Source organism: Nocardia jiangsuensis (genome assembly GCF_042650385.1).
GTDB classification, from domain to species: Bacteria; Actinomycetota; Actinomycetes; order Mycobacteriales; family Mycobacteriaceae; genus Nocardia; species Nocardia jiangsuensis.
Genome location: NZ_JBHSAX010000014.1, coordinates 82471 through 136821 on the forward strand (window position 1 = coordinate 82471; position 54351 = coordinate 136821).

Genomic DNA, 54351 nt, shown 5'->3' on the forward strand with positions numbered 1-54351 from the left:
TCGCACCGGTCACCATCACCACCGTGGGCTGGTGGCCGTCCTTCGTGTCTGAACCCATTCGCACCGGATCCCGCCTGATCGGCCCCCCAGGCATATGTTCCGCGTTCCAGCGTAGCGGCTGTGCACTACGACGCCGACAGTATTAACCAGGTTCTAACGATGACTTCAGTCACCGGATACATGGCGCGCGGATACCGGGGATAAACCCGACCGCTCGCTCGAAATAACCCGGTTACGGCGGAGATCGATGCGGGTGTTGAGCGCGCAACAATATCGCGTGGAAAGAATACGAAAAGCCCGCCACCGCGATCGGTGACGAGCTCCACGCACGACGCGAGGGGCTACTTGCCGAGTTTGCGCCGCTGCACCCGCGTGCGGCGAAGCAGCTTCCGGTGCTTCTTCTTCGACATGCGCTTGCGACGCTTCTTGATCACTGAACCCATAGGGTCGTCCTCGCGTTTCCTCTACTCGGCGCTCGTGGCGCGGCTGACACTGTTTCGCTCGCCCCGCCGGTCTCCGGACACACCGAAGCGGTGCCACCGGCGGGCGAACACGAACCGACTGTTCATCCTACCGGGACACCGGAGCCACTCCGAATCCGCCTATCCGGCGTCGAAGTAGGAGGTCTCCAGGTATTCGTGCACCGCCTTGGCGTGCACCCGGAACGACCGACCCACCCGCACCGCGGGCAGCTCTCCCGAGTGGACCAGCCGGTACACCGTCATCTTGGAGACCCGCATCAACTCCGCGACCTCGGCGACCGTGAGGAATTGCGTTCCACCGGCGAATACCGATTGCCCCGGTACGGGGCCGCCAGGTGGTCGTGTTCCACCGCGGTTCGACGGCGAGCCCGGCCCGCCGGTTCCGTTGTTCGCAGACATCTTGTTCGCAGACATCATCGCACCATCGACCTCCGGCACGTCCGCGCCGCCGGCTTCCCCACCGGCGGAACAGACACGCACGTGCTCCTTGAAGCTTAGCGGGACCAGTGGTGTTGCTGCGACGGGAGTGAGAAATCGGGTTTCCCCAGCGTGAACCGCCCGGTCACTCCGCCGACGACCCCTGTTCCGCCGAGCGTCGCGCTGCGGCGTGCAGCGCTTCCAGAAAAGCCGAGCGTACGCCGGATCGCTCGAGTTCGCGAAGGGCGGCGGCGGTGGTCCCGGCCGGTGAGGTGACCGCGGCGCGCAGGTCGACGGCGCTCTGCTCGGAACCCTCCAGCAACGCGGCGGCACCCAGCATGGTCTGCACGACGAGGGTGGTCGCGACATCGCGGGTCAGGCCGAGGCTCACGCCCGCGTCCACCATGGCCTCGACGACGAGGAAGAAGTAGGCGGGGCCGGAGCCGGAAACCGCGGTGACGGCATCCATCTGTGCCTCGGCCACGGTCACCACCTTGCCGACCGCGCCGAGCAACCCGGTGACCAGCGCCAGATCCTCGGCCTTCGCGTGCCGGCCGGGTGCGAGCGCGCTCATACCCTGGCCGACCAGCATGGGGGTGTTCGGCATGACCCGGACCACCGGCGAACCGGCGGGCAGCTTGGCCTCCAGCCGCGCGGTCGGGACGCCCGCCGCCAGGGATACCACTATCTGGTCACCATCGCCGCCGAGCATGGCCTTGCCGAGCGCGGTGAGCACCCCGTCGACATCGTTCGGCTTGACCGCGATCACCAGCACGTCGGCGCCGACCGATGCGTCCTCGATCGAGCCGGTGACCCGGACCCCGAATCGCTCGGCGATCAATTCGGCCCGATCCTGGTGCGTCTCGACGACCACCAGATCCTTCGCCACCCGCCCGGATTCGAGCAGCCCGGCGACCAGCGCCTCCCCGATCCGGCCCCCGCCGATCACCGCGATTCTCGTCATGGGCCCCAAGGCTAGCCTTACCGGCGCGGGCTACCGCTGCGGGATCAACGCGAGCTGCCTGCTCTGCGCCACCACCGCCCCGGTGCTGTCCAGGACCAGCTGATCCTCGTCGAACATGCGGCCGCCGATCTCGTGCGTCGTCGCGATGATCCGCAGCCAGCCCGGTGCCGGACGCCTGCGCAGGTAGGTGGTCATCTGCACGGTCGGCGCCCAGCCGAAGTGGCCGCGGTTCATCGCCACCGGCGGGCTCATGTCGGCGGCCATCATGGCGAAGTACGCCGCCACCGCGGGGTCGTTCGCATCGCCTGCGCGCGGGCGCATCCAGAGCCGCAGCCGCGGCTCGGCGGTGTGATCGCCGTCGAGGAAGCGGGCCCAGGTGCGGTCCATGAAGACGTCGGCGCCCCTGGCCACGTTCACGATCTTGCCCATGGGCGAGCCCGGCTCGTAGCCGACGGCGTCGGCCGTCGGCTCGGCGGGCATGTCGCCGTGCTGCGGCGCGTAGATCGGCTCGGCGTCGTCCAGCGCGCCGAAGGTGAAGGTGGTGCGGACCCTGGTCCGGTCGCCCTGCACCAGCTCCGCGTCGACCAGGCAGATCTGCCTGCCCACCTTGCGGATGCGCACGGCGTACTCGACCTGGCCCGCGTCCGGCGCGCCGAGGAAGTCGGAGCTGGCGGCGATCGGGGCCATCGCGGTGAGCTCCGGCTCGACGGTGTGCAGCCAGCGGGTGGCGGCGGCGGCGCTGCCCGCGACCATGGTGCCGCCGTGCACCTTCGCACCGATGGTCCAGATCGGCTCGATCGCGCCGAGGTAGCGCCCGGCGCCCGCCGCCTCGGCGGGGATCTCGGTGACCGCGCAGACCCGGCTGAACGGGGCGTCGGTGGCGGTGGACCGATCGAGATCGGCGGTCGACTGCGACATCGTCACTCCTGTCCCGCCGCGGCCGGGGCGGGCGCGACGTTCGTACAGCGTAAACCAGGCCCCCGACGGGACGTCCGGATGGTGGGCGGTCGCCCTCAGTTCTGGTTGGCGCCCGCCACCGGGCGGCCGCCGCAGTGCGCCCGCGCGAAGGTGAGCGTGCGGCGCAGCATGACCGCCCGCTCCTGCGCGGTCTTCGCGGTCTGGGTATTGATCTCGGCGACGACGTGGCCGCGGAAACCGCTCTGCAGCAGGCGATCACACAGCTCGGCGCAGGGCTGGGTGCCGTCGCCGGGCACCAGGTGCTCGTCGTGCGCCGCGCCCCGCCCGTCGGCCAGGTGCAGGTGCGCGAGCCCGGAGCCCATCCGCTCGGCCAGCGCCAGCGCGTCGGTGCCCGCGGTGGCGGTGTGCGAGAGGTCGAGGGTGTAGTTGCGGAAACCGACGTCGGTGGGGTCGTAGGAGGGGCTGAAGGCGGTCAGTCCGCGTCCGGGGCCGCCGCGCCGCTCCAGCCGCCGCACCGCGCGCTCGCCGCGGCCGAACAGGGTGTCGGCGCGCATCGGGAACATGTTCTCCACCGCGACGATCACCCGGCTCCGCTCCTCCAGCTCGGCCACCTGCTCCGCGAAGCCATCGGCGTAGCGGCGCTGCCAGCGGAACGGCGGGTGCACGACGACGGTCTCCGCGCCGAGTTCCTCGGCCGTGCGCACGCTGCGGTCCAGCTTGGCCACCGGGTCGGCGCCCCAGACCCGCTGCGAGATCAGCAGGCACGGGGCGTGCACCGCGAGCACCGGCATGTCGTAGCGCCGGACATAGCTGCGCACGGTGGCGAGGTTCTGGCTGGCAGGCTCGGCCCAGACCATGAGCTCGACCCCGTCGTAGCCGATCTCGGCCGCATACCGGAAGGCCGCCTCGGTGTTCTCCGGGTACACCGAGGCGGTGGAGAGCCCGATCTGGATGTTCGTCATGCCTGCGAACCCATCAGCCGGTACTGAGCAGGAACGCCAGCGGGCCGAGCGTCACGAAGGTGCCGACCACGACGGCGATCACGGTGCTCAGGATGTCGTCGGTGCGGCGCAGCACGCGGACCAGGGCGACCAGGCCGAGGATGACGATCATGGCGAGCGCGAGCGCCACCCAGGGCAGCATCTCCCACATCCGCTCGAAGCCCTTGAACAGCAGCATGCCCGCGACCGCGGCGGCGGCGCTCTGGCCGCCGAGGATCATCCACTGGCGGCGGTTGAGCTCCTGCTCGGAGAGGTGGGAGCGGCTGCTCGCGGGCTGCTCCGCGCCCGCGCCGCGGTGGGGGAGCTTGTCCTTGAGCGAGCGGCTCAGGCCGCCGAACCCGGCGGCAACGCCGCCGAGCAGCGCGACCTTCGGCTTCTTGTCCCGCTTGCCCTTGCCGCGCTTGCCCCGGCCCGGTGCTTCGAACTCGGCGGATTCGTAGTCGTCGTCGAAGTCGGGGCGGTACTCGCCGGCCTCGTAGTCGTCGTACTCCCCCGTCTCGAACCGATCGTTCTCGAACTCGGGGTCGTAGTCGTCGTACTCGTCGTCGAAGTCGCGGCGCTCTCGCTCGCCGTTGCGGAGCAGGTCGCCCGCGACGGTCTGGCCGGAGATCAGCGGCTGCTCCTGCGGCGGGGGCCAGGACGGTTGCGGCGGGCCCTCGAGCTCGGGGCCGGGCGCCGGTGGTGCGGGCCGGCGTCGGCGGGCCGACCAGGCCGGGAGGCCGCCCGCGGGCGGCGGGGTGCGCGGGACCGGGCCGGATTCGGGGTCGTCGCGCAGGGACCACGCTGCGGTGGAGGGGGATTCCTCGTCGGGGCCCTGCGGTTCGGGGCCGTACGGGCCCGCACCGTTGCGGCCGTCGAGATCCGGTCCACCGTTCGGGCCGGGGGGGCCGTTGAAGCCGGGGGCTCCGTTCCGCCCCGGCGCCGCGCCGAGGTCAGGGCCGTTCGGGCCGGGGAACGGCGGGGCACCGTTGCGGGGCTCGGGTGCACCGTTCGGGCCGGAGAACGGCGGGGCACCGTTGCGGGACTCGGGTGCACCGTTCGGGCCGGAGAACGGCGGGGCACCGTTGCGGGACTCCGGAGCGCCACCCGGGCCGGAGAACGGCGGGGCACCGTTGCGGGGTTCGGGTGCGCCGCTCGGGCCGCCGAAGGCGTTGCCGCCGTTGCGGCCGAGGTCGGGAGCAGGGCCGAAACCCTTGGGGGCGCCGAAACCATTGCGGTCGGCATCGGGGGCACCACCGAAACCGTTGGCGCCGTTGCGGCCGGGGCCGGGGTCGGGGGCGCCGAGCCGGCCCGGCGCGCCGAAGGGGCGCTCGTTCGGGGGCGCACCGTTGCGGCCGAAATCCGTGCGGGGCCCGAAGGGGCCACCGGCGTCCGGATCGGGCTGCCCCTGGCCGAATTCACCGCGACCCGGGTCGGCATCGCGGCCGCGCCGCCCGCCGGCGAACGGGGTGATCCTGGTGACCTCGCTCGGCCGCCCGGCATGCGGCGCCGGGTCGCTCCCACGGGCACTCCCGCCGCGCGCGTTCTCCCTGGCCGCCCGGACCGCCTCCTCGGCCGCCCGCTCCGTCTCGGCCCGCGCGGCCTCCGCCGCCATCGCCTTCTCGACGCGCGCCGACTCCGACTCCTGTTCGACCTGAGCCGCTTCCGCCGCCTCTGCGGCGCGCCTGCGCTCGGCCCGGCTCAGCCGCGGGCTCTCCGAGGTGTCGATCCCGATGCCGTTCGGCCGCGGGGCGGCCGCTTCCGGCTCGTCCTCGTCCGCACGCCTGCGCCTGCGCCGCCCGGAACCGGTCTCCGGCATCGGGAACGAGGGCTGCTCGTCCTCGTCCCTGACCCGCCGCCGCCGCCCCTGCTCCGGTGCGGCGGGCCCGCCTGCGAGCGGGTCGTAGTAGGCGATGGGGCCGGAGACCGGCGAGTAGCTCGGCAGGTCCGAGGCCGGGCCCGGCGGCGGATACGCGGGCGCCGCGGCGGTTTCCGGCGGCCCGTAGGCGGAACGGGCGGGCGCGGAGGGGGTTCCGGCGTCCTGGCCGTACGGGGTCAGCCCGTAGGCGGCGAGATCGAAGCCACCCGTCGGCGGCGGCTCCGGCGGCGGCTCCGCGTCCGGCGCCGCGTGCGACGAGCCGCCGGGCGTCACCGCGGGTTGATCGCCGGTCAGATCGGCGACCGAGATCCCGCGGCCCGCGCGCCTGCGCCTGCCACTCGACGCGGCCGACGAACCACCCTGGCCGTTGCGGGCCAGCAGTTCGGCGACCGAAAGCTGTTTGGGGTCCTCACTCATGACGGCACCGTTTCGATCGGACCCGCCGACTCCGCTGCGCCGGAGTTCGCGGCCTCGACGACCTCGCCTCCGGACAGCAGTGCGTCGACCGGTCCGCCATTCATATCAGTATCCAGTTTGCGCAGGATCAGACCTTCACGCAGCGCCCAGGGGCAGATCTCGAGCGTATCCAGCGACAGTGCTCGCATACTCGCCTCCGCGACCAGCGCGCCGGCCACGAGTTGCTGCGACCGGTCCGAACTCACGCCTTCCAATTCCGCCCGGTCCGCCGCCGTCATCCGGGAGATGAACGCGATCAGCTGACGCAGGCCCGAACTCGTGAGTGTACGGCGCACCCGCGGCCCCGCGCCGGACGGTGCCGCTCCGGTCAATCGCGCGAGCGAGCGGAAGGTCTTCGAGGTACCCACCGCCAGGTCCGATTTGCCGGGTTCGAGCAGTTGCTTTGCGGGCGCGACGAGTTCGGCGTCGAGCCAGTCGCGCAGCACCGCGATCCGGCGCTTGCCGGGCGGATCCTCGTGTAGCCAGTCCCTGGTGAGCCGGCCCGCGCCGAGTTGCAGCGAGATCGCGGCGTCCGGCGCCTCGTCGGAGCCGGTGGACATCTCCAGCGAGCCACCGCCGATGTCGAGGTTGATGATCCGGCCTGCGCTCCAGCCGTACCAGCGGCGCACCGCGAGGAAGGTCAGCCTGGCCTCGTCGACGCCGGTGAGCACCTGGAGGTGCACCCCGGTCTCGGCGCGCACCCGGTCGAGCACCTCGTCGGAGTTCCCCGCCTCGCGCAGCGCCGAGGTGGCGAACGGCATGAGCATCACGCAGCGCGAGGTCTCCGCGATGCTGGCGAACTCGCCGACGGTGTCGATCAGCCTGCGCGCGCCCGCCTCGGTGATGCAGCCGTCGTCGTCCATGTTCTCGGAGAGCCGCAGCGCCGCCTTGGTCGAACTCATCGGCATGGGATGCCCACCACGATGCGCGTCCACCACGAGCAGGTGGACGGTGTTGCTTCCGACGTCGAGCACTCCGAGCCGCACTCCGAAAAGGGTACCGGTACCGTCCGGCCCGCGAGTGCCGCGGCGGTGCTGTTAGCGTCTGGCATCGTGACGGCAAGCGCATCCGCGAGCGAACCGGCCCCGCCCCCAGCTGGGCGGAAACTGGATCCCGCGCCCGAGGTCGAGCTGGACTTCCCGCGCGAATGGATCGAGTTCCAGGACCCAGCTAACGACGAGCACCTGATAGTGGCCGATCTCACCTGGCTACTCTCCCGCTGGACCTGCGTCTTCGGCACCCCCGCCTGTCAGGGCATCCTCGAAGACCGCCCCGACGACGGCTGCTGCTCGCACGGCGCCTTCCTCGCCGACGACGACGACCGCAAGCGGCTGCAGCGCGCCGTGAAGCTGCTCACGCCGCAGGACTGGCAGCTCATGCCGGAGGCGACGGACGAGAACGGCAAGATCACCAGGAAGCGGTACCTGGAGCAGGACGAGCTCGAAGACGAGCCCGCGCTGCGCACCAGGCGCTACGAGGGCGCCTGCATCTTCCTGAATCGCCCCGGGTTCGCCGGCGGCGTCGGCTGCGCGCTGCACACCATGGCGCTCCGTCGCGGCATCGAGCCGCTCGAGGTCAAACCGGACGTGTGCTGGCAGTTGCCCATCCGGCGCACCCAGGAGTGGGTCGACCGGCCGGACGGGGTGCAGATCCTGCGCACGGTGGTCACCGAGTACGACCGCCGCGGCTGGGGTCCGGGCGGGCTCGACCTGGACTGGTACTGCACCGGCTCCCCCGACGCGCACGTCGGCGCGCGCCCCGTCTGGCAGTCCTACGGCCCCGAGCTGACCGAGCTGCTCGGCGCCGCGGCCTACGCCGAGCTGGCCGGGCACTGCCGCAGGCGCGAAGGACTCGGCCTGATCGCAATCCACCCGGCAACGGTGCACGCCGGGCGTTTGCCGGATCCCGTGGAATAGGCGTCACCGCCAGGACATGCGAACTTCACCTGGATAGGGTTCACTAGTTTTCCATGTTCGGAAACACCCTGTTCACAAAGGCTCGCTTCAGCAAGGCCGTCGCGGCCGCGGCCATCGGAGCGGGTGCCTGCCTCGCGCTCGCCGCCCCCGCGTCCGCCGATGACGTCGACCCCGCCAGGTTCGGCGACTACACCCACACCTTCGTCAACGGCACCGACCCCGCGGCGGCGGCACGCGCCGCGCAGGACGGCAAGAACGTCATCGTCAGCCCGTACGGGACCTCGCACACCATCGCGTGCAAGGGCAACGGGACCACGGTTCCGCTCTACGAATGCCTGCAGGAAGACGATCTCGGCTGGATCACCCTGCAGAAGATCGACCTCCCCGCCATCGGCCCCGCCTGGGTCTACTTTCCGTAATGTTCGGCGCGCCTTCGGCGCGCGTGTTCGCGGCCTCTGAGGCTCGCGTTCGAGCACTCGAGACTCGCGCCTGCGGCGCATGCGCTTCGAGTGCTCGAACGCGAGCCGGCCGCGAACGGGGCTCGTAAGACTCGCCCCTCCGCATCTGGGCCGGGCGTCTGCACTTCGGTGCGGGCGCCCCTGTTGTTGTCGGGTGCCGGTCGGGCGGATGGCGGGCTGCGGGCACGGGTGGGAGCCTCGGGCTTTTATGCCTCGAGTTTGTAGCCCAGGCCGCGGACGGTGACCAGGTGCTCCGGCTTGGCCGGGTCGGACTCGATCTTCGAGCGCAACCGCTTGACGTGGACATCCAGCGTCTTCGTATCCCCGACGTAGTCGGCGCCCCACACCCGGTCGATGAGCTGCCCGCGGGTGAGGACGCGGCCGGAGTTGCGGAGGAGGTACTCGAGGAGGTCGAACTCCTTGAGGGGGAGAGTCACGGGCTTTCCGTTGACCAGGACGGTGTGCCGGTCGACGTCCATGCGCACCGGCCCGGCCTCGAGGACACCGCTCTCGGTGCCGCCGTCGAGATCGTCGCCTGCGCCGCGGCGCAGGACCGCGCGGATGCGGGCGATGAGCTCGCGGGCGGAGTACGGCTTGGTGACGTAGTCGTCGGCGCCGAGCTCGAGCCCGACCACCTTGTCGATCTCGCTGTCCCGCGCGGTCACCATGATGACCGGGACCCCGCTGCGGGTGCGCAGCTGCTTGCAGACGTCGGTGCCGCTCATGCCGGGCAGCATCAGGTCGAGCAGCACGATGTCGGCCCCGGCCCGGTCGAACTCGGCGAGCGCGGATGGGCCGTCACCGACGACGGTGACCTCGAAGCCCTCCTTGCGCAGCAGGAATGCGAGCGGGTCGGCCAGCGACTCCTCATCTTCGACGATCAACACACTGGTCATGCGAGTTCCTCCACGCGATCTTCTCGGCCCGGCGCTTCGGCCTCCGCCACGATCGACACACCGGTCATCGACGTGCCTCCACACCATTGACTCGACCCGGCGCCTGGCGCGGGCTCGTTTCCTTCTTGCTCGCCCCCGGCAGCACCGGACGCTGGTCGGCATCGGCCTCGAGGTGGGCTGGTATCCGCAGGGTGAACGTGGAACCGGTCCCGAGCTTGCTCCACAGCGTGATCTCACCGTTGTGGTTGGCGGCGACGTGCTTGACGATCGCCAGCCCGAGCCCGGTCCCGCCGGTGGCGCGGGAGCGCGCCTTGTCCGAGCGGAAGAAGCGCTCGAAGACGCGCTCCTGGTCTTCCTTGGCGATACCGATGCCGCGGTCGGTGACGGCCATCGCCACGTGGTCGCCGCGCAGCGATCGGCTGACCGAGACGTGCGAGCCGGTCGGCGAGTAGGCGATGGCGTTCTCGACCAGGTTCGACAGCGCGGTGACCAGCAGCGTCTCGTCGCCGAGGACCTCGAGCCCGCTGGGCCGGTCGGTGCTCACGGTGATCCCGGCCGCCTCGGCGGCGGTGCGCGAGCGGTCGACCGCGGAGTTCACCACGGTGTCCACGTCGACCACCTCCAGCTCCGGCAGCTTCTCGGCCCCCTGCAGCCGGGAGAGCGCGATCAGCTCGGTGACCATCTTGCCCAGCCTGCTCGACTCGGCCAGCACCCGCCTGCCGAAGTGCCGCACCGCCTCCGGGTCGTCGACCGACTCCAGCAGCGCCTCGGCCAGCAGGCTCATGGCGCCGACCGGGGTCTTGAGCTCGTGGCTGACGTTGGCGACGAAGTCGCGCCGGGTGGCCTCCATCCGGGCCTGCTCGGAGTCGTCGTCGGCGAAGAGGACGGTGAAGTTGTTCTCTCTGGAGAGCGGCCTGGCGACGCCGCGCACCGCGATCCGGCTCCGGCCGGGCAACGGGTTCTTGGCCGTGAGGTCGAACTCGGCGGGCTCGGTGCTCTCCAGGACCTTCTCGACGGCGGCCCACGCGCGCTCGTCCAGCAACCGGTTGCGCACCAGCCCGAGTTCCTCGGCGCGAGGATTCACCAGGACGACATCGCGGTACTCGTCCACCACCGCGATTCCGCTCTCCGAGGCGAGCACGATGAGGTCCAGCACCTGGGAGGTCGTCAGCCCCGCCTCGGCCTGCCGCTTCTCGGCCTGCCTGGCGTTCACATAGGGGATGACCAGCCCGCCGACCGCCAGCCCGACAACGGCTGCGAGGACAGCCAGCAGGACGGCCTGGGGAACGCTCACACTCAGAATCGTACGGTCGCCGACGGTTCAGCCGATGCTCGGTACACGAAGTTTCCCGCAGGTCACAGCCACTTCCAACCCTGTTGGCCGGGAGTTAACGCAATGTTGGCCATCCCCAGCGGGGTTCACCCTTCAGCGGGATGCTCACGAAGCTCGGGCGAGTCGGATCGAGCTGCACGTGCTGCGGCAGCGGCCCGGTGTCGACCAGCATCGGCAAACCCTCGCCGACGTTGCCCGCGTAGCCGTCGACCCGCAGCCGGTGCCCCGGCCGCAGCACCGCCTCGGTGGCGGGCAGCGCGATGTCCAGCGCGGCCGGCTCGCCGGGAACGGCGTCCGGGGCGACATCGTCGAGGGTGACCACCCAGTTGCCGTCGACCGCGTCCTGCCCGGAAGGGCTCCGGCAACCGCAGGGCGAAAGGGCGAAGCCCGGCTCCCCCGCGGGGAACCGGGCTTCGGGCTACCTCAGGGCTATTTGCCGCCCTGGTTCGCGACCGCGGCGGCGCCCGCGGCGGCGGCCTCCGGATCGAGGTACTCGGCGGGGCGCACCGGCTTCAGATTCTCGTCCAGCTCGTAGCGGAGCGGGATGCCGGTGGGGATGTTCAGCCCGGCGATGTCCTCGTCGGAGATCCCGTCCAGGTGCTTGACCAGCGCGCGCAGCGAGTTGCCGTGCGCGGCGACCAGCACGGTCTTCCCCGCCACCAGCTCCGGCGCGATGGTCGACTCCCAGTACGGCAGGAAGCGCTCGACGACGTCGAGCAGGCACTCGGTCTTCGGCACGTCGATGCCCGCGTAGCGCGCGTCACCCTCCTGGCTGTACTCGTTGGCCGCGTCGATCGGCGGCGGCGGGGTGTCGTAGCTGCGCCGCCAGAGCATGAACTGGTCCTCGCCGTACTGGTCGCGGACCTGGGCCTTGTTCTTGCCCTGCAGGTCGCCGTAGTGCCGCTCGTTCAGCCGCCAGTCCCGGACGACCGGGATCCAGTGCCGGTCGGCGGCGTCCAGCGCGATGTTCGCGGTGCTGATCGCGCGGCGCAGCAGCGAGGTGTAGACGACGTCGGGCAGGATCCCGTGCTCGGCGAGCAGCCTGCCCGCCCGCTTGCCCTCGGCGACACCCTTGTCGGTGAGGTGCACGTCCACCCAGCCGGTGAACAGGTTCAGGGCGTTCCATTCGCTCTCGCCGTGGCGCAGCAGCACGAGGGTGTACGTCATGCGGGCCATTCTGGCACGTCACCGGCGTCCGCTCCCGGCCCGGCGGCGAGCACCGCCGCGCCGGCGAGGGTGGCGCCCGCGGTGATCTCGGAGTGCAGCACCCGCAGCGGGCGCAGGAAGCCGAGCCTGGCGTGCCTGGTGACGGCGGCGCGCAGCGGTTTCCAGAGCGGCTCGCCGGAGGCCGCGAAGCCGCCGCCGATCACCACCACGTCGATGTCGAGGGTGGCGGCGGCCGAGGAGACGGCCCGGCCGAGCGCGGTACCCGCCCGTTCGAGGGCGGCCTGCGCGGTGGAGTTGCCCGCGGCGGCGGCGGCAGCCAGCTCGGCGCCGTTGCTGCCGCGCCACCCCCGCGACCTGGCCCAGCGCACCGACGACAGCCCGCTCGCCACCGCCTCCACGCAGCCGAAGCCACCGCAGCCGCACGGCACCTCCTCGCCGGGGACGACGATGTGCCCGACGTGCCCCGCGTTCCCGGTGCGCCCGGCCAGCACCCGGCCGCCGGCCAGGATGCCGCCGCCGATCCCGGAGGAGACGGTCATGGCGAGCGCGTCCGGCACCCCGCGCAGCGCACCCGCGCGCTGTTCAGCGAGGGCGAGGCAGGCGCCGTCGATGGCGAAGCGCACGGTGGCGCCGGGGAAGAGCGCGCGCACCGAATCCACGATCGGGAAGCCGGAGCGCCACTCCGGGATATTGAGCGGGCCGGTCACACCCGCGGTGACGTCGACCGGGCCCGCGGCGCCGATGCCGATCACCTCGACCGGCTCGCCGCCCGCGACCCCGAGCAGGAGTTCGCGGCAGACCTCCCAGACACCGCTCGCGGGGACGTCGGCGCGATGCACGGCGCCGAGCCCGAACTCCGCGCCCGGCGGCGCCGCCCCGGCCGCCGCAGGCCGGGGGGAATCCGTATCCGCGGCCGCGCGCACCCGGGCCGCGGCGAACTTGGTCGCACCGATGTCGAGCGCGATCCGCGTCATCGCGGGCACCGCGCAGAAGACTGCCTCACCGGGTGATTGTCCCCGGACCGCTCAGCCCCTGTCGGCGGAATCCACGAGGTGCTCGAAGGCGCGCAGGTTCTGCAGCGACTCGCCGCGCGAGACCCGCCACTTCCACTCCTTGCGGATGGACTCCGCGAAGCCCAGCTCCAGCAGGGTGTTGAAGTCCTGGTCCACCGCCTCGAGGATCTGGCCGAAGAGGCGATCCAGCTCGTCGGCGGTGACAGCGTGCGCGGAGATCCGGCCGACCAGGTAGATGTCGCCCACCTTGTCCAGCGTGTACGCCACCGCGTAGAGCCTGCGGTTGCGGCGCAGCAGGTATTTGTAGACGCCCTCGAAGTTCTCGTCCGGCTTCCGGCAGACGAAGCTCTCCACCCGCAGCCCGTGCGTGCCGACGGTGAGCATGACGTTGGTCTTGAGTTTGCGCTCGCCGGGGAGCACGACGACGAAGGTGCCGTCGCCGGGGCGGGTGTACTCGATCTCCCGCTCGCGCAGGGTCTCCTCGATCAGCTCGGCCGTTCCGGTCATCGCCGCACTCCCGTCCGGCGCCGCCACAGCGCCCGCGTCCTTGCCTGCCCCGGCTCGCCGAAGACGGGCTCGGGCCTTGCCTCCTCGCCGGCTACCCGCGGCAGGGCGGAATCATTCGCGGCGAGTTCGGCGCGCAGCCGCGCACCCGCGCGGCGCCGCCCGCCGAACTCGTCCAGCGCGGCGTCATAGCAGTTCAGCAGCCCGTCGGCGGTGTGCTCCCAGGAGAATCCCGCGGCGTGCGTCACCGCGGCGGCGCCCTTGGCGCGCAGCCCGGGTTCGTCGTCGAGCAGGGCGCCGAGCGCGTCGGCCCAATCCGGGGTGCGGTGGCCGGGGACGAGCAGCCCGGTCTCGCCGTGCCGCACCGCGGTGCTCAGCCCGCCGACGTCGGCGGCGAGTACGGGGGTGCCGCTGGCCTGCGCCTCGATGGCGACCAGGCCGAAGGACTCGTTGTGGCTCGGCACGGCGACCAGGTCGGCGGCCCGGTACACCTGTACCAGCCGCTCCGGCGGCTGCGGGGGAAGGAAGATCACCCGATCGCCGATGCCGAGCGCCTCGGCCAGCTCGATCAGCGCGTCCGGGCGCTGCAGCCCGGTGCCGGACGGCCCGCCGACGATGAGCACCCGGAGCCGGCGCGCGGGGTCGCGGCGGAGCAGCTCGGCGGCGGCGCGGACCAGCACGTCCGGCGCCTTGAGCGGCTGGATCCGGCCGATGAAGGCGACGATCCGCTCGCCGGGCGGCAGCCCGAGCTCACGCCGGGCGGCCACCCGGTCACCCGGGTGGTAGCGGGTGAGGTCGGCGCCGGGCGGCACCACGTCGACCCGGTCCGGCGAGGCGCCGTAGAGCTCGATGAGCTGCCGCGCCTCCTCGACGGTGTTGGCGATCATCCGGTCGGCCTCGGCGATGACCTGCTTCTCGCCGATCTCCCGGCTGGCAGGCTCCGGGGTGTCGCCATCGGCGAGCGCGGCGTTCTTCACGGCGGCCAGGGTGTGCGCGGTGTGCACCAGCGGCACCCGCCAGCGGTCCCGCGCCAGCCAGCCGACCTGGCCGGAGAGCCAGTAGTGCGAGTGCACCAGGTCGTAGTAGCCGGGCGCCTGCCGCGCCTCCTGGCGCAGCACCTCGGCGGTGAACGGGCACAGCTGGGTGGGCAGGTCGTGCTTGTCCAGCCCCTCGAACGGGCCCGCGACCACATTGCGGACGAGCACGCCGGGCGCGGCCTCCTGGACCGGGGGCAGGTTCGACGACGTCGCGCGGGTGAAGATCTCCACCTCGACCCCGCGCCGGGCCAGCTCCCGCGCGGTCTGCAGCACGTAGACGTTCATTCCGCCCGCATCGCCGGTGCCGGGCTGGGCCAACGGAGACGTGTGGACCGACAGCACGGCGATGCGACGCGGACAATGACTCACACACTCCATAGTGCACCGGTGACCGATACCCGCCACCACCGCTTCGGGCGTTGGTGAGAGCGGTCACAGGGAGTCGGCGAACTCCGTCACCTCGGCCACCCAGCGGGCCCGATCCTCCAGGAAGAGCCCGTGCTTGGCGCCCTCCCAGTAGGAGCCGCGCGCCTTCGGCGCGGTCTCCGCGATGTACCTGCCGTTGGCCACCGGGACCACCGGATCGGCGGTGCCGTGCAGGACCAGGACCGGGATGTCCAGCGTGCGCAACGTCGCGGTGTTGTCGACGGTCCGGTAGAACAGCGCCTTGCGCACGGCGGGCGGGGTGGCCAGGCTCGCGCCGAAGAGCCGCTGGGCGTCGACGCCGCGCTCCCGGCTCGGCCCGGTGTTGGCGTCGCCGAACGCGCCGAAGGCGCGCAGCGCCCGGCCCGGGCTCTCCTCGAAGACGCCGGGCATGGCGGCGCCGAGCGCGGGGCCGGGCTCGGCGCCGGGCACGCCCTTGCCGATGTTCGCCATGGCACCGGTGTAGATTGCGCCCGCCACCGCTTCGGTGCCGTGCGCGGCGAGGTAGTCGGTGAGCACGATGCCGCCGTAGGACCAGCCCAGGAGAATCGCGTCCCGCTCGATCCCGGCGTCGGCGAGCACCGCGGCGATGTCGGCGGCCCAGTTGGCCGGGTCGTCGTAGCCGCTCGGCGGGGCGCCGGAGTAGCCGTGGCCGCGCGAGTCGACCGCGAGCACCTGGAAGCGCTCGGCCAGATCGTCGGCGGCCCCGCCCCAGCAGCGCAGATCGGCGGACCAGCCGTGCAGCAGCACCAGTGGCCGCGCGCTCGGCGGGCCGCTGGACCGGTACACGATGCCGGTGCCGTCCGCGCTCTTCACTTCGCGTATCGCCATGATCCGAAGGCTAGACCGGGCCGCTGGAGCGCGGTTTCGCCGTACCCGGCCTGCCGGGTGCCGAGCGCAGCCCGCCTACGATCGAGACCATGAGCAGCCTGAACGCCGTCGTCACCGGAGCCAGCTCGGGAATCGGGGAGGCCACCGCGCGGCAACTCGCCGCTCAGGGCTACCACGTCTACGTGGGCGCGCGCCGGCTCGACCGGCTGCGGGGGCTCGCCGAGGAGATCGGCGGCACCGCCCTGGAGCTCGACGTCACCTCGGACGAGTCGGTCGCCGCCTTCGCCGACGCGATTCCGACGGCATCGATCCTGGTGAACAACGCGGGCGGCGCCAAGGGGCTGGCCACCGTGGCCGAGGCCGACCTGGACGACTGGCGCTGGATGTGGGAGACCAACGTGCTCGGCACGCTGCGCATCACGAAGGCGCTGCTGCCGAAGCTCATCGAGTCCGGCGACGGCCTGATCGTCACCATCACCTCGGTCGCCGCCTTCCACGCCTACGACAACGGCTCCGGCTACACCTCCGCCAAGCACGCCCAGGCGGTGCTGCACCGCACCATGCGCGGCGAGCTGCTCGGCAAGCCGGTGCGGCTCACCGAGATCGCGCCCGGCGCGGTGGAGACCGAGTTCTCGCTGGTCCGCTTCGACGGCGACGCGGAGAAGGCGGCCAAGGTGTACGAGGGGATCGACCCGCTGGTGGCGCAGGACATCGCGGAGATCGTCGGCTTCGTCGCCGCCCGCCCGCCGCACGTGAACCTGGACCAGATCATCGTCGCGCCGCGGGATCAAGCCGCGCCGGGGCGGTTCGCGCGCCGCTCCTGAGCCGCGCGGGCACGGGCCGCAACCGTTAGCATCGGACCGGTTCGGCAGTCGAGACGGTGGGAGTGGTCCGGTCGTGTTCAAGGGTTTCCGCGATTTCCTGCTCCGGGGAAACGTCATCGATCTCGCGGTCGCGGTGGTCATGGGTACCGCCTTCACCGCGGTCGTCACCTCGTTCTCGAGTGGGTTGATCAACCCGCTGCTCGCCGTCTTCGGCGGCACCGACGAACTCGGGCTCGGATTCCGGCTGGTGTCGAGCAAGCCGGCCACCTTCGTGGCGATCGGCCCGATCATCAGCGCGTTCCTGAACTTCGCGATCGTCGCCGCGGTGCTCTACTTCGTGCTGATCATGCCGATGCGGCACCTGACCAACCGGTTCGGCACGAAGAAGGCGGCCGAGCCGACCGAGACCGAGCTGCTCATCGAGATCCGCGACCTGCTCGCCCAGCGCGACGCCGAGGTGGCGCGGCACGAGGCCGATCACCGGCGGGTCGAGGCCGAGGTGGAGGCCGATGCCGCCGTCGACAGGGGCGCAGGCCAGGATTCGCCGCGCCGCTAGCCGTCGAGGGCGGACATCGACGCCCAGGTCGGCCAGTCGACGGCCCAGTCGTAGATGTCGCCGTCCGCCGCGGAGAGCGCGATCGAGGTGTTGGTGACCTCGACCGGGTCGCCGTAGCGCGCGGTCGGGAAGTAGGCGGCGGCGTCCTCCGGGGAGAGGTTGATGCAGCCGTTGGTGACATTGGCCGAGCCCTGCGCCGCCAGCGACTCCGGGTTGGCGTGGATGAACTCGCCGTTGTTGGAGATCCGCACCGCCCAGCGCTCGCGCACGTTCTCGTAGAACGGCGGGTTGGACATCAGGAAGTCCTCGTATTTCTCGGTGACCACGTGGATCCCGGAGCGGGTGACGTTGCGCGCTTCGTCGCCCTCGCCGTAGCTGGCGGCGAAGTCGAAGACGGTGCCGCCGTCGCGCACCACCCGGATCCGGTGCGTGGTGGCGTCGGCCTGCACGATCTGGCTGCGGCCGATGCTGAAATCGGTGGTCAGGTCGCCGTCGCCGTACGCGCCGCCGCCGAGCGCGACGCCGTAGAGCTTCGCGTCGACGTGCACCTCCGTACCCGGCTGCCAGTAGCTCTTCGGCCGCCAGTGCGCGCGGGCGCCGCCGTCGTCCGGCAGCCAGGCCCACGCCCCCTCGGTGGGCGGGTCGGTGGTGACCGTCAGCGCCTTCTCGGCCGCGGCCTTGTCCGGCACCGGGCCGGTGAACTTCAGGATGATCGGCGCCGCGATGCCGACCTCCTGGCCGTCGCCGATGTTCAGCGTGGCCGGGGTGGTCCCGGTCGGCGCCAGCGTGCTGAACCCGCCCTCGATCGGCACCGGCTTGCCGTCGGTGCCGATGGCGGTGCCGGTCCAGCTGTAGGTGGCGTCGTAGCCGAGCGGCTCGGTGACGGTGTACTCGCGCCGGTCCGCGCTCAGCACCCCGCTGACCTGCTTGCCCGCGGCATTGCTCAGCGCGACCTCGTCGATGGTGCCGTTCCGCACCGCGACCGAGATCTTCGCGGTCGGGCTGACGCCGGTGGCCTCGGCGCCGGGGTCGAGCGTGACCTGGGCGACCGGCTCGGCCGGTTCCGGCTCCGACCCGGAGCCGCCGGAGCCGCAGCTCGCGAGCAGCAGCGCGAACACGGAGAACACGACGGCCGCGAGCACGGCCACTGACCTTCGGGAAGCCTGGCGTATGCGCACTTCCTCGAATCTACGCGCGGCAGCGCGCTACCGCCGGAGCGCACCGGTCACACGGTGACCCCGACCGTCACCGGCTCGGGGTGCAGCCGGACCCCGAACCGCTCGGCGACGCCGTCGCGCACCGTGTGCGCCAGCGCGACCAGGTCGGCGGCGGTGGCGGCGCCGCGGTTGGTCAGCGCCAGCGTGTGCTTGGTGGAGAGCCGGGCCGGGGCATCGGCGCCGGGGAAGCCCCTGCCGAACCCGGCCCGCTCGATCAGCCAGCCCGCGGAGAACTTCACCCCGTCCGGCGCCGGGTAGACCGGCACCCGCACATCGCCGACCCGGGCCGCGATCGCCGCCCGCACCCGCTCCACCTCGGGCTCCGGCACCACCGGGTTGGTGAAGAAGGAGCCGGCGCTCCAGGTGTCGTGGTCGTCCGGGTTCAGCACCATGCCCTTGCTCGCGCGCAGCCGCAGCACCGCGTCGCGCACCTCGGCGGCGGGCCTGGTCTCGCCCTCCTGGGCGCCGAAGGCCGCGGCCAGTTCCCCGAAGCGCAGCGGCGCGCTGGCGCCGGTCGGGTCGAGCGCGAACTCCACCGCGAGCACGACCGCGGCATCCGAGTGCTTGAGCAGGCTGGTCCGGTAGCCCAAGCCGAGCTCCGACGGCTCCGCCCAGCGCACTTCACCGCTCGCCCGATCCAGCAGCCGGACCCGGCGCAGCGGCCCCGCCACCTCGACGCCGTACGCGCCGACGTTCTGCACCGGGGTCGCACCCGCCGAGCCGGGGATGCCGGAGAGGCACTCCAGCCCGCCGAACCCGGCGGCGACGGTCCGCGCCACCACCTCGTCCCAGACCGCGCCCGCCTCGGCGAGCACCGAGTCGGCGGTCAGCTCGACCCCGGCGTTCGCGATCCGCACCACGACGCCCGGGAACCCCTCGTCGGCGATCAGCAGATTGGAGCCGCCCGCCAGCAGCAGCACCGGGATCTCGGCCGCGTCCAGCGCGCCGACGGTGCGGACGAGGGCCGCCTCATCGGCACATTCGGCCACGGTCGCCGGGCCGCCGACGCGGAGCGTCGTCAGCCCGGCCAGCGGCACGTCGGGGCGCACTTCGGCACCGGAATCGGCCAGCAGTTCGCGCACCTCGTCCGAGGAGACCACCCGAGTAGATCGCACGCTGCAGACGGTAGCGTGTCCGACCATGGCGACCCCCCTGGCGTACACCGCCCGCTACTCCCATTCGGCCGCGGCCGTGCGCGCGGCGATCGCCGACGAGCAGTACTGGAAGGACCGGATCGCCGAGGTCGGCGGGCCGAACGCCAGGCTGGATCGGATCACCATCGATGGCGACCGGGTGCACGCGGAGCTGGTGCAGGCCATCGCCGCCGAGCTGCTGCCCGCCGCGATCACCGCGGTGCGCCCCGGCGACCTGATCATCCCGCGGGTCGAGGAGTGGACCGGCGACACCGGGACCTTCACCGCCAAGGTCGAAGGCGCCCCCGCCGAGGTGCGCGGCAGCATCGCGCTCGCCGCCGACGGGTCCGGCTCGGTCGCGACCATCACCGGCAGCATCGAGGTCAAGGTTCCGCTCTTCGGCGGGAAGATCGAGGCGGCCATCGCGGAGCGGCTGGTCGAGCTGCTCGGCAACGAAGCCGAGTTCACCAACACCTGGATCGCGCAGCACTGAGCTGGGGCGCGGCACCACGCCGCGCGCGGGTGAATTGTGGGCGTTCCCCACATCGCCCGCCGTGTGTGGTGTGCCCCGCGGGCACCGGTAACGTGTCGGCTCATGGCTCGCCGACTCGACTACTCCGCTCGCTACCCGCTGCACACCACCCAGGAGCTGTACGCGGCGCTGTCGACCCGCGACTACTGGGAGGCCAGGGTCGAGGAGATGCGGAAGTACTCACCCAACCACGTGGTCAGCGTGGATTCCGCGGAGACGGGCATCGAGGTCGTGCTCGAGCACATCATCCCGCGCGAGATGCTGCCGGAGATGGCGCAGACCGTGCTCCGCAAGGACATGGTGATCACCCGCAAGGAGAGCTGGGGCCCCTTCCGCGAGGACGAGGTGCACGGCAAGTACTCGGCCTCGATCCCGGCCGGGCCGGGCAGCCTGAACGGCACCATCCGGCTCTTCCCGACCGAGACCGGCAGCACCATCCGCTACTCCTCCGAGGCCAAGGTCTTCATCCCCATGGTCGGGCCGCGGCTGGAGCAGCTGATCCTGGTGAACCTGGTCGACCTGTTCCGCGCCGAAGCCGAAGAGACGCTGAAGTGGCTGGAAGCGGGAACGCCGGCGCGCTGAGCCGGCGGCCGGTCGGCACCGTCACCCGCGGCACCACCGGGGTCAACCGGCTGCGCCGCAGTGACCGGCAGCTGGTGGCCGACCCACTGATCCGCGCCCGGCTGCTGGACGCCGCCGACCCGCTGGTCGTCGATCTCGGCTACGGCGCGCAGCCGTGGACCACGCTGGAGCTCGCTGCCCGGCTGCGCGCGGTGCGCCCCGACCTCCGGGTGACCGGGCTCGAGATCGACCCGGAGCGGGTGGTGCCCGGCCGCGACGGGGTGAGCTTCGCGCGCGGCGGGTTCGAGCTGGCCGGGCTGCGGCCGACCCTGGTGCGCGCCTTCAACGTGCTGCGCCAGTACCCGGAGTCGGCCGTCCCGGAGGCGTGGGCGACCGTGCTCGGGAATCTGGCGCCGGACGGGCTGCTGGTCGACGGCACCTGCGACGAGCTGGGCAGGCGCTGCGCCTGGATCCTGCTCGACCGCACCGGGCCGCTGACGCTCGCCCTGGCCTGGGATCCGTTCACCGTCGAGCGGCCGTCCGACATCGCGGAGCGGCTGCCGAAGGCGCTCATCCACCGCAATGTGCCGGGCGAGCCGATCCACGCGCTGCTCACCGCCGCCGACCGCGCCTGGGCGCAGGCCGCGCCGGTGGCCACCTTCGGGCCGCGGTTCCGCTGGCGGGTCGCCGCCGAAGCGCTTGCCGCGCAGGGTATCCCGCTGCGGATCTTCCGGCGCCGCATGCGCGACTGCGTCCTGAGCGTCCCCTGGGCACACGTCGCGCCCGCACGCTGAGCAGCGCGCCTACACCGCCGCGAGCGCCCGGTGCACCCGGGCGGCGGCGCGCGGCGCGAGCCCGACGCCCGCGGCGCGGATCTCCCCCGCCGCGCACCGGCCGATGGCGACGGCGTCCGCCACCACCTCGTCCAGCGCGACCTGCGCGATATCGCCCTCGGCGAGGTCGAGCACGGTACGCACCGGCGTCGTCACCAGGAACGGCCCGGCCGACTCCACCTCGGCGCCGGTCAGCGCCCGGCGCAGCACGACGACCCGCGGCGTCACCGGCGGCCGCCCGGCGGGGACCGAGAGGTGCAGGAACCGGGGCCGCAGCCGCCCGAGGCCGTGCAGGTCGGCGGCGCTCTGGTGCGAGACCGCCACCTCGTCGTCGAACCACGCCGCCCACATCGCGTACTCGTCCAGCGGCCCGACCGGTGACCCGGCGATCCGCAGCATGCCCATGGCGGCCCGCGCTATCGAGCCGTCCTCCAGCCCGGCGCGCACCCGCGCCTCACATCCCGCGCGCATCACCTGACGCGCCGTGAAGAACCCGGCGTGCCGCGCCGCCAGTTCGTGCAGTTCCGCCCAGCCGTGCAAGCGGCGGCTCGCATCGTTGCCCGCCATGCTCCGAGATTACGCCGTAAGGCTGTGCCGCATGTCACATTCCGCCCGGATCCGTCCCAACCGGCGGACCTTGGCAGAGCCTTCACCATGTCCACAGAACCGGCTCAGACTTGTGCGGAAGAATCGAGCGCCATGAGCACAGCACCGTCCCTCGCCCGGCGCACCGACCGGCGGCGTCCGCTGGTGATCGCCCTCGTCGTGGTCGTTCTACTGCTCGGCAGCGCCATCGTCGGCACCGAGGCCTACGCGCGGCACCAGGTCTCGCGATGCATCAGTTCCCAGTTCGAGCGGGAGATGGGCTCGACCATCGACGTCTCCTTCGGCCCGAAGCCCCTGCTGCTCACCTACATCGACGGCAAGGTGCCCGAGGTGACGGTGGACAGCAACGACAACCGCTTCGGCCCGGCCGAGGGCATGGTCGTGCACGCGACCTTCACCGACGTCGTCCTGAACGACGACGGCGGCGGCAGCGTCGGCGCCTCCTCGGCCGAGGTCACCTGGAGCAACGAGGGCATCGCGCAGACCCTCGCCGGCATGGTGACCGGGGTGAAGTCCTCGGCGAGCAGCGGCACCGTCACCATGGACGTGCTCGGCGGGCTGGCCCAGCTCGAGGTGCGCCCGCAGGTGCGCTCCGACAAGGTCGTCGTCGACACCACCGCCGCCCAGTTCCTCGGCATCGGGCTCCCCACCGACCTGGTGCAGGGCATCGTCGACCTGTTCACGCAGAGCCTGCAGGCCTTCCCGATCGGCATGCGGGCCGATCGGATCGACGTCACCGACAGCGGGATCGACGTGCACCTCACCGGCGGCCACTTCGACCTGGACACGAACGCCGCGAACAGCAACCAGGAGGTCCGCTGCTGAGCTCAGTCCGGAAACCCGTCCAGCACCGCGCGCGAGCCGGAGAGGCCGAGCCGGGTGGCGCCCGCGGCGAGCAACTCCGCCGCGGCCGCCGCCGTGCGGATGCCGCCGCTCGCCTTCACCCCGAGCCGTCCGCCCACGGTCTCGGCCATCAGCCGCACCGCGGCCACGCTCGCCCCGCCCGCCGGGTGGAAGCCGGTGGAGGTCTTGACGAAGTTCGCGCCCGCCCGCTCGGCGGCCAGGCACACCTCCACGATGGCATCGTCGCGCAGCGCGGCGGATTCGATGATCACCTTGAGCACCGTCCGCTCGCCGACCGCCTCGCGCACCGTGACGATGTCGGCGAGCACCGCGGCGTAGTCGCCCGCGACGGCGGCGCCGAGGTCGATCACCATGTCCACCTCGTCCGCGCCCTGCTCCACCGCGAGGCGCCCCTCGGCCCCCTTGACCAGCGAGTGGTGCTTGCCGGAGGGAAAGCCCGCGACGGTCGCGACCACCAGCCCCCGCGCCCGCACCGGCAGCATGGCCGGCGAGACGCAGATCGCCGGCACCCCGAGCTCGCGCGCCTCGGCGATCAGCGCGGTGACCCCGGCCTGCGTCGCCTCGGGGACGAGCAGCGTGTGGTCGATGACGGCGGCGACTTCGGCCCGGCTCGGCCACGCGGGTTCTGCCATGAGGTGAAAGTCTGGCACACGGGCGGCGAATTGCATTGCGGGCCTCGGCCGCTCGAGGGGAGACTCGAATGGTGCTGATCCGCCGCGAACACGCTGACGACATCGCCGATATCGCCGCCGTGCATCGGAGCGCGTTCGCCGAACGCGATACCGGGCGGGCCGCCGCCGACCCGGCCGAGGTCGGGCTGGTCGGCGCGCTGCGCGGCGGCGACGCCTGGATCCCGACGCTCTCGCTGGTCGCGGAGGAGCACGGCACCGTCGTCGGGCACGTCTGCCTGACCAGGGCAGCGGTCGGCCCCTTCCCGGTGCTCGCGCTCGGCCCGCTCGGAGTACTGCGGGAGCGGCAGCGGGACGGCATCGGCGGCGCGCTGGTCCATGCGGCGCTCGGCGCGGCGGACGCGCTGGACGAACCGCTGGTCGGGCTGCTCGGCAGCCTGGACTACTACCCGCGGTTCGGCTTCGCCCCGGCCGCCCGGTACGGCATCGCGCCGGACCGGACGGAGTGGGCGTCGCACCTCCAGGTACGCCCGCTCACCGCCTTCGACAGCCGGATCGCGGGGGAATTCCGCTACGCCGACGCGTTCTACGAGCTCTGAGCCCGGTTTGCAAGGATGGGCGGATGACCTCCGCCCCGAACGACCGACGCTTCGTGCTGACCCTCGGCTGCCCGGACCGCCCGGGCATCATCGCCAGGATCACCTCGTTCATCGCCGAGTTCGGCGGCTCCATCGTGGAGGCGGGCTACTACTCCGACCCGGACAACGCCTGGTTCTTCACCAGGCAGGCCATCGCGGCCGGGACCGTCCCGTTCGAGCTCGCCGAGCTGCGCGACCGGTTCGCCGGGGTGGCGGCCGACTTCGGGCCCGGCACCGAGTGGCAGCTGCACGACACCGGCGAGCGCCGTCGGGCGGTGCTGCTGGTCAGCAGGGACGCGCACTGCCTGCACGACCTGCTCGGCCGGGCCACCAGCGGCGAGCTGCCTGCCACCATCGAGGCGGTGATCGGCAACCACCCCGACCTGGCCGGGATCACCGAGGCGCACGGCGTGCGCTTCCACCACGTCCCCTTCCCCAAGGACCCGGCCGAGCGCGGCCCCGCCTTCGCCAGGGTGCGCGAGCTGGTCGACGAACACGACCCGCACGCCGTCGTCCTCGCCCGCTTCATGCAGGTGCTCCCCGCGCACCTGTGCCAGCACTGGGCCGGGCGGGCGATCAACATCCACCACAGCTTCCTCCCCTCCTTCGTCGGCGCGCGGCCGTACCACCAGGCGTTCGCGCGCGGGGTGAAGCTGATCGGCGCGACCTGCCACTACGTCACCGCCGAGCTGGACGCCGGGCCGATCATCGAGCAGGACGTCACCCGGATCGACCACGCCGACGAGGTGCGCGACATGGTGCGGCAGGGCCGCGACATCGAGCGCGTCGTGCTGGCCCGCGGGCTGCGCTGGCACCTGGAGGGCCGGGTGCTGGTGCACGGCCGCCGGACGGTGGTCTTCTCCTAGCCGGCGGCGGGCATCCGCTCGTCGCCCGCGGCGACGAGCACCCGGGCCAGCTCCTCGTTGAACTGCGGGTAGGCCTCGACATTGCCGAGGTGGCCGGTGGGAAGCACGGCTTGGCGCTCCAGATTGCCCGACTCGCGGAGCAACTCGGCGATCCGATCGGCGTGCACGCGCGGGGTCAGGTGGTCGAACTCCCCCGCCAGCACCGTGGTCGGCACCGAGAGGTGCCGCGCCGCGTCGCCGAGGTCCATCTCGGCCAGCAGCAGCCCGAACTTGGCGCGCACCAGCGACGGGCAGGAGCGCACCACGCCCATGCTGTAGTCGAGCAGCTCCCGGGTCGAGCTCGGGTGCATGATGCCGCGGGCGAAGAGCCAGCGGATCGGCGCGACCGGCGGGAAGAGGATCGGCAGCCCGAGCCCGAGCCTGCCTACCACCAGCGGCAGCGCCAGCTTGCGGCGCAGGAAGCGCGCGGTCCGGTTGAACCAGGGCAGCACCGTGGTCTCGGCGACCAGCCGGCCGGAGGCGGTGTTGGTGAGCAGCACCGCGCGCGCCTGCTCGCGCACCCGCTCCGGGTAGCGCGCGGCCCAGGCCTGCACCGTCATCCCGCCCAGGCTGTGCCCGACCAGCACCGCGCGCTCGCCGGGCGCGAGCGCGGCATCCAGCACCGCGACCAGGTCGTCGGCGAGCACGTCCATGGAGAGCTTGCCGCGGCCGAGTTCGCTGCCGCCGTGGCCGCGCTGGTCGTAGGCGATCACCCGGTACTCGCCGGCGAAGGTGTTGATCTGCGCGTTCCAATACTCGATGGCGCAGGTCCAGCCGTGGATCAGCACCACGGGCTTCGCGTCCTCCGGGCCGTAGGCGTACACCCGCAGCCTGGTGCCGTCCGCCGCCCGCACCTCGAGCGTGCGGCGCGGGGCGGTCGGGCGGTTCAGCAGGGCGGTGGCGTAGGTGCGGGAGCGCAGCCCCGCTCGGTACCCGGCCATCCTGCGCAGCTTCTTCGCGCGCATCGGACACTCCTTCGTGTTACTGCTACTTACAGTAACTCCGAAGGGGTGGTGGAGCCAGCCCGGCGGGTGCTACCAGCGCGGCCCGCGCTGCACCTCGTCCACCTTCGGGCGGACGTCGGCCAGGTAGATGCCGGTGGCGATGATCGAGATGAAGGCGAGCAGCCCGAGCCCGCCGAACGAGAGCAGCAGGAGCAGCAGCGCGACCGCCAGGATCCCGGACCAGATCGGCTTGGTGAGCTTGTCGACCGCCGTGAAGGCATCGGAACGCTGGCGCAGGGCGTGGATCAACGCGAATGCCGTCGCCCCGAACGCGAGCGCCCAGAGCACGAGCATGATGATCCCGGTCATTCCGTTCACCGTGTTCACGCCACCCATGATAGGGGTGCGCCCCCGCGCCCAGACAGGACGCGGGGGCTCGGTGGCGCTGTCGGGATCAGGCCCCTTCGGTGGTGGCCTTCTTGCGCGGGGCGGGCTTCTTGACCGGCGCCGGCTTCGGCGCGGCGGCCTGGCCCTCGGTCGGGGCGACGTCGGTGGCGACGGAGACCACCTCGGCCTCGACCACCGGTGCGGCGTCGACGACCTCGGCCGCCTTCTCCTCGGCGGCCCTTGCCTGCCTGCCGAGCAGGTCGCTCACCCGGCCGACGACGCCCTCGGCGCTCTTCACGGTGTCGTTGTAGATGGTCTCGACGCGCTGGATCCGCTCGTCGACGACCTGGTTGGCGCGCAGCCGGTCGACGGTCTCCTCGCCGCGCGAGGCGAGGTCGGCGTAGATGTCGAGCGCCTGGCGGTAGTACTGCTCGGCGATCCGGCGCAGCTCCTCCGGGGTGAACTTCTCGCGCAGCGCGGCCAGATCCTCCGGCAGCTCGGACGGCAGCCCGGACAGCCGCTCGCGCAGCGAGTCGAACTGCGCCTGCACCTCTGTCCTGGTGAGCCGCTCGCGGGCCTCGTCGACCCGGGTCTGCACGTCGGTGGCGACGGCGCGCTCGCGCACCTGGCCGACGGCGTCGAGCACGGCGGTGTAGACGGCGTCACCGGCGCCGACGGTGGCGAAGACGGTCTTGGTCACGGTGGCGTTCTTCTCGGTCATGGTGTTTCGCTCTCCTGGCTCCGTTGGGCCTGATCGGGCAGGCCATCGGTATGCGTGCGTGGAACGTCGTCGTCCCGGCCGGTCCCCGAGCCGCCGCCGTTCTCCCGGCGGAACGACTCGTAGATATCGAGGAGCACCTGCTTCTGCCGCTCACTGATCGTGGTGTCGGCCAGCAGGGCGTCCCGGATCGGACCGTGTGGCCGTTGCTCGAGAAAGCCGGCCCGTACGTACAACACCTCCGAGGACACCCGCAGCGCCTTGGCGATCTGCGCGAGCACCTCGGCGGAGGGGTTGCGCAGCCCGCGCTCGATCTGGCTGAGATACGGATTGCTCACCCCGGCCAGAGCGGCGAGCTGTCGCAGCGAGACCTGCGCGGATTCCCGCTGCGACCGGATGAAACCTCCGATGTCCTGCGCCGCGTGGACGACGCGCGCCGTTTTCTCGCCGGCTCCGGACATGTCGGGGTCTTCTGCCATCACTCACCTTCCGGTGGGTTGTACACACACGAGTGTAGGGAAAAGTGCTAGCTCTTGCAAGCACTCTGCTAGCAGTTGCGAACTCAACCGCCGAACATCAGATGCGACACCGTGTAGATCGCGAGCCCGGCGAGCGAGCCGACCACCGTGCCGTTGATCCGGATGAACTGCAGGTCACGGCCTACCTGCAGCTCGATCTTCTTGCTCGCCTCGTCCGCGTCCCAGCGGGCGACGGTATCGGTGACCAGGGTGGAGATCTCGGCCGCGTAGTTGCCGACCAGATAGCGCGCGCCGCGGTCGATCCAGCCGTCCACCCGGCCGCGCATCCCCTCGTCGTCGCGCAGCCGCTCGCCCAGCCTGCGCACGTTCTCGTCCACCTTGCGGCGCAGCGTGCTGTCCGGGTCGTCGGCGGATTCCAGGATCAGCCGCTTGGCCGCGCGCCAGGTGGCCTCGGCCATGCCGGTGATCTCGGCCCGCCCCATGACCTGGCTCTTGATCCGCTCGGCCTTGGCGATCATGGCCGCGTCGTGCTGCAGGTCGTGCGCGAACTCCTCCAGGAACTTGTTCGCCGCGAGCCGCACCTCGTGCTGCGGGTCCGAGCGCACCTTCCAGGTGAACTCGACCAGCTCGCGGTAGATGCGCTCGGCGAGCATGACGTTGGCGAACTTCGGCGCCCACTGCGGCGCGTCCCGGTGCACGATCCGGTCGATCGTCTCCTGGCTGCCGAGCGCCCACTGGTGCGCGCGCTCGGCCAGCAGGTCGAGCAGCGCCAGCTGCCGGTTGTCCGCGAGCAGCTCGGCGAGCACCCGCCCGATCGGCGGCCCCCACTGCGGCTCGGCGATCCGCTTGACGATGGTGTTGTCGATGATCTGCTCGACATCGGAGTCGCGCAGCGCCCCGACCACCGCGCGCAGCAGCGTCGAGCTCTCCTGCGCGACCCGCGCGGCGTTCTCCGGCGTCGCCATCCAGCGCCCGACCCGCAGCGAGACCTGCGCCGACGCCAACCGGGCCGACACCACCTCTGGAGCGAGGAAGTTGGTGCCGACGAAGCTGCCGAGGCTGGCCCCGAGCTGGTCCTTCTTCTTCCTGATGATGGCGGTGTGCGGGATCGGCAGCCCGAGCGGGTGCCGGAAGAGCGCCGTCACCGCGAACCAGTCGGCCAGCGCGCCGACCATGCCCGCCTCGGAGGCGGCGCGCACGTAGCCGACCCAGGGGGCGACCCCGCCGCGCGACTCCAGCCAGCGGCAGAACAGATAGATCACGGTGGCCAGCACCAGCAGGCCGCTCGCGAAGACCTTCATCCGGCGCAGGTCGCGCTTCTTGGCCTCCTCGTCCATGAGGCCGGCGAGTCCCGGGGGCGCGGGCTTACGGCCGGCCGGTGCGAGCACGGCGGCGGTGCCGGGATCTGTGTGCATGTGTCCATTCTGTCCATCCCGGGGCGGAAGTGCCCAGATATGTGTTACCGGCCGCATCGGCGGCTATTCCCCCCTATCCCGCGCGCCGGGAACTAGGCTGGAGCCCGCACCGGCACCGAGAGCATCCGACAACACGACCGAGGAGTCACGCTGTCCACCGAAGACCTCGTCGAACTCGGCGAAGTGACCGATCGACCGTCGGCGGTGCGGACCGGCCGGATGGACGGCCGGAAACGCCGCTGGCGCCAGCACAAGATCGACCGCCGCGAAGAACTCGTGGACGGCACGCTCGCCGCCGTCCGGGTGCGCGGCAGCACCGCCGGAATGGACGAGATCGCCGCCGAGATCGGCGTCTCCAAGACGGTGCTCTACCGCTACTTCTCGGACAAGAACGACCTGGTCCGGGCCACCATGCAGCGGTTCATCGAGACCACCCTGATGCCGAAGGTCTACGGCGCGATCAGCCTGGACGCCGACGAGTACCAGCTGGTCCGCTCGGCGCTCGCGGAGTACGTCGGCACGGTCGACGAGGACCCCGAGGTCTACCGCTTCATCATGGGCAACGGGTCGGCTGACCAGTCCTCGCTCGCGGAGTTCGAGCGGCTCTTCGCCGAGGTGGTCGCCGCGGTGATCACCGAGCGCGCCACCGAGAAGGGCATCGACACCGAGGGCGCCATGCTCTGGTCGTACGTGCTGGTCGGCGGTATCCAGCTGGCCACGCACTGGTGGACGACGCACAAGACCATGGACCGCGACCAGGTCATCGACTACCTGACCATGATGACCTGGAGCGCCATCGAGGGCATGGCGCGGGCGGGCGGCTCGCGGCAGACCTTCACCGCGCAGGAGCACGTCCTCCCGAACCCACCGCAACCGTAGAACCGACCGGTAACTTCGTTGGAGTGGCCCGGGTCACAGACATTCTCGACACGTCGACGGCTCCGGTTAGTCTGATCGCGAGCGGGTGGCCCACGTCACCGCGCGGGCACCAACGGAGGTACTCGATGGCGAAGCACGTGCCGACATCCCGGCTCGCTCGCGGCACCAAGCTCGGCGCGGTCGCCGCAGGCTCCGTGATCCGCTCCCGCCGCACCAGGCTCTCCATGCGCGGCCGCTCCGAGGCGGTGCGCGCCAAGATGGCCGAGGAGTCGATGATCCGCACCACCGAGCAGGTGGTCATGGTGCTCGGCACCATGAAGGGCGTCGCCATGAAGCTCGGCCAGATGATGTCGGTGCTCGACCTGGACCTGGTGCCCGAGGAGCACCGCGAGCGGTTCCAGCAGCGGCTCGCGGTGCTGCGCGATGCCGCGCCGACGGTCTCCTTCGGGGCCATGCGCGCGGTGATCGAGGAGGATCTGGGCAGGCCGCTGGGCGAGCTCTTCGCCGAGTTCGGCACCGAGCCGGTGGCGGCGGCCTCGATCGGGCAGGTGTACCTCGGGGTGCTGCACGACGGCCGCCGGGTCGCGGTGAAGGTGCAGTATCCGGGGATCGACGCGGCGGTCCGCGCCGACCTGAAGAACCTGGCCATGTTCCGCAAGGTGCTGCAGTCCGCCATGCCCTGGGTGACGCCCGCGGTGCTGGACGAGCTGCGGCTCAACATGGAGGGCGAGCTCGACTACCTGGCCGAGGCGCGGACCCAGCAGCAGATCGCCGCGCTCTACGCCGACCACCCGTTCATCGTGGTCCCGCACGCCGTCCCGGAGCTGAGCAGCACCCGGGTGCTGGTCAGCGAGTACATCGACGGCCGCGGCTTCGAGGAGGTGCGCGCGCTGCCCGCCGCCGAACGGAACCGGATCGGCGAGATCATCTACCGCTTCTACGTGGGGTCGCTCTTCACCTTCGGCGAGTTCTGCGGCGATCCGCACCCGGGCAACGTGCTGCTGGCGGCCGACGGCCGGGTCGGCTTCCTGGATTTCGGGCTGTACAACCGGATGGACACCGACCACGTCCGGTTCGAGATCACCTGCCTGCGCGCCGCCGCCGAGGACCGCGCGGAGGAGCTGCGCGAACTCATGATCCAGCGCGGCGTGATCGATTCGCCGGACGAGATCGGCGCCGAGGAGTGTCTGGAGTACGTGCTCTCCGCCTCCGAGTGGTGTCTGGTCGACGAGGAGATCGCCATCACCCCCGAGCTGGCCAGCGGCGCCTTCCTGCTGGCGGTGGATCCGCGGGCGAGCGAGTTCACCGGCATGAAGCAGCAGAACCTGCCGCCGGAGCACCTGTTCTCCCGGCGCGCCGATTTCCTCACCTTCGGCATGCTCGGCCAGCTCGGCTGCACCGTGAACTGGCATCGCGTCGCCCGCGAGTGGCTCTACGACGAGCCGCCGGTGACCGAGCTCGGCAAGGCGCACCACGCGTGGCTGGCGGAGCGCCCGGCGGGGCGCCCGACCACCCCGACCACCCCGCCCGCGCCTGCCGCCCGCCGCCGGGCCAAGCGCTCCTGAACTGTCCGTCCATCGAAAGGGAAGCCGCACCCATGCCCGAAACCCGTGAACTCGACCTCGTCCTCTTCGGCGCGACCGGCTTCGTCGGCAAGATCATCGCCGAGTACCTGACCAGGGCGGCGCCCGCGGGCGCGCGGATCGGGCTGGCCGGGCGCACCAGGAGCAAGCTGGAGCAGGTGCGGAGCGGGCTCGGGCCGGTCGCGGCGGAGTGGGAGCTGATCGAGGCGGACGTGAACGACCCGTCCACGCTGAACGCCATGGTCGCCAGGACCACCGCCGTGCTCACCACGGTCGGGCCGTACCTGCGCTACGGCATGCCGCTGGTGGCGGCCTGCGCGCACGCGGGCACGCACTACGCCGACCTGACCGGCGAGGTGCCCTTCGTCCGCGAGGCCATCGACCGGTACCAGGACATCGCGGTCGGCAGCGGCGCCAAGATCGTGAACTCCTGCGGCTACGACTCGGTGCCCTCCGATCTCAGCGTCTACCAGCTGTACAAGCGGACGGTCGCGGACAACACCGGCGAACTCACCGACGTCACCCTGATCGCCGCGGTGAAGGGCGGCGTCAGCGGCGGCACCGTGGACTCGCTGCGCGCCATGGTCGAGGAGGCCGCGACCGACCCGGCCAAGGCCAGGCTGCTCACCCACCCGTACGCGCTGAGCCCGGACACCGAGCGCGAGCCGAAGGTCGGCAGGCAGACCGACCAGACGCTGCAGCGCGCGAGCGCCATCCACCCCGGGCTGCCCGGCTGGGTAGGCACCTTCGTGATGGCTGCGCACAACACCAAGATCGTGCGGCGCAGCAACGGCCTGCTCGGCTGGGTGTACGGCAAGAACTTCAAGTACCGCGAGGTGATGACGGCGGGCCGCTCGCCGCTCGCCCCGGTGGCCGCGGCGGCGCTGGCGGGCGGCACCGCCGCGGGCGTGGCGACCACCGCCGTGCTGAGCCGCTTCGCGGTCGGGCGCAAGGTGCTCGACACCGTGCTGCCCGCGCCGGGCACCGGCCCGAGCGAGAAGACCAGGGTGAACGGCTGGTTCCGGATGAAGACCTACGCGAACACCACCTCCGGCACCACCTACCTGGCCACCTTCGAGGGCAAGGGCGACCCCGGCTACCAGGCCACCGCGGTGATGTTCGCCGAGGCCGGGCTCGCGCTCGCCTTCGACCGGGAGAAGCAGAGCGAGCTGACCGGCATCCTCACCCCCGCCGCCGCCATCGGCGACGCGCTCACCGACCGGCTGCGCGACGCCGGGATGACCATCGAGGTCGAGCCGGTCCGGTGAACCTCGCCCGCCGCACCATGAACGCGCCCGCGCTCGCCGCCGTCTACGAGCGGGCGTGGCGCCCGGCGCTGTTCTACCTGGCCAGCGGCCGCAGCATGGACACCGACCGCCGCGACGCGGTGCGCACGCTGCGGCTCTCCGGCCCCAAGCGGGTACTCGACCTGGCCTGCGGCCCCGGCAATTTCACCGGGCACCTGAGCCGTGAGCTGACCGGCGACGGCCGGGTGGTCGGCCTCGACTACTCCGAACCCATGCTCGCGCAGGCGATCCGCGACAACGCCGCACCCCGCGCCGGCTATGTCCGCGGCGACGCCCGCACCCTGCCCTTCGCGGACGGCACCTTCGACGCCGTGTGCTGCTTCGGCGCGCTCTACCTCATCCCCGACCCGATCCGCGCCACCAGGGAGATGATCCGGGTCCTCGCCCCCGGCGGCCGCATCGCGATCAGCACCAGCCACCGCACCCCCGGCTGGTTCGGCGCCCTGAGCACCGCCGTCGGCGCAGCGGGCGGCCTCCGCGTCTTCGACACCGAGACCTTCCCCGCGCTCTTCGCCGAGCACGGCCTCACCGACATCGACCAGCAACTCCATCGGCTGCTGCAATACGTGAGCGCCACCCGCCCCGCCTAGTTACCGCTCAACTCCAGCATGCGGCGCAGAATACCGGGTGCGAAAGTGATCTCGAATTCGGTTGCGCCCCCGTCGAAGACGAAGGTCACGTGGTCCGGCCTGGCCGCGCGCCCGAGCCGGACCACGCATCGCTCGTCGACGATCAACCACCCGCCGCCGGTCAATGGATCGAACATGGCACCCCTCCCCACTCCCCCTGAACGGGCTGCACCAGAGCCCGTTTGGATTGTTCCAGCGGCGCCCCGGGTGGTGTCAATGCGGTGGCGGCGTGTCGTCGGCGCGTCAGACCGCGAACCAGCGGTCCGGTTGCTGGACAACGTCGTCCACCCGGACAAGCACCCCGTCGGCGGTGTGCCGGGCGGAGCGACGCACCAGCACCGCGGCCGGGTCGGGCAGGCTCAGGTGCTCCCGTTCGAAGGCGCTCGCGAGCCGCGCGGTGACCCGATCGTGGCCGAACGCCACCCGTACCCCGGCCACCTCGGCCAGGTACCGGCCGGAGCCGCCCGGCAGCGCGTCGGCCCGCGCCAGCAGAGGCGCCCGCGCGGCAACGCCCGGTGCGAACCACGAGGTCACCAGCGCGGCGACCCCGGAGTCGCCGCGCACGAGGCGAATACGCGCCACCGGCGTGCCGTCGGGGAACTCGGGGCGCAGTGAGTCCGGCGCGGGTTCGGCGCCTGCCCGCAGCAGCCGCACGGCGGGATCGGTGACGGCGCCGCCGGCCAGGCCGGGCTCGGCGTCGGCCACCACATCCGGGGTGGCGCCGAGCGCGGGCCAGCGATAGCCGTCGCCCGGGTAACCCATGTGTAGCCCCGGCTCGTCCCGCGCGATAGCCGCGACCGCCCGCTCGACCACGAAACTGCCCGACTGCGGCCGGGTCTCGACCAGCCCGAGCCTGCGCAGCTCGCGCAGCGCCTTGTTGGCGGTGAGCCGGGCCACGCTCCACTGCGCCGCCAGCTCGCGCTCCGACGGCACCTCGGCGCCGGGCGGCAGCTCGCCCTCCTCGATCCGGGCGGCGAAGTGCCTGGCGATCTGCAGATACTTGGGCAGCGCCGGATTTTCGGCAGCGTCGCTCACGGTTCCCCTCCCCCTCGGCGGCTCATGCGACCACCGGCAGTGTACTTTTCCCGCGCATCGCTACGCCGCGGGACCACCGAGTGCCTCGGTGGGCGGCATCCGCGATCCGGCAGAGTTCGGCACCACCCCGCGGCAACGTCGTCCACGCACGGAGCGGTCGGGGGATCGGCCGGGCTCGCCAGAAATCCCGACGGACCGGATTCCCCGGAGTTTGCGCTGCCCACCAGCCAATACCCGCCGGTACAGTGCGGATGAGCAGGGGTAACGCCAGAAGGGTGGGGCACATGGGGATTCCGGATACCGGGCAGTCGGCGGCGCGTGCGCTCTATGCCGCGGCCAGGGAGGGCGACCCCGGTGTCGTCGCGCTGGACGAGGATGTCGCGAGCGGGCTCGCCGCCGCCTGCGACGACCTCGTCGCCGAGCTGGGCCGGATCGCCGAGCGCGGGCAGGGGCTGGACGCCGTGCGCGGCTTCCCCGCCCTGCCCACCGGCACCGGGCTGGCGCGCGGGTTCGGCGCCAAGGGGCAGGAGTTCCTGGCCACCGTGACCGCGTTCCAGCAGACGGCGCTGTTCTACAAGGCCGCCTATCTGGCGGCCGGTCGTCGTTTCGCCGATGCCGAGGCGGCGGCGGGCGCTGCCTTCGCCCTGGCCGGGGGCAGAGCGTGAACCGCCGAGATGACGCTGCCCCAGCCGGGTTACACCGCGGCGGCGCCGCCGACGCACGCCTCGCCGCGTCCACCGCGGCGGGGAACTGAGGCGGGGCAGTGGCCGATCATGCGGCACGGGCCGCCGCCGACGCCATCGGGGTGCGCAGCCGCGCACTGAGCGGCGCGGGCGCCACCGACCCGCCCTACGCCCCGGTCCGCGAGCGCTTCGCCGGCTACCCGCACCGGGAGATCTGGGAGCGGGTGCACGAGCAGCTCGACCCCGCCGCGCTCGGCCGCACCGCGACCGGCTGGCAGGGCGCCGCGGACGCGCTCGGCGAGGCCTTCCAGTCCTTCGCCGACGCCACCGCGCCGCTCTTCGCCCGCTGGTCGGGGCAGTCGGCGGCCACCGCGGCCGCCGCGACGAGGGAGTTCACCGCCGCAGGCACCGCGGCGAGCGACGTCTGCCGCACCATCCAGCGGCTGCTGGAGCTCAATGCCGAAGCGGCGCAGACGGTCCGCGCCGCCATCGTCCCGCCCCCGGAGTACCTGGCACTGCCCGACCCGGTGGCCGAGGCGGTGCACGGCGGCCGCAGGCGGATGGAGTACGAGGTGCTCGCGGCGACCGCGCTGGCCGACGCGCAGGACACCATGACCCATGTCTACACCCCGACCATGCCCGCCACCGGCGACGCGGTCCCCCGCTTCGCCGCGCCGCCCGCGGGCCCGGGCGGCGCGCGGTGAAGTGGGTGCTCGCCCCGGACGAGTTCAGCTACGTCTGGGAGAACGAGACCGGGCTGGACCGGCGGCCGTACCCCATCAACATGGCGCCGGCGGGCATCGTGCGCAGCGAGCACGAGCACGCGGCGCTGCGGCTGCCGCAGCGGTTCCCGCGCCAGGCCGACCCCGACCTGGCCGCCGCGCTCATGGTCTGCGCCCGCCCGGACGCCACCACGGTCACGGTCTCCGGCGAGCGCACCGTGCGCAGCCGGAACAACGGGAGCGCGCCGCACACCGAGCGCATCCTGCTCTACGCCGCCGTCGTGCACCACCACGCGAGCATCGTCGCCGCCGACCCGAAGCAGGTCACGGTGGTCATGTGCCACGCCAGGACGCTCGGCGAGCGGCTGGTGCAGCTGATCGGCTCGGCACGGGCGGGCCGGAACCCGGCGCTGCGCGAACCACAGGACGCCGTGCTGCACGGCCACTGCGAGACCTTCGGCTCCGGCGCCCGCCCCGGCACGGAAACCACCGGCGAGCCGGACAGGGGTGCTGCCCGCTTCCGGAAGATGTTGCGCCGCCCGGTCGACGGCCGCGGCTTCGTCACGGTGACCGTCTCGCCGGACGACCCCATGTCGCCGCCGACCAGGCACCGCAGCTGGCTCGATCTCAGCGGCGACGGCCGGTACCTGCTCACCACCGCGCACGACCTCACCCTGACCCCGGTCGACGACGCGGAGTTCGCCGCGCAGCTGACCCGGCTGGCCCAGATCCGCTGAGCGGAGCCGCCCGCGTGGTAGGTGTGGGGGATGTCGCCGAACTGGACAACACCCGCCGCCGCCGCGCTCAGGGCCGACGGCCTGCGCGTCGCCGATCTGGACACCTCGGCGACGCCGGGCTTCACCGGCGACAAGGCCGCCGGGCAGCAGCTGCTCGCCGAGCGCACCGTGGTGCTCTCGGCGCTGCAGGAGAAGCTCTACGCCAACGGCCGCTCCGGTGACCACCGCAATGTGCTGCTCGTCCTGCAGGGCATGGACACCGCGGGCAAGGGCGGCATCGTCAGGCACGTGATCGGCTCGGTCGATCCGCAGGGCGTCGACCACGCCTCCTTCGGCGTGCCGACCCCCGAGGAGCAGCGGCACCACTACCTCTGGCGGATCCGCAAGGCGCTGCCGCGCGGCGGCCAGCTCGGCGTCTTCGACCGCTCGCACTACGAGGACGTGCTCGTGGTCCGGGTGCACGACCTGGTCCCGCCCGCCGAGTGGGAGCCGCGCTACGACGAGATCAACGAGTTCGAGCGCGAGCTGGTGGCGGAGGGAACCACCATCGTCAAGGTCGCCATGTTCGTCTCCCTGGACGAGCAGAAGAAGCGCCTCCGCGAGCGGCTGCAGCGCCCGGAGAAGTACTGGAAGTTCAACCCGAGCGATATCGACGAACGCGCCTTCTGGCCGCAGTACCAGGCCGCCTACCAGGCCATGCTCGACCGCACCAGCACCGAGCGGGCCCCCTGGCACGTCATTCCCTCCGACCGCAAGTGGTACTCCCGCCTCGCCGTCACCGAACTCCTCATCGACGCACTCACCGCCCTCGACCTGCACTGGCCCGCGGCGCAGTTCGATGTCGCCGAGCAGTTGAAGCGGTTGGAGACGGCGTAGGGGTCGTACCGACCGGTTCCCGGGCGGAACCCGCATCCCCGGTCGAACGTCATCGTCGCAGCTGCTCGAGATGCCACGATCGGGCCATGGGGACTCTGCGCGGGATCGGAATCGGGCTGACCGGGCTCGCGGTGCTGACCGCGGTGGGGTGCGGGGGTGAGGCGGCGCAGCAGCGGGCGGCCAGCACGACGCGGCCGCCGAGCACCACGTCTGCGCCGAGCACGACCACTGCGCCGAGCACGACGACGTCGGCGAGCGCCACCCCGACGACCAAGGCCGCACTCGTGCCGACGACCGCACCACCGCTGCCGACGACGACCGTGCGGGCGCCCGCTCCGCCACCGGTGGTGATCGTGCCGACCACCACCGTGGAGGTACCAGCGCCACCGCAGATCGACGCACCGCAGCCGCCACCGGCTCCCCGCGTCTCGTACAGCAGCTGCAAGGAGGCGAAGGCCGCGGGCGCCGCTCCCCTGCACCGGGGCGACCCGGGATACAGCCGCGGCCTGGATCGCGACGGCGATGGAGTCGCCTGCGAAACCTGATCGGTGACCGGGGCACCCCGCCCGCCTTCGGAAACTCTCAGCTCCCTGCGCCAGGATGGGTCGCGATGCCCCCGGCCCACGTCCCCGACGCGGAACTACGATCGGTGCGGCAGCGATCGGAAGCCCGACGAAAGGCGTGGTGAACGCACGGTGAGCAAGGGAAGCAACAATCCGCTGGCGGCCGCGGAGCGCGCCGACCGCAAGCGCAAGCTCCTCATCCAGGTCGCGGTCGCCGTCGTGCTGGTCGGCCTCGTCGCCGCGATCGGCATCGGCATCGCGATCAAGAATGCCGCGAACAACGACGAGGGCCCCACCCCCACCATCGCGGCCACCGCCCCGCAGAACCCCGCAGGCATCACCGGCGCCATCACCGACAGCGGCTACATCCGCATCGGCAAGCCCGACGCGAAGACCACCGTGCGGCTCGTCGCCGACCTGCAGTGCCCCGCCTGCAAGGCCTTCGAGGCCCAGTACGGCCAGGTCCTCGAGGACGCGGTGGCGAACGGCACCGCCGCCGTCGAGTACAACATCATCGCCTTCCTGGATCGCGCCTCCAGCACCGAGTACTCCTCGCGCGCCGCCAACGCCGCCTACTGCGTGGCAGTCGCCGACCCGGCCAAGTTCCAGAGCTGGCTGAAGACCATGTACGCCCAGCAGCCCGCCGAGGGCGGCGCAGGCCTGCCCGACGCCTCGCTGGTGCAGATCGCCAGGACCGTCGGCTACACCGACCCCGCGATCGAGCAGTGCATCACCGACCGCACCTACGACAGGTACGTCGCCGCCCGCACCGACGAGACCCTGACCAGCGGCGTGCAGTCCACCCCGTCGGTGTTCGTGAACGGCACCCAGGTCGCCCCGGACCAGCTGGCCGGCGCGATCACCGCCGCGCAGTGACCGCGGCTCCGCCCCGGGCGGCCTGGATCCTGCTGCTCGGCGGCCTGCTCGGCTGGCTGGCGGCGGTCGCGCTGACCGTCGAGCGCTTCAAGCTGTTCACCGACCCCGGCTACACGCCGTCGTGCAGCTTCAACCCGGTGCTGTCCTGCGGCTCGGTGATGACCACCGACCAGGCGGCGGTCTTCGGCTTCCCCAACCCGCTGATCGGCGTGGTCGGCTTCTCCGTCGTGGTCACGCTCGGCCTGCTCTCGGTGGCGGGCGTGAGTTTCCCGCGCTGGATCTGGGGCGGGCTCTGGCTGGGCAACCTGCTCGGGCTGCTCTTCGTCGGCTGGCTGATCTTCCAGAGCCTGTACCGGATCAATGCGCTCTGCCCATATTGCATGGTGGTCTGGGCGATCATCACGCCGCTCCTCGCGGTCGTCACCGAGCAGCTGTGGGGCCGCTCCGCGGGGCCGCTGCGGATCCTGGCCGAGTGGCGCTGGACCTTCGTCGCGGTCTTCTACGCGACCGTACTGGTCCTGGTCTTCCTGCGCTTCCAGGACTACTGGCTCTCACTGGCCTGACCGCTCAGCGCGGCGGGCTCTCGGTGAGCACCGCCTCGACGACCCGGCGCCCGCCGTTCTCCAGCACCTCCAGCCGGACCACGTCGGCCGGGCGCCTGGCGTCGATCTCCGCGCGCAGCGCCTTCGCGTCGGCGATCGGGCGGCCGTCCACCGCCACCACCACGCTGCCGTCGGCGAGCCCGGCGTTCCAGGCCGGGGTGCCGTAGAGCACCACGTCCAGCCGGGCGCCGTCCGCCGCGTCGGAGATCAGCACCCCGAGTGTCGCGGTGGGACCGACGTGCACCGTCCCCGCCGACACCCCGGCGCGGATCTGCTGGACAACTTTCATGGCCCGGTCGATCGGCACCGCGTACCCGTTCGGCACCCGCCCTGCGGGCACCGGCTCGCCACTCTGCCCGGAGGCCGCGGTGATCACCCCGACCACGTCGCCGTTGCGGTCGGCCAGCGCCCCGCCGGACTGGCCCGCCGTCACCGCCGCCGCGACCTCGACCATGCCGCGCAGCGCGAGCCGGGAGAGGTCGGCGGAGTTCTGCGCGACGATCGTGCTGTTCAGATCGGTGACCCGCCCGGCGACCGCGGTCGGCGTCCCACCGACGCCGCCCGCGTTGCCGAGCGCGAGCACCTCGTCGCGCAGCCGCAGCCGGGCCGACGAGCCCAGGCGCGCGGTCGGCAGCCCGCCCGCGCCGGTGAGCGCGAGCAGCGCGATGTCAGCGGTGGCGTCGTAGCCGAGTACCTCCGCCGAGTACTCCACACCCGTCCCCACGTCGGTGACCAGCACCGTCTCCGCTCCCTTGATGACGTGGTGGCTGGTGAGCACCTCACCGTCCGCGCCGAGCACGATGCCGGAGCCTGCCGCGGCGGCGCCGAACGGCCGCAGCGTGACCGCGATGTTCACCAGCGCGGGGCCGACCGCGGCCGCCACCGCCGCCGGGTCCAGCGGCGGCGCGGGCGGCGCGACCTCGGCGGGCACCCGCTCCGGCCCGGTGAAGGCGTCGAGCAGGTCGGCGCGGAAACCGAGGAATCCGGCGATGGCCAGCGCCACCACCAGCAGCAGCGCGGCGCCGCGCCCGCCGCCGCGTTCGGGGTCGCGCGGCTGCCATCCGTGGTCCATGGTCGTCCCATCTCCGGCCGGCTCGAATCTCCATTGTGGCCGCTGACGGCGGTCCGCACCCGCCGAGCGGGGCGGCCGGTTGGCAAACCCAGGCATGCGACGGTAGGCATGTACGCATGAGCACCGCTGCCGCCTACGCCGTGTCCGGCCCCGATGGCCCGTTCGAGAAGGTCACCATCGAGCGCCGCGATCTCGGTCCGCACGACGTCTCGATCGACGTGAAGTACGCGGGCATCTGCCACTCCGACATCCACACCGCGCGCAACGAGTGGGGCGGTGCCAAATATCCCTGCGTGCCGGGCCACGAGATCGCGGGCATCGTTGCCGCGGTCGGCTCGGCGGTCACCAGGCACGGCGTCGGCGACCGGGTCGGCGTCGGCTGCATGGTCGACTCCTGCGGCCGCTGCGCCCCCTGCCTGGACGGCAACGAGCAGTACTGCGAGCGCGGCGCGGTGATGACCTACAACACCGCCGTCGACGAGACGGTGCAGGCAGGCGGGGTGACGCTGGGCGGGTACTCGACGCAGATCGTCGTCACCGAGAACTTCGTGCTCGCCATCCCGGAGGGCATCGGCCTCGATGTCGCCGCCCCGCTGCTCTGCGCGGGCATCACCACCTACTCGCCGCTGCGGCACTGGAACGCCGGGCCGGGCAAACAGGTGGCCATCATCGGCATGGGCGGGCTCGGGCACGTCGGGGTGCGGATCGCCGCCGCGCTCGGCGCCGAGGTGACGGTGCTCAGCCAGTCGCTGCGCAAGCGCGAGGACGGGCTCCGCTTCGGCGCCTCCGGCTACTACGCCACCGCCGACAGGCAGACCTTCAAGGACCTGCGCAACCGCTTCGACCTGATCATCAACACCGTCTCCGCCGACCTCCCGCTCGACAACTACCTCAAGCTGCTGAAGGTGGACGGCACGCTCGTCGCGCTCGGCCTCCCGGAGAACCCGGCGAGCATCCGCCCCTACCTGCTCGCCAGCTACCGCCGCTCGCTCTCCGGCTCGATGATCGGCGGCATCGCCGAGACCCAGGAGATGCTGAACTTCTGCGCCAAGCACGGGATCGGCGCGGAGATCGAGCTCATCTCCGCCGACGAGATCGACGCCGCCTACGACCGGGTCGTCGCCAGCGACGTGCAGTACCGCTTCGTCATCGACGCGGGCACCATCTGAGCGAGATCACCGCCGACGACGGCGTCCGGCTGCACGTCGACGTCTTCGGCACCGGCCCCGATGTCGTGATGCTCTCCGGCGGCCCCGGCTGCGTGCACTACCTCGCGGACCGGCGGCTGGCGCCGAGCGGGATGCGCACCTGGTGCCCCGAGCCGCGCGGCGTCGGGCGTTCCGGCGGCGGCCCGCACGACCTGCGGCAGGCCGTCGCCGACCTGGAGGCGGTGCGCCGGGCGGCGGACATCGGGAAGTGGGTGGTGCTCGGCCACTCCTGGGGCTCGGACCTGGCGGTGCGGTACGCGCTCGACCATCCGGAGCGGGTGCGGGCCGTTGTCGGTGTCGCCGGCCACGGCCTGCACAAGGACCGCACCTGGAAGCAGGCGTACGAAGCCGGGCAGCACCGGGAGGCGGATATCGAGATCGTCTGGGAGCCAACGGTGCACGCCGCGCTCTCCGCCTCGTTCGTCGAGTGGATCCACGAACCCGAGCTGTTCCGCCGGCTGGCCGACTCCCCGGTGCCGATGACCTTCGTCGCGGCGCAGCACGACATCCGCCCGGCCTGGCCGCTTCGGCAGTTGGCCGCGCTGGTTCCGCGCGGCTCGTTCGAGGAGCTGCCCGGGGTCGCGCACAACTTCTGGGCCACCGATCCGGCGATCTGGGCGGCGCTCGCCACCCGCCTGTGCGCGGCGGCGCCGCGCTAACCGGTACCTTCGGCGCTGTGGCCGCTGAGCAGACGCCGGAGAGCGGCGACACCGTGAAGCCCGACCCCGCCGAGCCGCCACCCTGGCTGCTGCGCGCGTTCCTGCTCGGCGCAGCGACCATCGCCGGGCTGATCGCCGGGTTCTGGGCGCTGCAGAAGCTGCAGGGGCTGCTGACGCTGCTGCTGGTCTCGCTGTTCCTGGCGTTCGCCATCGAGCCTGCGGTGAACTGGCTGGCCGCGCGCGGGTTCCGGCGCGGCCCGGCGACCGGGCTGGTGTTCCTGGCGCTGCTCGCCATCGTGATCGGCTTCGGCTGGACCCTCGGCGCGCTGCTCGTCGCGCAGGCGACGACGCTGGTGCAGAACGCGCCGGACTACGCCGACCAGGTGGTGGACTGGGTGAACCGCACCTTCCACCAGAACCTCTCCGGCACCGACATCCAGAAGTACGCCACCGAGTGGAGCTCCACCGCCGAGGGGTACCTGGTCGGGCTGGCGGGCAATGTCTGGGGCATCGGCGCCACCGCCGTCGGCGTGCTCTTCCAGGGCCTCGGGATCCTGCTCTTCACCTTCTACTTCGCCGCCGACGGCCCGCGCTTCCGGCACGCGGTCTGTTCGCTGCTTCCGCCCGCCAAGCAGGCGCACGTGCTGCGCGCCTGGGACATCGCCGTGGAGAAGACCGGCGGCTACATCTACTCCCGCGGCCTGCTCGCCCTGGCCTCGACGCTCGCGCACTACGTCGCCATGCGCGTCCTCGACGTGCCGTCGGCCTTCGCGCTGGCGCTCTGGGTCGGCGTGGTCTCGCAGTTCGTGCCGACGGTCGGCACCTACCTCGCCGGCGCGCTCCCCGTGATCGTCGCGCTGGTGTACGGCCCGGGCACCGCGCTCTGGCTGCTCGGCTTCATCGTGCTCTACCAGCAGTTCGAGAACTACGTCCTGCAACCGCGGATCACCGCGACCACCCTGGACATGCACCCCGCCGTCGCCTTCGGCGCCGTCCTCGCCGGCGCGGCGCTGCTCGGCCCCACCGGCGCCCTGCTCGCCATCCCGGTCACCGCGACGGTGCAGGGCTTCGCCGGCGCCTACATCCGCCGCTACGAGGTGCGCCCGGAAGCCGCCGTCGCGCCCGCCCCCGCCCGCACACTCCGCACCCGCCTCACCGAACTGCTCCGCCGGGATCGGCAGCCGTGATCCAGCCATGTCTCCGAAAATGAAGAATGGGCGGCTGGCCCCGCTCGAAAGCAGGGCGAGAACGCCCATTTACGGGGTGTACGGTAGCACGCCATGGGGGTTGTTGAGAAGGGCGGACAGGAAGGTTTCGTCACCCGGTTGCGCGAGGTGACATCGACGGCTATGGCGTTGCGGCACAATGCAACTCGCCCGCGAGCTACTCGACGAGAGCATTGCGCCCGGCGTTCCGGTCAATGCTGTCGAGGACTTGCGCAGTTATGCGACGCACGCGTTGAAGACGGATTCCGGACTCGGCGAATCACGCAACGCTGTCGGGAAGGCGGCAGCCGCCATCAAACCTGGTATCACCGCCGGCAGCCACGCCTACGTGGTGTTGCAGGAGCACGTCCGGCGCCACGATGCGGCCTACCCGGACGACTGGGCCGAGGAGTTCGAGCGGGGCCGGGCGGCGGATATCGAGGGCGCGGCACGGCGGGTAGCAGCCCATATTCTCGACGCCGGTTACCACCGGAGCAGCCTCCACACCTGGATCACGAACCTACGGAAGCGGCCGGATGTCTGCACGGTCCCCGACTTCCTCCGAGGCGCCGCCGAGCGGCTGGCCCGGCCGGAGCGCGGCTACGCCTTCTGCGTTCCGGTCACGAACGAACCGCCGTTCACCATCGACGCCGCGACCGCACCGGGCTGGTTGACGAGCACCGCCGCCGCAGCCTGGAAGAAGCGGCATGCCCCGGATGCTGTGGCCGTGCGCCACCAGGGGGGATTCCTCCTCGAAATCGCAGCTCGCGATGTCAACTCCGCGGCCGATCGGGCGCGCACCAGGATTGCCAACCTTCAGACCAAATTCAACGTCGGCAGCCGAGGCGCGATCCAGATCGCCCCGTGGATGTGGTCGAAGGACAAAGCGACAGCCTTCGCCACTCATACCACCAACAGAACCCTGGACGTGCGGTCCTTCGAAAGGCTCGGCCTGCTACCCGACCTGCGGATGCCGGATTACATCACCGGCGCGCTCGCACTGCTGCAACCAGTTCGGACCGGGGCCGCGCACATCGCCATCATGAGCGGCTGGTCGGCGATCGAATCGCACCTCGTCGGCCCGGACGACGCCGACATCGTCGCCGCCGAGCGCTTCTCGCTCATCGTCGCCGCCAGCATGCCGCGCGGCGAGCTGACCCGGCTGGCGCACGCGTATATTCGCGAGAACGACGATGCGCTGGCGGACGAACTCCGCGGCTGCCCCGACAATCTGAGCCGCGCCCGGCGATTCCAGCGACGGCTGTGCTCCGGTGAGCCGCTCGTCATGGGGCGACCGACAGGCTTGCGATCACCCGGCTCCAGCCGTTCCTCGCGGACCCCGCAACCGAGATCCGCGAGACCGCGGCCATCCTCAGCAAAGAGTTCGTGCGCTTCTACCGCAAGCGCAATGCGATAGTGCATGGCGGGCGGACGCACGCCGACCACCTGCATCCCCTCGCGGAGACGATGTCCCCGCTGATCGGGGCAGGTATCGATCGCATCGTGCATCTCGGCCTGCGGCACGGAGTGCGGCCGATCGCCTTCGCGGCGATGGCGGCGACGAACCTGGACTACCTTCGTCCCGCCACCACCGCCGATCCGGGCAATCTGCTCGACCTGCTCGAGGTCAGGAGCCACCGGCCGTGACCGGCTCCGCCCGCTCGGCGAGCACCCGCCGCCGCACCCGCCGCGCCGCGGCGACCATGTTGCGCAGCGAGGGGTCGAGCTGCCAGTAGTGCCTGGTCTTCAACCCGCCGTCCGGATTCGCCCACAGCCGCTCCGCGCCGACGGCAGCGGCGGCGGCGGTGAGCTGCTCGTCGAGCTCGTCGATATCCGGGATGCGGGCGGAGCGGCTCTCGTAGATGCCGGGGCCGACACCGTGGCTGAGGCCGTTGCCGGTGGCGTAGTCCTCGGCGAGGGCGTCGATCACCCAGTCGATGGAGCGGGTGGAGATGATGGCGGTGACGTCGGCGTCGAGCTCCTCGATCGCCTGCACCACCTCGGCGCGGCCGGAGTAGCCGATGTGCGTGTGGATCTGGGTCTCCGGGCGGATCCCCGAGGTGGCCAGGCGGAAGGCGGCGACGGCCCAGCGCAGGTACTCGGGGCGGCCCTCGGGGCGGGCGGGTAGCAGCTCGCGGATGGCGGGCTCGTCGACCTGGATTATCTTGATGCCCGCGCGTTCGAGGTCGGCGACTTCGTCGCGGATGGCGAGCGCGACCTGGTCGGCGGTCTCGTAGAGCGGCTGGTCCTGGCGCACGAAGGAGCGGGCGAGCATGGTCACCGGGCCGGTCACCATGCCCTTGACCGGGCGGTCGGTGAGCGACTGCGCGTAGCTGGTCCACTCCACCGACATCGGCCCGGGCCGGGAGACGTCGCCGTAGACGATCGGCGGGCGCACGCAGCGCGAGCCGTAGACCTGGACCCAGCCGAAGCGGGTGGTCGCGAAGCCGTCGAGCAGCTCGGCGAAGTACTGGATCATGTCGTTGCGCTCGTGCTCACCATGCACGAGCACGTCGAGGCCGATGTCCTCCTGCAGCCGGATGGTGGCCTCGATCTCGGCCTCGACCTGCTTGCGGTACTCCGCGTAGGAGATCTTGCCCGCGCCGAGGTCGTGCCGCGCCTGCCGGAGCCGTGCGGTCTGCGGGAAGGAGCCGAGCGTGGTGGCGGGCACCGGCGGCAGGTTCAGCGCCTCCTGCTGGGCCGCGCGGCGCACCGCGTACGGCTCGCGGACGCGCATGTCCGGGGTGATGGCGTAGACCCGCTGGCGCACCGCGTGCTTCTGCTTGAAGTGCACCTCGGTGGGGCGCTTGCGCCACTTGTCCGACGGCCCCTCGGTGAGCGCCTTGGCCAGCGAGACGACCTCGCCGACCTTCTGCTTGGCGAAGGCGAGCCGGTCGGCCACATTGCCCTCGATGTCGTACTCGGCGAGCACGTCGTAGGGCACGTGCAGCAGCGTTGTCCCGGTGGCGACCACCAGGTCCGGGCAGACCTTCGCGAGCTCCTGCAGATACGTCAGGGTGACGTAGCGGTCCGCGCGCCAGACGTTGAGCCCGCTGATCACGCCCGCGTAGAGCCGTTTGCGCCGGATGCCAGGCACCGCGGCCAGCTCCTCGGGGGTGATCCGGTAGGTGGCCAGGTCGAGCCCGATGGCCTCGACGCCGGAGCGCGCCAGGATCCGCAGCGCCTCGCCGAAGTTGCCGTACTGCCCGGTCACCAGAATGCGCGGACGCAGCGGCGCCTTGGACAACCGCTGGTAGGCGTGCTCGAAGGCGGCCAGCTCGGCGGGGCTGCGCTCGCCGGTGAAGCACGGCTCGTCCAGCTGCACGCAGGTGGAGCCGCGCTTGGCCAGCAGCTCGAAGAGCTCCTCGTAGAACGGGAGCAGCCGGTCGAGCAGGCTCAGGGTGTCGAATTCGGGCTCGCCGGGCACGTGCCCGGCCTTGGCGAGCAGCAGCAGCGAGACCGGGCCGAGCACCACCGGGCGCAGCTCGATGCCGCGCGCGATCGCCCGGTCCCACTCGTCCAGCAGGTACTCGGGGTGCAGCGAGAACTCGGTGTCGGCGTCCAGCTCGGGCTGGCGGTAGTGGTAGTTGGTGCCGAACCAGCGGACCAGCTCGAGCGGGGGCAGATCCGGCCTGCCGCGCGCCATCAGGAAGTAGAAGTCGAGCGGGTGCAGGTCTTCGCGCTCCTGCTCGAAGCGCCGCGGGACCGCGCCGAAGAGCAGCGCGTTGTCCAGCACGTGGTCGTAGAAGGAGAAGGTGTTGCCCGGCACCTGCGTGAGCCCGGTCGCGGCCAGCTCGGCGAACTGCCGCTCCTGGATGTCGCGGCCGATCGCGATCAGCTCGTCGCGGGTGAGCGATCCCCGCCAGTACGACTCCAGGGCCCGCTTGAGTTCCCGGTGGGCGCCGATCCGGGGGTAGCCGAGAACGCTCGACCCGAAGCCTTCGGACACGTTGACCATGACGGAACTCCTGTGCTTATCTGCCGCGCCTCCGGCGCGGCGGGTTCACGGCCCCTGGGAGGCTCGAGTCCGAGCGGTCGAGACTCGCGCCTGCGGCGCATGCGCTTCGACCACTCGGACTCGAGCCGGGCCGTGAACCGACGGGGCAGGGTTCACAGCCGTCGTCCGAGTTTCGCCGCCGGGGGCGGCGGAAACATCAGTACTGATAGAAGCCTGCGCCGGATTTCTTCCCGAGCAGGCCCGCTTCGACCATACGCATCAGGAGCGGCGGGGCGCTGTACAGCGGCTCCTTGAACTCGGCGTACATCGAATCGGCGATCGACTTCACGGTGTCGAGCCCGACCAGGTCGGTCAGGGCGAGCGGGCCCATCGGGTGCGCACAGCCGAGCACCATGGCCTTGTCCACGTCCTCCTTGGTGGCGAAACCGGACTCCACCATGCGGATCGAGGAGAGCAGGTACGGCACAAGCAGCGCGTTGACGACGAAGCCGGAGCGGTCGGAGGAGCGCACCACCTGCTTGCCGAGCACGTCGGCGGCGAAGGCCTCGGCGCGGGCGGTGACCGGCGGGCTGGTCTTGAGCGTGGTCACCAGTTCCACCAGCGGCAGCACCGGGACCGGGTTGAAGAAGTGCATGCCGACGACGCGCTCGGGGTTGGCGGTGGCGACGGCGATCTTCATGATCGGGATGGACGAGGTGTTGGAGGCCAGCACCGCGTCCGGGTCGGTGACGACCTTGTCCAGGTCGGCGAAGATGGCGGTCTTGACCTGCTCGTCCTCCAGGACTGCCTCGACCACCAGCTGGCGGTCGGCGAAGTCGCCGAGGTCGGAGGTGAAGCGCAGCCGCCATGCGGTCTGCTCGCGCTCCCGCTCGGTGATCTTGCCGCTGCTCACGCCGCGATCCAGCGAGCGCAGGATGCGCGCGCGACCGGCGGCGGCCAGCTCTCGGGTCTGCTCGTACACCAGGACATCGACGTGCGCCCGCGCGCACACTTCGGCGATACCGGCACCCATCTGGCCGGCGCCGATGATACCCACGCGTTGGATCTTCTCGCTGCTCACGTCCCGCTCCTGCCGGTTGTGTGGCGACATTTCGTCGAGGTATAGGGATGCCCTCCCCGCCGGGGCTGTTCGGCGGGGAGGGCGGTACACCCCCTACCCGGGGTAGAGGATCGACTTCGGGATTCTACGAACCCCGAACCCCTGCAAGGGAACTGAGCGTTCCCGGGGCGCAGCTCAGTGGAACTGGCCTTCCTCGGTGCTGCCCTTGAGGGCCGCGGTCGAGGTGTTCGGATCGACGGTGGTGGCGATGCTGTCGAAGTAGCCGGCGCCGACCTCGCGCTGGTGCTTGATGGCGGTGAAGCCACGCTCCTCGGCGGCCTTGAACTCGCGCTCCTGCAGGTCGACGAAGGCGGTCATGCCCTCGCGGGCGTAGCCGTGCGCCAGGTCGAACATGCCGTAGTTGAGCGAGTGGAAGCCGGCCAGCGTGATGAACTGGAACTTGAAGCCCATCGCGCCGAGCTCCTTCTGGAACTTCGCGATGGTCGCGTCGTCCAGGTGCGCCTTCCAGTTGAAGGAGGGCGAGCAGTTGTAGGCGAGCAGCTGGTCGGGGAACTCGCCGCGCACCGACTCGGCGAACTTCTTGGCGACCTCGAGATCCGGCACGCCGGTCTCCATCCAGATCAGGTCGGAGTAGGGCGCGTACGCCTTGGCGCGGGCGATGCAGGGCTCGATGCCGTTCTTCACGCCGTAGAAGCCCTCGGCGGTGCGGGTGCCGTCCAGGAACTCGCGGTCGCGCTCGTCCACGTCGGAGGTCAGCAGGGTCGCGGCCTCGGCGTCGGTGCGGGCGATGACCACGGTCGGCACGCCTGCCACGTCGGCCGCCAGGCGGGCCGAGGTCAGGGTGCGGATGTGCTGCTGGGTCGGGATCAGCACCTTGCCACCGAGGTGGCCGCACTTCTTCTCCGACGCCAACTGGTCCTCCCAGTGCGAACCGGCGACGCCCGCGGCGATCATGGCCTTCTGCAGCTCGTAGACGTTCAGCGCGCCGCCGAAGCCGGCCTCGCCGTCGGCCACGATCGGGGCCAGCCAGTTGGAGACGGTGTCGTCGCCCTCGACCTTGGCGATCTCGTCGGCGCGCAGCAGCGCGTTGTTGATCCGGCGCACCACCTGCGGCACCGAGTTGGCCGGGTAGAGGCTCTGGTCCGGGTAGGTGTGGCCGGAGAGGTTCGCGTCGCCTGCGACCTGCCAGCCGGAGAGGTAGATCGCCTTGAGGCCGGCGCGCACCTGCTGCACGGCCTGGTTGCCGGTGAGGGCGCCGAGCGAGTTGATGTAGTCCTCGTTGGTGACGAGATCCCAGAGGATCTCGGAGCCGCGGCGCGCGAGGGTGTGCTCCTCGACGACGGTGCCCTGCAGCTTCACCACCTGGTCCGCGGTGTAGTTACGGGTGACGCCGTTCCAGCGCGGGTTGGTGTCCCAGTCCTGCTGGATTTCCGCAGCGGTCTTCGGGGTGCCGGTGGTCGACATCTCTACTCCACTTTCTCGTCTGTTGGTACTCGCCGGTACGGGCTAACCGTTCGATCTGCTGGCGAGTCGCTTTACAGGCTTGCTAGGCCCTGGGGGTGTACTTCCACACGATTGCACATCATAAAACTGGCGTCTACCTGTAGTTATTGTGAATTCGAGCTAGCTTTGCGAGGTCATCTGTTAACTCTGCGAAATTAGCCGCTCGATTGCAAAGAGCGAAGCTACCCAACGGTAGGTCTGACGTGCGGTTTCAGCGTAACGCCCGTACTGTTTGGCATCGCGGGCGGTTCCGCCGAGCCGTGCGGTCCCCCGCTCCCGCTGTGAGCACCTTCACAGCGCGGTGCGCACCCGCGCCCGCCGTGCGGCAGACTCGGCCGGGTATCCGCGGCGGATCGATCGCCGCGGCGAGACCCACCGGACAGGAGCACGATGCGCAACCCCTGGACCGCGCCGGTGCGCGCACTCACCGCGAGCGCCTGCGCACTCGCCTGCGCCGCCACCCTGGCCGCCGGCCCCGCCGCCGCGCAGCCCGCTGCGGGCACGCCGCTCGCGGTCGAGCCGCTGCCCGCCGCGGCGGCGATGCCGGGGGCCGCGAGCACGGCCAGGCTCCTCTACCGGAGCACGACCGTCGGCGAAGCGCCCGCGACGGCGAGCGCGGCCGTCTACTTCCCGGCCGGGCCCGCTCCGGCGGGCGGCTGGCCGGTGATCGCCTGGGCGCACGGCACCGTCGGCCTCGGCGACGACTGCGCGTACAGCGTCGGCGGCCCGTCGGCGGTCGAGCGCGACCGCTCCTACCTCGGCGCCTGGCTCGCGCAGGGCTACGCGGTGGTGGCCGCCGACTACGCCGGGCTCGGCGTGCCCGGCGACCATCCGTACCTGAACGGCCGGGTCGCCGCGCACAACGTGGTCGACGCGGTGCGCGCCGCGCACACCCGCTACCCGGAGCTGGCCGACCGCTGGGCCGTGGTCGGCCAGTCGCAGGGCGGCGGGGCCGCGGTCTTCACCGCGCGCTACGCCACCGAGTTCGGCGGGCCCGAGCTCGACTACCGCGGCGCCGTCGCGACCGGGCTGCCCGCCTACCTCGAAGAGGTGTTCCTCGCGCTCGGCCCGGACGTGCCGCCGATCCCGCTCGGCACCCACCTCACCGCCTATGTGCTCTACGTGCTCGACGGGCTGCGCCAGACCCACCCCGAGCTCGATATCCCGGGGCTGCTCACCGACGAGGGCAGGAACCTGCTCGCCCGCGCGGGCACCAGCTGCATCGAGCCCTTCTCCGACGAGCTGCGCGGCGTCGCCATCGGCGACCTGTTCGCGAAGCCGCTCGCGAGCCTGCCGGATGCCTTCGGTGTGCTCGCCCGCCAGTTCGGGCTGCCGGAGTCCGGCTACGACCGCCCGCTCTTCGTCGGCCAGGGGCTCTACGACACCGACGTGGTGACCCCGCAGGCGCTGCGCTGGGCCGCGGTCACCGCCGCGAAGGGCGAACCGATCCGGCTGCACACCTACTTCGAGGACCACAGCGGAACTGTGAACGCCTCCCTCCCCGACTCCACGCCGTTCGTCCGCGAGCTCTTCGGCGGCTGACCGAACCCATAGCTGCCCGCTACCACCGAGCAACCGCGCGGCGCGGCCCGCGACGACCCGGGGACAGCCCCCGGCTCACTGCCCGTAACCCGGGCGCAATCCCGCTCGAATAACGTCGCGAAGATGGCTTACTCCGAGCGCCGGACTGTGCTCGAACACAATGCCGGTCGAACGGCGCCCATGGGGATCCGAGGAGTTTCCGGAGCACACCCCTATTTGTCCCGCCGGGACGATATGGTGTGCGTCACGTGCGACGACTTGGGGACGGGTGTCGATCACGATTGCCCGCCCGCGGCCGCACGCTGATCGGAGCAAGCTGATGCGCGACATCGTCGACGACCTGCTGCGGGTCTGGCATTCGGGCCGGACCGGCGGACTGGCCACCATCGTGCGCGCTGTCGGCTCCACCTCGTTGCCGGTGGGGGCCGCCACGCTGATCGATCCGGAGGGGGGTGTATTCGGATCGATCGCCTCCGGCCGGTTGGAGGAGGCGGTTTTCGAGGGGGCGCTGCGCGCGACCAGAACCGGGCATCGGGCACTGCACCGGTTCGACGTGCTCTCCGGGGTGGAGACCGCCTCGGACGGCGACGACACCGTCGACATCTTCATCGAGCCGTTCTCCCGGTGGACCTTCCCCGAGTTCCCGACGGTGGCCGCGGAGATCGCCGCGCACCGGCGGGTCACCGTCTTCACGGTGGTCTGGAATCCGGACCCGGACGTCATCGGGCAGCACCTGATCACCGACAAGAAGCACGCCACCGAGCTGGTCGCGCTCCCGGAGTCGGACGTCTTCGTCTCCTCGTTCTCGCCGCCGCCGCGGCTGATCGTCTTCGGCGCGAACGCCTACGCCGCCGCGCTCACCGCGCAGGCCAGGCTGATCGGCTGCCGGGTGACGATCTGCGATTCCCGGCCGGAGTTCGCGGTGCCGGAGTCGTTCCCCGGCGCCGAGGTGGTCTGCGACTGGCCGCACCGGTACCTGAACACGCTGGCCGCGCAGGGCGAGATCGAGAGCGACACCGGCATCGTCGTGCTCGCGCACGAGCCCAAGTTCGAGATTCCGCTGCTCACCGTCGCGCTCCGGCTGCCATCGCTCGGCTACCTGGCTGCGCTCGGCTCCGCCACCGCGCACGCCCGCAGGCTGGACGATCTGCGCGCGGGCGGGTTCGACGAGCGCACACTTGCCAAGCTGCACATCCCGGCCGGGCTCACCATGGGCGCACGGAACCCGGCCGAGACCGCGGTCTTCATCACCGCCGAGCTGCTCGCCGCGCGCGGCGGGCAGGCGGACCGGCGCGCCTCCTGGTCGGAGCGGGCCGCCGTCGGGCTGAGCGGGTAGCGCGCCGCGCGGATTGTTCCGCGCCCGGGGGTGGTTGCACCCGGCGTGAATCCACTCAGCACGCTGCTGGAGGCCGAACTGCGCATCGGCGGCTCCGCGATCCTGTGGCGCGAGATCATCGGCAACGGCTTCGGGCTGGCCTCCGCCGTCGGCGGCATGCGGCGCCGGGTGTGGGCGTGGCCGGTCGGGATCATCGGGAACGGGCTGCTGTTCACGGTGTTCGTCGGCGGCGTGTTCAATACGCCGCAGCAGGTGAACATGGCCGGGCAGGCCGGGCGGCAGCTGGTGTTCCTCGCGGTCGGGGTGTACGGGTGGTGGCGCTGGTATCGGAGCCGGGGCAGCGGGGCGCCCGCGGTGCTGCCGCGCTGGGCGACCGGGCGGGAGCGGGCGCTGCTCGCGCTCGCGATGGTGGTCGGCACCGGGGTGTTCGCGCTGCTCTTCGCCCGGATCGGCTCGTACGGGCCGCTCGCCGAGGCATGGATCTTCACCGGCTCGGTGCTCGCCACCTACGGGATGGCGCGCGGGCTGGCCGAGTTCTGGCTGATCTGGATCGGGGTCGATCTGGTGGGGGTGCCGCTGCTGCTGAAGGCCGGGTACTACCCGTCCGCCGTGCTGTATCTGGTGTATGCCGGGTTCGTGGTGTGGGGTTTCGTCGTGTGGGTGCGCAGCATGCGCCCGGCGGTGACCCCGCTCGCCAATGCCCCGGCCGGAGCGGGCTGATTCGCCGGTCGGCGCCGCATCCGGCTTGCGCCTGCTGCTCAGGCGTGCAGAGTGGATGACGTGATCCTCACCGTGACAATGAGTCCCGCGTACGACACGACCTATCGGGTGGAGCGGCTGGAGCGCGGCGGGGCGCACCGGGTGAGCTCGGTGGAGCAGCGCATCGGGGGCAAGGGGGTCAACGTCACACGGGTGCTGAACCAGCTCGGCCGCTACGCCAAGGCCACCGGCTTCGCCGATCACGCCTTCGCCGCCGCCGCCGAGCTGGAGCTGCCGAACGACTTCGTACTCGCGCTCCCCTGGGTCCGCCGCACCCTGATGATCGGCGAATCCGCCGACGGCACCGCCACCGAGTTCGCCGAGCCCGGCGCGCGGGTCTCCCACCCGCACGCCGCCGACCAGCTCGCGGTCCGGATCCGCGGGCTGCTGCCCGGCAGCACCGGGCTGGTGATCGCCGGAACCCTGCCGATCGGCATCGAGGACTCGCTGCCCGCCGAGCTCGCCGCCGCCGCCGTCGAGGCCGGCGTCCCCACCGTCTGCGACCTCAGCGGCGAAGCGCTGCGGCTGGCCGCCCGAGTGCCCGGCGTCGTGCTCTGCGGCAACTTCGCCGACCTGACCGGTGGCAGCGGCGATCTCGACGCGCTGCTCCCCGCCACCGAGCGGTTGATCGCAGGCGGGGCC

61 protein-coding genes and 1 pseudogene (2 of these 62 cut by a window edge) are annotated in these 54351 nt (G+C 71.8%); 30 read left to right on the top strand and 32 right to left on the bottom strand.

Features of this window, described 5'->3' with window-relative positions:
- The 8 genes and pseudogenes from ACFO0B_RS14580 to ACFO0B_RS14615 all read right to left on the bottom strand — a co-directional run.
- Positions 1-58, bottom strand: the start of a protein-coding gene (locus ACFO0B_RS14580) for an NAD-dependent epimerase/dehydratase family protein (protein ID WP_378612966.1). Its footprint begins 1016 nt before the window's first position; only the first 58 of its 1074 coding nucleotides appear in the window; it begins with the start codon at positions 56-58; its stop codon lies beyond the left edge, outside the window.
- A 283-nt stretch (positions 59-341) separates the two neighbouring features.
- Positions 342-443, bottom strand: a complete 102-nt coding sequence (locus ACFO0B_RS14585; protein ID WP_003402602.1) for a 30S ribosomal protein bS22 — start codon at positions 441-443, stop codon at positions 342-344.
- A 159-nt stretch (positions 444-602) separates the two neighbouring features.
- Entirely contained in the window at positions 603-899 is a 297-nt protein-coding gene (locus tag ACFO0B_RS14590) for a helix-turn-helix domain-containing protein (RefSeq protein ID WP_378613804.1), read from the bottom strand.
- A gap of 145 nt (positions 900-1044) precedes the next feature.
- Positions 1045-1863 carry a pyrroline-5-carboxylate reductase gene (gene proC, locus ACFO0B_RS14595; RefSeq protein WP_378612967.1) on the bottom strand — a complete coding sequence of 273 codons (819 nt, stop codon included), beginning with the start codon at positions 1861-1863 and terminating at the stop codon, positions 1045-1047.
- A 30-nt stretch (positions 1864-1893) separates the two neighbouring features.
- On the bottom strand, positions 1894-2781 hold the full coding sequence (locus tag ACFO0B_RS14600) for a thioesterase family protein (RefSeq protein ID WP_378612968.1): 888 nt from the start codon (positions 2779-2781) through the stop codon (positions 1894-1896).
- Between the two features lie 95 nt (positions 2782-2876).
- Positions 2877-3743, bottom strand: a complete 867-nt coding sequence (locus tag ACFO0B_RS14605) for a sugar phosphate isomerase/epimerase family protein (protein WP_378612969.1) — start codon at positions 3741-3743, stop codon at positions 2877-2879.
- A gap of 13 nt (positions 3744-3756) precedes the next feature.
- Positions 3757-4011: pseudogene (locus ACFO0B_RS14610) on the bottom strand (hypothetical protein); the annotation flags it as partial.
- Between the two features lie 2042 nt (positions 4012-6053).
- Positions 6054-7082 (bottom strand): Ppx/GppA phosphatase family protein, encoded by a 1029-nt coding sequence (locus tag ACFO0B_RS14615; RefSeq protein ID WP_378612970.1) that lies wholly within the window; start codon positions 7080-7082, stop codon positions 6054-6056.
- Between the two features lie 120 nt (positions 7083-7202).
- Here ACFO0B_RS14615 and ACFO0B_RS14620 point away from each other — a divergent pair, with 120 nt between their 5' ends.
- The gene (locus ACFO0B_RS14620) at positions 7203-8012 is read left to right on the top strand and encodes a hypothetical protein (protein ID WP_378613805.1); all 810 of its coding nucleotides are present in this window, start codon (positions 7203-7205) and stop codon (positions 8010-8012) included.
- A 53-nt stretch (positions 8013-8065) separates the two neighbouring features.
- On the top strand, positions 8066-8431 hold the full coding sequence (locus ACFO0B_RS14625; RefSeq protein WP_378612971.1) for a hypothetical protein: 366 nt from the start codon (positions 8066-8068) through the stop codon (positions 8429-8431).
- 245 nt (positions 8432-8676) lie between these two features.
- On the opposite strand, the gene ACFO0B_RS14630 is transcribed toward ACFO0B_RS14625, so the two are convergent.
- The 8 genes from ACFO0B_RS14630 to ACFO0B_RS14665 form a co-directional block, all read right to left on the bottom strand.
- Positions 8677-9366 carry a response regulator transcription factor gene (locus ACFO0B_RS14630; RefSeq protein WP_233020729.1) on the bottom strand — a complete coding sequence of 230 codons (690 nt, stop codon included), beginning with the start codon at positions 9364-9366 and terminating at the stop codon, positions 8677-8679.
- A 64-nt stretch (positions 9367-9430) separates the two neighbouring features.
- On the bottom strand, positions 9431-10660 hold the full coding sequence (locus ACFO0B_RS14635) for a sensor histidine kinase (RefSeq protein WP_378612972.1): 1230 nt from the start codon (positions 10658-10660) through the stop codon (positions 9431-9433).
- Positions 10661-10754: 94 nt separating this feature from the next.
- Complete coding sequence (locus ACFO0B_RS14640) at positions 10755-11021, bottom strand: CocE/NonD family hydrolase C-terminal non-catalytic domain-containing protein (protein WP_378612973.1); 267 nt, start codon at positions 11019-11021, stop codon at positions 10755-10757.
- A gap of 107 nt (positions 11022-11128) precedes the next feature.
- Complete coding sequence (locus ACFO0B_RS14645; RefSeq protein WP_378612974.1) at positions 11129-11866, bottom strand: phosphoglyceromutase; 738 nt, start codon at positions 11864-11866, stop codon at positions 11129-11131.
- A complete protein-coding gene (locus ACFO0B_RS14650) occupies positions 11863-12840 on the bottom strand; it encodes an ROK family protein (RefSeq protein ID WP_378612975.1) in 978 nt (325 codons plus the stop codon). The genes ACFO0B_RS14645 and ACFO0B_RS14650 overlap by 4 nt, the downstream gene beginning before the upstream one ends.
- Positions 12841-12891: 51 nt before the next feature.
- The gene (locus ACFO0B_RS14655) at positions 12892-13386 is read right to left on the bottom strand and encodes a type III secretion system chaperone family protein (RefSeq protein ID WP_378612976.1); all 495 of its coding nucleotides are present in this window, start codon (positions 13384-13386) and stop codon (positions 12892-12894) included.
- Positions 13383-14798 (bottom strand): D-inositol-3-phosphate glycosyltransferase, encoded by a 1416-nt coding sequence (gene mshA / locus ACFO0B_RS14660; protein WP_378612977.1) that lies wholly within the window; start codon positions 14796-14798, stop codon positions 13383-13385. The genes ACFO0B_RS14655 and mshA overlap by 4 nt, the downstream gene beginning before the upstream one ends.
- A 54-nt stretch (positions 14799-14852) precedes the next feature.
- Complete coding sequence (locus tag ACFO0B_RS14665) at positions 14853-15674, bottom strand: alpha/beta fold hydrolase (RefSeq protein ID WP_378612978.1); 822 nt, start codon at positions 15672-15674, stop codon at positions 14853-14855.
- Positions 15675-15763: 89 nt separating this feature from the next.
- Here ACFO0B_RS14665 and ACFO0B_RS14670 point away from each other — a divergent pair, with 89 nt between their 5' ends.
- The gene (locus tag ACFO0B_RS14670; RefSeq protein WP_378612979.1) at positions 15764-16498 is read left to right on the top strand and encodes an SDR family NAD(P)-dependent oxidoreductase; all 735 of its coding nucleotides are present in this window, start codon (positions 15764-15766) and stop codon (positions 16496-16498) included.
- 73 nt (positions 16499-16571) lie between these two features.
- Complete coding sequence (mscL, locus tag ACFO0B_RS14675) at positions 16572-17054, top strand: large conductance mechanosensitive channel protein MscL (RefSeq protein ID WP_378612980.1); 483 nt, start codon at positions 16572-16574, stop codon at positions 17052-17054.
- Here the strand turns inward: mscL and ACFO0B_RS14680 are convergent.
- Positions 17051-18202 (bottom strand): L,D-transpeptidase, encoded by a 1152-nt coding sequence (locus ACFO0B_RS14680; protein WP_449289792.1) that lies wholly within the window; start codon positions 18200-18202, stop codon positions 17051-17053. The genes mscL and ACFO0B_RS14680 overlap by 4 nt on opposite strands.
- 77 nt (positions 18203-18279) lie before the next feature.
- Complete coding sequence (locus ACFO0B_RS14685) at positions 18280-19371, bottom strand: UDP-N-acetylmuramate dehydrogenase (RefSeq protein ID WP_378613806.1); 1092 nt, start codon at positions 19369-19371, stop codon at positions 18280-18282.
- Between the two features lie 40 nt (positions 19372-19411).
- Between ACFO0B_RS14685 and ACFO0B_RS14690 the strand changes: the two genes are divergently transcribed.
- The 3 genes from ACFO0B_RS14690 (at position 19412) to ACFO0B_RS14700 (ending at position 21291) form a co-directional block, all read left to right on the top strand.
- Positions 19412-19897: a DUF2505 domain-containing protein gene (locus ACFO0B_RS14690; RefSeq protein ID WP_378612982.1), complete on the top strand. Its 486-nt coding sequence runs from the start codon at positions 19412-19414 to the stop codon at positions 19895-19897.
- 102 nt (positions 19898-19999) lie between these two features.
- Positions 20000-20518: a DUF2505 domain-containing protein gene (locus tag ACFO0B_RS14695; protein ID WP_378612983.1), complete on the top strand. Its 519-nt coding sequence runs from the start codon at positions 20000-20002 to the stop codon at positions 20516-20518.
- Positions 20488-21291, top strand: coding sequence for a class I SAM-dependent methyltransferase (locus tag ACFO0B_RS14700; protein WP_378612984.1), 804 nt, complete (start codon positions 20488-20490; stop codon positions 21289-21291). Before ACFO0B_RS14695 ends, ACFO0B_RS14700 begins: the two co-directional genes overlap by 31 nt.
- 9 nt (positions 21292-21300) lie before the next feature.
- Here ACFO0B_RS14700 and ACFO0B_RS14705 read toward each other — a convergent pair whose 3' ends face one another.
- Positions 21301-21897: a hypothetical protein gene (locus ACFO0B_RS14705; RefSeq protein ID WP_378612985.1), complete on the bottom strand. Its 597-nt coding sequence runs from the start codon at positions 21895-21897 to the stop codon at positions 21301-21303.
- Positions 21898-22029: 132 nt separating this feature from the next.
- On the opposite strand from ACFO0B_RS14705, the gene ACFO0B_RS14710 reads away from it, so the two are divergent.
- Positions 22030-22761 carry an LmeA family phospholipid-binding protein gene (locus ACFO0B_RS14710; RefSeq protein WP_378612986.1) on the top strand — a complete coding sequence of 244 codons (732 nt, stop codon included), beginning with the start codon at positions 22030-22032 and terminating at the stop codon, positions 22759-22761.
- A gap of 2 nt (positions 22762-22763) precedes the next feature.
- Here the strand turns inward: ACFO0B_RS14710 and deoC are convergent, their stop codons facing one another.
- On the bottom strand, positions 22764-23432 hold the full coding sequence (gene deoC / locus ACFO0B_RS14715) for a deoxyribose-phosphate aldolase (protein ID WP_378612987.1): 669 nt from the start codon (positions 23430-23432) through the stop codon (positions 22764-22766).
- Positions 23433-23503: 71 nt separating this feature from the next.
- Between deoC and ACFO0B_RS14720 the strand changes: the two genes are divergently transcribed.
- Both ACFO0B_RS14720 and purU read left to right on the top strand, forming a co-directional pair.
- Positions 23504-24028 (top strand): GNAT family N-acetyltransferase, encoded by a 525-nt coding sequence (locus tag ACFO0B_RS14720; protein WP_378613807.1) that lies wholly within the window; start codon positions 23504-23506, stop codon positions 24026-24028.
- Between the two features lie 23 nt (positions 24029-24051).
- On the top strand, positions 24052-24933 hold the full coding sequence (purU, locus tag ACFO0B_RS14725; RefSeq protein WP_233020745.1) for a formyltetrahydrofolate deformylase: 882 nt from the start codon (positions 24052-24054) through the stop codon (positions 24931-24933).
- Here purU and ACFO0B_RS14730 read toward each other — a convergent pair.
- From ACFO0B_RS14730 to ACFO0B_RS14750, 5 genes are all read right to left on the bottom strand, one after another.
- Positions 24930-25937, bottom strand: a complete 1008-nt coding sequence (locus ACFO0B_RS14730) for an alpha/beta fold hydrolase (RefSeq protein ID WP_378612988.1) — start codon at positions 25935-25937, stop codon at positions 24930-24932. The two genes, purU and ACFO0B_RS14730, sit on opposite strands and share 4 nt — an antisense overlap.
- Before the next feature lie 69 nt (positions 25938-26006).
- A complete protein-coding gene (locus tag ACFO0B_RS14735) occupies positions 26007-26312 on the bottom strand; it encodes a DUF2516 family protein (protein ID WP_233020747.1) in 306 nt (101 codons plus the stop codon).
- A 58-nt stretch (positions 26313-26370) separates the two neighbouring features.
- Positions 26371-27024, bottom strand: a complete 654-nt coding sequence (locus ACFO0B_RS14740) for a heparin-binding hemagglutinin (RefSeq protein ID WP_378612989.1) — start codon at positions 27022-27024, stop codon at positions 26371-26373.
- Positions 27021-27500 carry a helix-turn-helix domain-containing protein gene (locus ACFO0B_RS14745; protein ID WP_378612990.1) on the bottom strand — a complete coding sequence of 160 codons (480 nt, stop codon included), beginning with the start codon at positions 27498-27500 and terminating at the stop codon, positions 27021-27023. Before ACFO0B_RS14745 ends, ACFO0B_RS14740 begins: the two co-directional genes overlap by 4 nt.
- Positions 27501-27583: 83 nt before the next feature.
- Positions 27584-28837 carry a DUF445 domain-containing protein gene (locus tag ACFO0B_RS14750; protein WP_378613808.1) on the bottom strand — a complete coding sequence of 418 codons (1254 nt, stop codon included), beginning with the start codon at positions 28835-28837 and terminating at the stop codon, positions 27584-27586.
- A gap of 282 nt (positions 28838-29119) precedes the next feature.
- On the opposite strand from ACFO0B_RS14750, the gene ACFO0B_RS14755 reads away from it, so the two are divergent.
- The 4 genes from ACFO0B_RS14755 (at position 29120) to ACFO0B_RS14770 (ending at position 33274) form a co-directional block, all read left to right on the top strand.
- Positions 29120-29794 (top strand): TetR/AcrR family transcriptional regulator, encoded by a 675-nt coding sequence (locus ACFO0B_RS14755; RefSeq protein ID WP_378613809.1) that lies wholly within the window; start codon positions 29120-29122, stop codon positions 29792-29794.
- 125 nt (positions 29795-29919) lie between these two features.
- On the top strand, positions 29920-31359 hold the full coding sequence (locus ACFO0B_RS14760) for an ABC1 kinase family protein (protein WP_378612991.1): 1440 nt from the start codon (positions 29920-29922) through the stop codon (positions 31357-31359).
- Between the two features lie 32 nt (positions 31360-31391).
- Positions 31392-32645, top strand: a complete 1254-nt coding sequence (locus ACFO0B_RS14765) for a saccharopine dehydrogenase family protein (protein ID WP_378612992.1) — start codon at positions 31392-31394, stop codon at positions 32643-32645.
- Positions 32642-33274, top strand: a complete 633-nt coding sequence (locus ACFO0B_RS14770) for a class I SAM-dependent methyltransferase (protein WP_378612993.1) — start codon at positions 32642-32644, stop codon at positions 33272-33274. The genes ACFO0B_RS14765 and ACFO0B_RS14770 overlap by 4 nt, the downstream gene beginning before the upstream one ends.
- Here ACFO0B_RS14770 and ACFO0B_RS14775 read toward each other — a convergent pair.
- Both ACFO0B_RS14775 and ACFO0B_RS14780 read right to left on the bottom strand, forming a co-directional pair.
- Complete coding sequence (locus ACFO0B_RS14775; protein ID WP_378612994.1) at positions 33271-33450, bottom strand: hypothetical protein; 180 nt, start codon at positions 33448-33450, stop codon at positions 33271-33273. The two genes, ACFO0B_RS14770 and ACFO0B_RS14775, sit on opposite strands and share 4 nt — an antisense overlap.
- A 106-nt stretch (positions 33451-33556) precedes the next feature.
- The gene (locus tag ACFO0B_RS14780; protein ID WP_378612995.1) at positions 33557-34348 is read right to left on the bottom strand and encodes a GntR family transcriptional regulator; all 792 of its coding nucleotides are present in this window, start codon (positions 34346-34348) and stop codon (positions 33557-33559) included.
- Positions 34349-34632: 284 nt separating this feature from the next.
- On the opposite strand from ACFO0B_RS14780, the gene ACFO0B_RS14785 reads away from it, so the two are divergent.
- The 4 genes from ACFO0B_RS14785 to ACFO0B_RS14800 all read left to right on the top strand — a co-directional run bounded on the left by ACFO0B_RS14785 (position 34633) and on the right by ACFO0B_RS14800 (position 37366).
- Complete coding sequence (locus tag ACFO0B_RS14785) at positions 34633-35013, top strand: hypothetical protein (RefSeq protein ID WP_378612996.1); 381 nt, start codon at positions 34633-34635, stop codon at positions 35011-35013.
- A gap of 98 nt (positions 35014-35111) precedes the next feature.
- Entirely contained in the window at positions 35112-35735 is a 624-nt protein-coding gene (locus tag ACFO0B_RS14790; RefSeq protein ID WP_378612997.1) for a PPE domain-containing protein, read from the top strand.
- Positions 35732-36490: an ESX secretion-associated protein EspG gene (locus ACFO0B_RS14795; RefSeq protein ID WP_378612998.1), complete on the top strand. Its 759-nt coding sequence runs from the start codon at positions 35732-35734 to the stop codon at positions 36488-36490. Before ACFO0B_RS14790 ends, ACFO0B_RS14795 begins: the two co-directional genes overlap by 4 nt.
- 30 nt (positions 36491-36520) lie before the next feature.
- Positions 36521-37366, top strand: coding sequence for a polyphosphate kinase 2 family protein (locus ACFO0B_RS14800; RefSeq protein WP_378612999.1), 846 nt, complete (start codon positions 36521-36523; stop codon positions 37364-37366).
- 49 nt (positions 37367-37415) lie between these two features.
- Here ACFO0B_RS14800 and ACFO0B_RS14805 read toward each other — a convergent pair whose 3' ends face one another.
- On the bottom strand, positions 37416-37730 hold the full coding sequence (locus ACFO0B_RS14805) for a hypothetical protein (RefSeq protein WP_378613861.1): 315 nt from the start codon (positions 37728-37730) through the stop codon (positions 37416-37418).
- Positions 37731-37734: 4 nt separating this feature from the next.
- Between ACFO0B_RS14805 and ACFO0B_RS14810 the strand changes: the two genes are divergently transcribed.
- The 3 genes from ACFO0B_RS14810 (at position 37735) to ACFO0B_RS14820 (ending at position 39368) form a co-directional block, all read left to right on the top strand.
- On the top strand, positions 37735-37911 hold the full coding sequence (locus ACFO0B_RS14810) for an excalibur calcium-binding domain-containing protein (RefSeq protein ID WP_378613810.1): 177 nt from the start codon (positions 37735-37737) through the stop codon (positions 37909-37911).
- A 150-nt stretch (positions 37912-38061) separates the two neighbouring features.
- Complete coding sequence (locus tag ACFO0B_RS14815; RefSeq protein WP_378613000.1) at positions 38062-38805, top strand: DsbA family protein; 744 nt, start codon at positions 38062-38064, stop codon at positions 38803-38805.
- A complete protein-coding gene (locus tag ACFO0B_RS14820) occupies positions 38802-39368 on the top strand; it encodes a vitamin K epoxide reductase family protein (RefSeq protein ID WP_378613001.1) in 567 nt (188 codons plus the stop codon). Before ACFO0B_RS14815 ends, ACFO0B_RS14820 begins: the two co-directional genes overlap by 4 nt.
- A gap of 4 nt (positions 39369-39372) precedes the next feature.
- Here the strand turns inward: ACFO0B_RS14820 and ACFO0B_RS14825 are convergent, their stop codons facing one another.
- Positions 39373-40479: a S1C family serine protease gene (locus ACFO0B_RS14825; protein WP_378613002.1), complete on the bottom strand. Its 1107-nt coding sequence runs from the start codon at positions 40477-40479 to the stop codon at positions 39373-39375.
- 116 nt (positions 40480-40595) lie between these two features.
- Here ACFO0B_RS14825 and ACFO0B_RS14830 point away from each other — a divergent pair, with 116 nt between their 5' ends.
- From ACFO0B_RS14830 to ACFO0B_RS14850, 5 genes are all read left to right on the top strand, one after another.
- Positions 40596-41648, top strand: coding sequence for an NAD(P)-dependent alcohol dehydrogenase (locus ACFO0B_RS14830; RefSeq protein WP_378613003.1), 1053 nt, complete (start codon positions 40596-40598; stop codon positions 41646-41648).
- Between the two features lie 68 nt (positions 41649-41716).
- On the top strand, positions 41717-42346 hold the full coding sequence (locus tag ACFO0B_RS14835; protein ID WP_378613004.1) for an alpha/beta fold hydrolase: 630 nt from the start codon (positions 41717-41719) through the stop codon (positions 42344-42346).
- A gap of 17 nt (positions 42347-42363) precedes the next feature.
- Positions 42364-43533, top strand: a complete 1170-nt coding sequence (locus tag ACFO0B_RS14840) for an AI-2E family transporter (RefSeq protein WP_378613005.1) — start codon at positions 42364-42366, stop codon at positions 43531-43533.
- A 178-nt stretch (positions 43534-43711) separates the two neighbouring features.
- The gene (locus ACFO0B_RS14845) at positions 43712-44968 is read left to right on the top strand and encodes an integrase (protein WP_378613006.1); all 1257 of its coding nucleotides are present in this window, start codon (positions 43712-43714) and stop codon (positions 44966-44968) included.
- Complete coding sequence (locus tag ACFO0B_RS14850; protein ID WP_378613007.1) at positions 44938-45198, top strand: hypothetical protein; 261 nt, start codon at positions 44938-44940, stop codon at positions 45196-45198. Before ACFO0B_RS14845 ends, ACFO0B_RS14850 begins: the two co-directional genes overlap by 31 nt.
- Here the strand turns inward: ACFO0B_RS14850 and metE are convergent.
- The 3 genes from metE to aceA form a co-directional block, all read right to left on the bottom strand.
- Entirely contained in the window at positions 45179-47509 is a 2331-nt protein-coding gene (gene metE / locus ACFO0B_RS14855) for a 5-methyltetrahydropteroyltriglutamate--homocysteine S-methyltransferase (RefSeq protein ID WP_378613008.1), read from the bottom strand. The two genes, ACFO0B_RS14850 and metE, sit on opposite strands and share 20 nt — an antisense overlap.
- A gap of 196 nt (positions 47510-47705) precedes the next feature.
- On the bottom strand, positions 47706-48569 hold the full coding sequence (locus tag ACFO0B_RS14860) for a 3-hydroxybutyryl-CoA dehydrogenase (protein WP_378613009.1): 864 nt from the start codon (positions 48567-48569) through the stop codon (positions 47706-47708).
- Between the two features lie 174 nt (positions 48570-48743).
- Positions 48744-50033, bottom strand: a complete 1290-nt coding sequence (gene aceA, locus ACFO0B_RS14865) for an isocitrate lyase (protein WP_378613010.1) — start codon at positions 50031-50033, stop codon at positions 48744-48746.
- 429 nt (positions 50034-50462) lie between these two features.
- Between aceA and ACFO0B_RS14870 the strand changes: the two genes are divergently transcribed.
- From ACFO0B_RS14870 to ACFO0B_RS14885, 4 genes are all read left to right on the top strand, one after another.
- A complete protein-coding gene (locus ACFO0B_RS14870; protein WP_378613011.1) occupies positions 50463-51614 on the top strand; it encodes a lipase family protein in 1152 nt (383 codons plus the stop codon).
- 319 nt (positions 51615-51933) lie between these two features.
- Positions 51934-52950, top strand: coding sequence for an XdhC family protein (locus ACFO0B_RS14875; protein ID WP_378613012.1), 1017 nt, complete (start codon positions 51934-51936; stop codon positions 52948-52950).
- A gap of 45 nt (positions 52951-52995) precedes the next feature.
- On the top strand, positions 52996-53670 hold the full coding sequence (locus ACFO0B_RS14880; protein ID WP_378613013.1) for a nicotinamide mononucleotide transporter family protein: 675 nt from the start codon (positions 52996-52998) through the stop codon (positions 53668-53670).
- Between the two features lie 78 nt (positions 53671-53748).
- Positions 53749-54351, top strand: partial view of a PfkB family carbohydrate kinase gene (locus ACFO0B_RS14885; protein ID WP_378613811.1) — the 5' portion only. The gene runs 309 nt beyond the window's last position; the window shows 603 of its 912 coding nt (coding positions 1-603); the start codon lies at positions 53749-53751; the stop codon falls past the right edge of the window.

Excerpts from the sequence above, each read along its gene's own strand:
- ACFO0B_RS14690 (WP_378612982.1), top strand. The coding sequence starts at position 19,412 with ATGGCGACCCCCCTGGCGTACACCGCCCGCTACTCCCATTCGGCCGCG.
- ACFO0B_RS14825 (WP_378613002.1), bottom strand. The coding sequence starts at position 40,479 with ATGGACCACGGATGGCAGCCGCGCGACCCCGAACGCGGCGGCGGGCGC.
- ACFO0B_RS14630 (WP_233020729.1), bottom strand. The coding sequence starts at position 9,366 with ATGACCAGTGTGTTGATCGTCGAAGATGAGGAGTCGCTGGCCGACCCG.
- ACFO0B_RS14600 (WP_378612968.1), bottom strand. The coding sequence starts at position 2,781 with ATGTCGCAGTCGACCGCCGATCTCGATCGGTCCACCGCCACCGACGCC.
- ACFO0B_RS14585 (WP_003402602.1), bottom strand. The coding sequence starts at position 443 with ATGGGTTCAGTGATCAAGAAGCGTCGCAAGCGCATGTCGAAGAAGAAG.
- ACFO0B_RS14655 (WP_378612976.1), bottom strand. The coding sequence starts at position 13,386 with ATGACCGGAACGGCCGAGCTGATCGAGGAGACCCTGCGCGAGCGGGAG.
- ACFO0B_RS14745 (WP_378612990.1), bottom strand. The coding sequence starts at position 27,500 with ATGGCAGAAGACCCCGACATGTCCGGAGCCGGCGAGAAAACGGCGCGC.
- ACFO0B_RS14800 (WP_378612999.1), top strand. The coding sequence starts at position 36,521 with ATGTCGCCGAACTGGACAACACCCGCCGCCGCCGCGCTCAGGGCCGAC.
- ACFO0B_RS14645 (WP_378612974.1), bottom strand. The coding sequence starts at position 11,866 with ATGACGTACACCCTCGTGCTGCTGCGCCACGGCGAGAGCGAATGGAAC.
- ACFO0B_RS14590 (WP_378613804.1), bottom strand. The coding sequence starts at position 899 with ATGATGTCTGCGAACAAGATGTCTGCGAACAACGGAACCGGCGGGCCG.
- aceA (WP_378613010.1), bottom strand. The coding sequence starts at position 50,033 with ATGTCGACCACCGGCACCCCGAAGACCGCTGCGGAAATCCAGCAGGAC.
- ACFO0B_RS14705 (WP_378612985.1), bottom strand. The coding sequence starts at position 21,897 with ATGGCGGGCAACGATGCGAGCCGCCGCTTGCACGGCTGGGCGGAACTG.
- proC (WP_378612967.1), bottom strand. The coding sequence starts at position 1,863 with ATGACGAGAATCGCGGTGATCGGCGGGGGCCGGATCGGGGAGGCGCTG.
- ACFO0B_RS14835 (WP_378613004.1), top strand. The coding sequence starts at position 41,717 with ATGCTCTCCGGCGGCCCCGGCTGCGTGCACTACCTCGCGGACCGGCGG.
- ACFO0B_RS14870 (WP_378613011.1), top strand. The coding sequence starts at position 50,463 with ATGCGCAACCCCTGGACCGCGCCGGTGCGCGCACTCACCGCGAGCGCC.
- ACFO0B_RS14775 (WP_378612994.1), bottom strand. The coding sequence starts at position 33,450 with ATGTTCGATCCATTGACCGGCGGCGGGTGGTTGATCGTCGACGAGCGA.
- ACFO0B_RS14710 (WP_378612986.1), top strand. The coding sequence starts at position 22,030 with ATGAGCACAGCACCGTCCCTCGCCCGGCGCACCGACCGGCGGCGTCCG.
- ACFO0B_RS14765 (WP_378612992.1), top strand. The coding sequence starts at position 31,392 with ATGCCCGAAACCCGTGAACTCGACCTCGTCCTCTTCGGCGCGACCGGC.
- ACFO0B_RS14875 (WP_378613012.1), top strand. The coding sequence starts at position 51,934 with ATGCGCGACATCGTCGACGACCTGCTGCGGGTCTGGCATTCGGGCCGG.
- ACFO0B_RS14665 (WP_378612978.1), bottom strand. The coding sequence starts at position 15,674 with ATGGCGATACGCGAAGTGAAGAGCGCGGACGGCACCGGCATCGTGTAC.
- deoC (WP_378612987.1), bottom strand. The coding sequence starts at position 23,432 with ATGGCAGAACCCGCGTGGCCGAGCCGGGCCGAAGTCGCCGCCGTCATC.
- ACFO0B_RS14830 (WP_378613003.1), top strand. The coding sequence starts at position 40,596 with ATGAGCACCGCTGCCGCCTACGCCGTGTCCGGCCCCGATGGCCCGTTC.
- ACFO0B_RS14760 (WP_378612991.1), top strand. The coding sequence starts at position 29,920 with ATGGCGAAGCACGTGCCGACATCCCGGCTCGCTCGCGGCACCAAGCTC.
- ACFO0B_RS14695 (WP_378612983.1), top strand. The coding sequence starts at position 20,000 with ATGGCTCGCCGACTCGACTACTCCGCTCGCTACCCGCTGCACACCACC.
- ACFO0B_RS14670 (WP_378612979.1), top strand. The coding sequence starts at position 15,764 with ATGAGCAGCCTGAACGCCGTCGTCACCGGAGCCAGCTCGGGAATCGGG.
- mshA (WP_378612977.1), bottom strand. The coding sequence starts at position 14,798 with ATGGAGTGTGTGAGTCATTGTCCGCGTCGCATCGCCGTGCTGTCGGTC.
- ACFO0B_RS14845 (WP_378613006.1), top strand. The coding sequence starts at position 43,712 with ATGCAACTCGCCCGCGAGCTACTCGACGAGAGCATTGCGCCCGGCGTT.
- ACFO0B_RS14740 (WP_378612989.1), bottom strand. The coding sequence starts at position 27,024 with ATGACCGAGAAGAACGCCACCGTGACCAAGACCGTCTTCGCCACCGTC.
- metE (WP_378613008.1), bottom strand. The coding sequence starts at position 47,509 with ATGGTCAACGTGTCCGAAGGCTTCGGGTCGAGCGTTCTCGGCTACCCC.
- ACFO0B_RS14625 (WP_378612971.1), top strand. The coding sequence starts at position 8,066 with ATGTTCGGAAACACCCTGTTCACAAAGGCTCGCTTCAGCAAGGCCGTC.
- ACFO0B_RS14730 (WP_378612988.1), bottom strand. The coding sequence starts at position 25,937 with ATGCGCGCGAAGAAGCTGCGCAGGATGGCCGGGTACCGAGCGGGGCTG.
- ACFO0B_RS14750 (WP_378613808.1), bottom strand. The coding sequence starts at position 28,837 with ATGGACGAGGAGGCCAAGAAGCGCGACCTGCGCCGGATGAAGGTCTTC.
- purU (WP_233020745.1), top strand. The coding sequence starts at position 24,052 with ATGACCTCCGCCCCGAACGACCGACGCTTCGTGCTGACCCTCGGCTGC.
- ACFO0B_RS14605 (WP_378612969.1), bottom strand. The coding sequence starts at position 3,743 with ATGACGAACATCCAGATCGGGCTCTCCACCGCCTCGGTGTACCCGGAG.
- ACFO0B_RS14785 (WP_378612996.1), top strand. The coding sequence starts at position 34,633 with ATGGGGATTCCGGATACCGGGCAGTCGGCGGCGCGTGCGCTCTATGCC.
- ACFO0B_RS14650 (WP_378612975.1), bottom strand. The coding sequence starts at position 12,840 with ATGACGCGGATCGCGCTCGACATCGGTGCGACCAAGTTCGCCGCGGCC.
- ACFO0B_RS14735 (WP_233020747.1), bottom strand. The coding sequence starts at position 26,312 with ATGGGTGGCGTGAACACGGTGAACGGAATGACCGGGATCATCATGCTC.